The sequence below is a fragment of the Candidatus Nucleicultrix amoebiphila FS5 genome (assembly GCF_002117145.1).
Taxonomy (GTDB): domain Bacteria; phylum Pseudomonadota; class Alphaproteobacteria; order Caedimonadales; family Nucleicultricaceae; genus Nucleicultrix; species Nucleicultrix amoebiphila.
In genome coordinates this window covers 460,828-517,464 of the sequence record NZ_CP008743.1, presented here as the reverse complement: position 1 = coordinate 517,464, position 56,637 = coordinate 460,828, and the positions used below count along the sequence as shown (strand labels likewise).

At 40.5% G+C, this 56,637-nt stretch carries 61 protein-coding genes and 2 tRNA genes (2 of these 63 cut by a window edge); 23 read left to right on the top strand and 40 right to left on the bottom strand.

The features are described from left to right. The 3 genes from GQ61_RS02440 to efp all read right to left on the bottom strand — a co-directional run. Positions 1-644, bottom strand: partial view of a putative bifunctional diguanylate cyclase/phosphodiesterase gene (locus tag GQ61_RS02440; RefSeq protein WP_085783777.1) — the 5' end (the start) only. 1,015 nt of this gene lie to the left of the window's left edge; 644 of the gene's 1,659 nt are visible here — the first part of the coding sequence; it begins with the start codon at positions 642-644; its stop codon lies off the left edge, out of view. A gap of 146 nt (positions 645-790) precedes the next feature. Then, positions 791-1,600, bottom strand: coding sequence for an inositol monophosphatase family protein (locus GQ61_RS02435; protein ID WP_085783776.1), 810 nt, complete (start codon positions 1,598-1,600; stop codon positions 791-793). A 27-nt stretch (positions 1,601-1,627) separates the two neighbouring features. Continuing rightward, positions 1,628-2,194, bottom strand: a complete 567-nt coding sequence (gene efp, locus GQ61_RS02430; RefSeq protein WP_085783775.1) for an elongation factor P — start codon at positions 2,192-2,194, stop codon at positions 1,628-1,630. Positions 2,195-2,319: 125 nt separating this feature from the next. Between efp and GQ61_RS02425 the strand changes: the two genes are divergently transcribed. Genes GQ61_RS02425 through GQ61_RS09395 form a run of 6 tightly spaced genes read left to right on the top strand, consistent with a single transcriptional unit; the run spans position 2,320 to position 6,439 of the window. Then, a complete protein-coding gene (locus GQ61_RS02425; protein WP_085783774.1) occupies positions 2,320-3,063 on the top strand; it encodes a heme ABC transporter permease in 744 nt (247 codons plus the stop codon). Then, the gene (locus GQ61_RS09235) at positions 3,056-3,196 is read left to right on the top strand and encodes a hypothetical protein (RefSeq protein WP_198157378.1); all 141 of its coding nucleotides are present in this window, start codon (positions 3,056-3,058) and stop codon (positions 3,194-3,196) included. Before GQ61_RS02425 ends, GQ61_RS09235 begins: the two co-directional genes overlap by 8 nt. Next, positions 3,193-3,648, top strand: a complete 456-nt coding sequence (gene ccmE, locus GQ61_RS02420; RefSeq protein ID WP_198157377.1) for a cytochrome c maturation protein CcmE — start codon at positions 3,193-3,195, stop codon at positions 3,646-3,648. Before GQ61_RS09235 ends, ccmE begins: the two co-directional genes overlap by 4 nt. Further along, complete coding sequence (locus tag GQ61_RS02415; protein WP_085783772.1) at positions 3,645-5,534, top strand: heme lyase CcmF/NrfE family subunit; 1,890 nt, start codon at positions 3,645-3,647, stop codon at positions 5,532-5,534. The genes ccmE and GQ61_RS02415 overlap by 4 nt, the downstream gene beginning before the upstream one ends. 10 nt (positions 5,535-5,544) lie before the next feature. After that, entirely contained in the window at positions 5,545-6,084 is a 540-nt protein-coding gene (locus GQ61_RS02410; protein WP_085783771.1) for a DsbE family thiol:disulfide interchange protein, read from the top strand. Between the two features lies 1 nt (position 6,085). Further along, positions 6,086-6,439 (top strand): cytochrome c-type biogenesis protein, encoded by a 354-nt coding sequence (locus GQ61_RS09395; protein WP_085783770.1) that lies wholly within the window; start codon positions 6,086-6,088, stop codon positions 6,437-6,439. Positions 6,440-6,443: 4 nt separating this feature from the next. Here the strand turns inward: GQ61_RS09395 and GQ61_RS02400 are convergent, their stop codons facing one another. Next, positions 6,444-8,117 (bottom strand): peptidylprolyl isomerase, encoded by a 1,674-nt coding sequence (locus tag GQ61_RS02400; RefSeq protein ID WP_085783769.1) that lies wholly within the window; start codon positions 8,115-8,117, stop codon positions 6,444-6,446. 88 nt (positions 8,118-8,205) lie between these two features. Beyond that, the gene (locus tag GQ61_RS02395; protein WP_085783768.1) at positions 8,206-9,492 is read right to left on the bottom strand and encodes a M23 family metallopeptidase; all 1,287 of its coding nucleotides are present in this window, start codon (positions 9,490-9,492) and stop codon (positions 8,206-8,208) included. 188 nt (positions 9,493-9,680) lie between these two features. On the opposite strand from GQ61_RS02395, the gene GQ61_RS02390 reads away from it, so the two are divergent. The 3 genes from GQ61_RS02390 to GQ61_RS02380 are packed head-to-tail and all read left to right on the top strand — an operon-like array spanning position 9,681 to position 12,847. Continuing rightward, positions 9,681-10,352 (top strand): histidine phosphotransferase family protein, encoded by a 672-nt coding sequence (locus GQ61_RS02390; protein WP_198157376.1) that lies wholly within the window; start codon positions 9,681-9,683, stop codon positions 10,350-10,352. Positions 10,353-10,390: 38 nt separating this feature from the next. Continuing rightward, complete coding sequence (locus tag GQ61_RS02385; protein ID WP_085783766.1) at positions 10,391-11,614, top strand: acyltransferase family protein; 1,224 nt, start codon at positions 10,391-10,393, stop codon at positions 11,612-11,614. Continuing rightward, positions 11,615-12,847 (top strand): acyltransferase family protein, encoded by a 1,233-nt coding sequence (locus GQ61_RS02380; protein ID WP_085783765.1) that lies wholly within the window; start codon positions 11,615-11,617, stop codon positions 12,845-12,847. A gap of 3 nt (positions 12,848-12,850) precedes the next feature. On the opposite strand, the gene GQ61_RS02375 is transcribed toward GQ61_RS02380, so the two are convergent. The 10 genes from GQ61_RS02375 to GQ61_RS09230 all read right to left on the bottom strand — a co-directional run bounded on the left by GQ61_RS02375 (position 12,851) and on the right by GQ61_RS09230 (position 21,006). After that, on the bottom strand, positions 12,851-13,111 hold the full coding sequence (locus tag GQ61_RS02375) for a hypothetical protein (RefSeq protein ID WP_085783764.1): 261 nt from the start codon (positions 13,109-13,111) through the stop codon (positions 12,851-12,853). A 3-nt stretch (positions 13,112-13,114) separates the two neighbouring features. Further along, entirely contained in the window at positions 13,115-14,080 is a 966-nt protein-coding gene (thyX, locus tag GQ61_RS02370) for an FAD-dependent thymidylate synthase (RefSeq protein WP_085783763.1), read from the bottom strand. 181 nt (positions 14,081-14,261) lie between these two features. Further along, positions 14,262-14,528 carry a BolA family protein gene (locus tag GQ61_RS02365; RefSeq protein WP_085783762.1) on the bottom strand — a complete coding sequence of 89 codons (267 nt, stop codon included), beginning with the start codon at positions 14,526-14,528 and terminating at the stop codon, positions 14,262-14,264. Then, complete coding sequence (locus GQ61_RS02360; protein WP_085783761.1) at positions 14,529-15,800, bottom strand: HlyC/CorC family transporter; 1,272 nt, start codon at positions 15,798-15,800, stop codon at positions 14,529-14,531. A gap of 14 nt (positions 15,801-15,814) precedes the next feature. Further along, positions 15,815-16,684 (bottom strand): TIGR01459 family HAD-type hydrolase, encoded by an 870-nt coding sequence (locus tag GQ61_RS02355; RefSeq protein ID WP_085783760.1) that lies wholly within the window; start codon positions 16,682-16,684, stop codon positions 15,815-15,817. Positions 16,685-16,785: 101 nt separating this feature from the next. Next, on the bottom strand, positions 16,786-17,472 hold the full coding sequence (locus tag GQ61_RS02350) for an ABC transporter ATP-binding protein (RefSeq protein WP_085783759.1): 687 nt from the start codon (positions 17,470-17,472) through the stop codon (positions 16,786-16,788). Beyond that, on the bottom strand, positions 17,465-18,715 hold the full coding sequence (locus tag GQ61_RS02345) for a lipoprotein-releasing ABC transporter permease subunit (protein ID WP_085785050.1): 1,251 nt from the start codon (positions 18,713-18,715) through the stop codon (positions 17,465-17,467). Before GQ61_RS02345 ends, GQ61_RS02350 begins: the two co-directional genes overlap by 8 nt. Continuing rightward, entirely contained in the window at positions 18,706-20,016 is a 1,311-nt protein-coding gene (gene proS / locus GQ61_RS02340; RefSeq protein WP_085783758.1) for a proline--tRNA ligase, read from the bottom strand. The genes GQ61_RS02345 and proS overlap by 10 nt, the downstream gene beginning before the upstream one ends. 255 nt (positions 20,017-20,271) lie before the next feature. Then, positions 20,272-20,829, bottom strand: coding sequence for a GNAT family N-acetyltransferase (locus tag GQ61_RS02335; RefSeq protein WP_085785049.1), 558 nt, complete (start codon positions 20,827-20,829; stop codon positions 20,272-20,274). A 6-nt stretch (positions 20,830-20,835) separates the two neighbouring features. Beyond that, positions 20,836-21,006, bottom strand: a complete 171-nt coding sequence (locus GQ61_RS09230; protein WP_198157374.1) for a hypothetical protein — start codon at positions 21,004-21,006, stop codon at positions 20,836-20,838. Between the two features lie 98 nt (positions 21,007-21,104). Between GQ61_RS09230 and GQ61_RS02330 the strand changes: the two genes are divergently transcribed. Then, positions 21,105-22,034 (top strand): bifunctional GrpB family protein/GNAT family N-acetyltransferase, encoded by a 930-nt coding sequence (locus GQ61_RS02330; protein ID WP_085783757.1) that lies wholly within the window; start codon positions 21,105-21,107, stop codon positions 22,032-22,034. Positions 22,035-22,271: 237 nt separating this feature from the next. On the opposite strand, the gene GQ61_RS02325 is transcribed toward GQ61_RS02330, so the two are convergent. Genes GQ61_RS02325 through GQ61_RS02305 form a run of 5 tightly spaced genes read right to left on the bottom strand, consistent with a single transcriptional unit; the run spans position 22,272 to position 26,500 of the window. Beyond that, positions 22,272-23,444 (bottom strand): acyl-CoA dehydrogenase, encoded by a 1,173-nt coding sequence (locus GQ61_RS02325; protein WP_085783756.1) that lies wholly within the window; start codon positions 23,442-23,444, stop codon positions 22,272-22,274. Next, positions 23,444-24,949 (bottom strand): L-piperidine-6-carboxylate dehydrogenase, encoded by a 1,506-nt coding sequence (gene amaB, locus GQ61_RS02320; protein ID WP_085783755.1) that lies wholly within the window; start codon positions 24,947-24,949, stop codon positions 23,444-23,446. The genes GQ61_RS02325 and amaB overlap by 1 nt, the downstream gene beginning before the upstream one ends. Before the next feature lie 45 nt (positions 24,950-24,994). Next, positions 24,995-25,396: a VOC family protein gene (locus GQ61_RS02315; RefSeq protein ID WP_085783754.1), complete on the bottom strand. Its 402-nt coding sequence runs from the start codon at positions 25,394-25,396 to the stop codon at positions 24,995-24,997. Next, positions 25,393-25,986: a peptide deformylase gene (locus GQ61_RS02310; RefSeq protein WP_085783753.1), complete on the bottom strand. Its 594-nt coding sequence runs from the start codon at positions 25,984-25,986 to the stop codon at positions 25,393-25,395. The genes GQ61_RS02315 and GQ61_RS02310 overlap by 4 nt, the downstream gene beginning before the upstream one ends. 1 nt (position 25,987) lies before the next feature. Then, positions 25,988-26,500, bottom strand: a complete 513-nt coding sequence (locus GQ61_RS02305; RefSeq protein WP_157111116.1) for an SspB family protein — start codon at positions 26,498-26,500, stop codon at positions 25,988-25,990. Between the two features lie 134 nt (positions 26,501-26,634). Between GQ61_RS02305 and GQ61_RS02300 the strand changes: the two genes are divergently transcribed. Beyond that, entirely contained in the window at positions 26,635-29,856 is a 3,222-nt protein-coding gene (locus GQ61_RS02300) for a S41 family peptidase (RefSeq protein WP_085783751.1), read from the top strand. Between the two features lie 77 nt (positions 29,857-29,933). Here GQ61_RS02300 and GQ61_RS02295 read toward each other — a convergent pair whose 3' ends face one another. From GQ61_RS02295 to ctrA, 8 genes are all read right to left on the bottom strand, one after another. Next, positions 29,934-31,010: a hypothetical protein gene (locus GQ61_RS02295; RefSeq protein WP_085783750.1), complete on the bottom strand. Its 1,077-nt coding sequence runs from the start codon at positions 31,008-31,010 to the stop codon at positions 29,934-29,936. 156 nt (positions 31,011-31,166) lie between these two features. Further along, positions 31,167-31,709: a hypothetical protein gene (locus tag GQ61_RS02290; RefSeq protein ID WP_085783749.1), complete on the bottom strand. Its 543-nt coding sequence runs from the start codon at positions 31,707-31,709 to the stop codon at positions 31,167-31,169. A gap of 301 nt (positions 31,710-32,010) precedes the next feature. Further along, complete coding sequence (locus GQ61_RS02285; RefSeq protein WP_085783748.1) at positions 32,011-32,565, bottom strand: hypothetical protein; 555 nt, start codon at positions 32,563-32,565, stop codon at positions 32,011-32,013. A 165-nt stretch (positions 32,566-32,730) separates the two neighbouring features. After that, positions 32,731-33,480, bottom strand: a complete 750-nt coding sequence (locus GQ61_RS02280; protein ID WP_085783747.1) for a hypothetical protein — start codon at positions 33,478-33,480, stop codon at positions 32,731-32,733. 113 nt (positions 33,481-33,593) lie between these two features. Next, positions 33,594-34,124 (bottom strand): hypothetical protein, encoded by a 531-nt coding sequence (locus tag GQ61_RS02275; RefSeq protein WP_085783746.1) that lies wholly within the window; start codon positions 34,122-34,124, stop codon positions 33,594-33,596. A gap of 100 nt (positions 34,125-34,224) precedes the next feature. Beyond that, positions 34,225-35,019 (bottom strand): hypothetical protein, encoded by a 795-nt coding sequence (locus GQ61_RS02270; protein ID WP_085783745.1) that lies wholly within the window; start codon positions 35,017-35,019, stop codon positions 34,225-34,227. A 135-nt stretch (positions 35,020-35,154) separates the two neighbouring features. Next, entirely contained in the window at positions 35,155-36,684 is a 1,530-nt protein-coding gene (locus tag GQ61_RS02265) for an Npt1/Npt2 family nucleotide transporter (RefSeq protein ID WP_085783744.1), read from the bottom strand. Positions 36,685-38,040: 1,356 nt separating this feature from the next. Further along, positions 38,041-38,856, bottom strand: coding sequence for a response regulator transcription factor CtrA (gene ctrA, locus GQ61_RS02260; RefSeq protein ID WP_085783743.1), 816 nt, complete (start codon positions 38,854-38,856; stop codon positions 38,041-38,043). 225 nt (positions 38,857-39,081) lie between these two features. On the opposite strand from ctrA, the gene GQ61_RS02255 reads away from it, so the two are divergent. Then, complete coding sequence (locus tag GQ61_RS02255; RefSeq protein WP_085783742.1) at positions 39,082-40,035, top strand: pyridoxal-phosphate dependent enzyme; 954 nt, start codon at positions 39,082-39,084, stop codon at positions 40,033-40,035. 162 nt (positions 40,036-40,197) lie between these two features. Here GQ61_RS02255 and GQ61_RS02250 read toward each other — a convergent pair whose 3' ends face one another. The 6 genes from GQ61_RS02250 to GQ61_RS02225 form a co-directional block, all read right to left on the bottom strand. Next, on the bottom strand, positions 40,198-40,761 hold the full coding sequence (locus tag GQ61_RS02250) for a hypothetical protein (protein ID WP_085783741.1): 564 nt from the start codon (positions 40,759-40,761) through the stop codon (positions 40,198-40,200). A 303-nt stretch (positions 40,762-41,064) separates the two neighbouring features. Further along, on the bottom strand, positions 41,065-42,405 hold the full coding sequence (locus GQ61_RS02245; RefSeq protein WP_085783740.1) for an Npt1/Npt2 family nucleotide transporter: 1,341 nt from the start codon (positions 42,403-42,405) through the stop codon (positions 41,065-41,067). Between the two features lie 12 nt (positions 42,406-42,417). Further along, positions 42,418-42,927 carry a F0F1 ATP synthase subunit B gene (locus GQ61_RS02240; protein WP_085783739.1) on the bottom strand — a complete coding sequence of 170 codons (510 nt, stop codon included), beginning with the start codon at positions 42,925-42,927 and terminating at the stop codon, positions 42,418-42,420. Beyond that, on the bottom strand, positions 42,924-43,406 hold the full coding sequence (locus tag GQ61_RS02235) for a F0F1 ATP synthase subunit B family protein (RefSeq protein WP_085783738.1): 483 nt from the start codon (positions 43,404-43,406) through the stop codon (positions 42,924-42,926). The genes GQ61_RS02240 and GQ61_RS02235 overlap by 4 nt, the downstream gene beginning before the upstream one ends. 27 nt (positions 43,407-43,433) lie before the next feature. Then, the gene (locus GQ61_RS02230) at positions 43,434-43,658 is read right to left on the bottom strand and encodes a F0F1 ATP synthase subunit C (protein WP_085783737.1); all 225 of its coding nucleotides are present in this window, start codon (positions 43,656-43,658) and stop codon (positions 43,434-43,436) included. Positions 43,659-43,723: 65 nt separating this feature from the next. Next, complete coding sequence (locus tag GQ61_RS02225; RefSeq protein ID WP_085783736.1) at positions 43,724-44,446, bottom strand: F0F1 ATP synthase subunit A; 723 nt, start codon at positions 44,444-44,446, stop codon at positions 43,724-43,726. Positions 44,447-44,580: 134 nt separating this feature from the next. Between GQ61_RS02225 and GQ61_RS02220 the strand changes: the two genes are divergently transcribed. The 5 genes from GQ61_RS02220 (at position 44,581) to GQ61_RS02200 (ending at position 47,122) form a co-directional block, all read left to right on the top strand. After that, positions 44,581-44,657, top strand: a tRNA-Pro gene (locus GQ61_RS02220). A gap of 86 nt (positions 44,658-44,743) precedes the next feature. Further along, positions 44,744-45,679, top strand: a complete 936-nt coding sequence (locus tag GQ61_RS02215; RefSeq protein ID WP_085783735.1) for a class I fructose-bisphosphate aldolase — start codon at positions 44,744-44,746, stop codon at positions 45,677-45,679. A 26-nt stretch (positions 45,680-45,705) separates the two neighbouring features. Further along, a complete protein-coding gene (locus GQ61_RS02210) occupies positions 45,706-46,209 on the top strand; it encodes a DUF5946 family protein (protein ID WP_085783734.1) in 504 nt (167 codons plus the stop codon). Between the two features lie 368 nt (positions 46,210-46,577). Further along, positions 46,578-46,859, top strand: a complete 282-nt coding sequence (locus tag GQ61_RS02205) for a hypothetical protein (RefSeq protein ID WP_085783733.1) — start codon at positions 46,578-46,580, stop codon at positions 46,857-46,859. Between the two features lie 186 nt (positions 46,860-47,045). Further along, a tRNA-Met gene (locus tag GQ61_RS02200) sits at positions 47,046-47,122 on the top strand. A gap of 7 nt (positions 47,123-47,129) precedes the next feature. Here GQ61_RS02200 and GQ61_RS02195 read toward each other — a convergent pair. After that, positions 47,130-47,678, bottom strand: coding sequence for a pentapeptide repeat-containing protein (locus GQ61_RS02195; RefSeq protein ID WP_085783732.1), 549 nt, complete (start codon positions 47,676-47,678; stop codon positions 47,130-47,132). A 124-nt stretch (positions 47,679-47,802) separates the two neighbouring features. Between GQ61_RS02195 and GQ61_RS02190 the strand changes: the two genes are divergently transcribed. The 4 genes from GQ61_RS02190 (at position 47,803) to GQ61_RS02175 (ending at position 51,424) form a co-directional block, all read left to right on the top strand. Continuing rightward, complete coding sequence (locus GQ61_RS02190) at positions 47,803-48,405, top strand: hypothetical protein (RefSeq protein WP_085783731.1); 603 nt, start codon at positions 47,803-47,805, stop codon at positions 48,403-48,405. Positions 48,406-48,484: 79 nt separating this feature from the next. Then, a complete protein-coding gene (locus GQ61_RS02185; RefSeq protein ID WP_085783730.1) occupies positions 48,485-49,186 on the top strand; it encodes a hypothetical protein in 702 nt (233 codons plus the stop codon). 23 nt (positions 49,187-49,209) lie between these two features. Beyond that, positions 49,210-49,929, top strand: a complete 720-nt coding sequence (locus GQ61_RS02180; protein WP_085783729.1) for an outer membrane protein — start codon at positions 49,210-49,212, stop codon at positions 49,927-49,929. 142 nt (positions 49,930-50,071) lie between these two features. Then, positions 50,072-51,424 (top strand): Rpn family recombination-promoting nuclease/putative transposase, encoded by a 1,353-nt coding sequence (locus GQ61_RS02175; protein WP_085783728.1) that lies wholly within the window; start codon positions 50,072-50,074, stop codon positions 51,422-51,424. A gap of 44 nt (positions 51,425-51,468) precedes the next feature. Here the strand turns inward: GQ61_RS02175 and hflX are convergent, their stop codons facing one another. From hflX to GQ61_RS02155, 4 genes are all read right to left on the bottom strand, one after another. After that, positions 51,469-52,794, bottom strand: coding sequence for a GTPase HflX (gene hflX / locus GQ61_RS02170; protein WP_408606991.1), 1,326 nt, complete (start codon positions 52,792-52,794; stop codon positions 51,469-51,471). 14 nt (positions 52,795-52,808) lie between these two features. Then, on the bottom strand, positions 52,809-53,063 hold the full coding sequence (hfq, locus tag GQ61_RS02165) for an RNA chaperone Hfq (protein ID WP_085783726.1): 255 nt from the start codon (positions 53,061-53,063) through the stop codon (positions 52,809-52,811). Between the two features lie 77 nt (positions 53,064-53,140). Then, entirely contained in the window at positions 53,141-53,821 is a 681-nt protein-coding gene (locus GQ61_RS02160; protein ID WP_085783725.1) for an HAD family hydrolase, read from the bottom strand. Beyond that, positions 53,784-54,677, bottom strand: a complete 894-nt coding sequence (locus GQ61_RS02155) for an aminotransferase class IV (protein ID WP_085783724.1) — start codon at positions 54,675-54,677, stop codon at positions 53,784-53,786. Before GQ61_RS02155 ends, GQ61_RS02160 begins: the two co-directional genes overlap by 38 nt. Before the next feature lie 167 nt (positions 54,678-54,844). Between GQ61_RS02155 and GQ61_RS02150 the strand changes: the two genes are divergently transcribed. After that, positions 54,845-55,153, top strand: coding sequence for a hypothetical protein (locus GQ61_RS02150; RefSeq protein WP_085783723.1), 309 nt, complete (start codon positions 54,845-54,847; stop codon positions 55,151-55,153). A 64-nt stretch (positions 55,154-55,217) separates the two neighbouring features. On the opposite strand, the gene GQ61_RS02145 is transcribed toward GQ61_RS02150, so the two are convergent. Continuing rightward, positions 55,218-55,574, bottom strand: coding sequence for a hypothetical protein (locus GQ61_RS02145; protein ID WP_085783722.1), 357 nt, complete (start codon positions 55,572-55,574; stop codon positions 55,218-55,220). 221 nt (positions 55,575-55,795) lie between these two features. Between GQ61_RS02145 and GQ61_RS02140 the strand changes: the two genes are divergently transcribed. Continuing rightward, positions 55,796-56,637, top strand: the 5' portion of a protein-coding gene (locus GQ61_RS02140) for an SPFH domain-containing protein (RefSeq protein WP_085783721.1). The gene runs 4 nt beyond the window's last position; the window shows 842 of its 846 coding nt (coding positions 1-842); its start codon is at positions 55,796-55,798; its stop codon lies beyond the right edge, outside the window.

The following is a 56,637-nucleotide window of genomic DNA, read 5'->3' as shown; positions in this document are numbered from 1 at the left end:
TGATAGATAAAAAGAGCAAAGCTCTCCTGGTCTAACAGTATTGGAAAAGCCAATGAATTGAGATGGGGAGTTAATTGATAACGAATCTGACGTAGAATTTCTTCAACGGATGCTTGCCCAAGAGCTCGAACAATATACTTAAGATGGTCGACATGCAAAACAACGATGGCGTATTTTCTATTGGTTAATCCTTGTCGTTCTACGAGATCTTCTAATCCCTTTAAGTTGGGCAACTCTGTGATGGGATCTGTGAGTAATTTTTTCTTCACCTCAAGCAAAAATGACTTTAAAACTTGGCAACCATAACCAACGATTCCGCCAATTAAAGTAAAGAAAAAGAGACGAACAACCCATGACTCTAACGGCTGCATTTGGTTTGCAGCAATATCTGCTGGCATCCACGGGCCTAAAATAAACCCCGATAGCATGCCAATTATAAGTCCTCCAACGGAGTTAAAAGAGATGCCGGCGAGAACAATGGGAATATAGAATGCATGAGTATAAGCGAGCTTAGTCCCCCCCCCAAAGAAGACCACTGCAGTGCAGGCAAGAACTATAAAAAGTATCCATAGGCTGGATGTGAGTTTTTGAAACCCTTTTGGAAAAAGAAATGCCATCCCTATTGAAAAAAGTATTGGGGCCATAAGATCTTTAATCTTTTTTAGTATTAAAATTATAACTTAGTATAAATGATCTTAAGATAAAAAGAAATTATGGATTACCATGGATATCCTAGAATGCGCTAAATGCTTATAGTGTGCTTTTACTCTCAAACGTTAGGATAGTTTTACTAACGTTTGATGAGGGAAGAAGTTAAGTGAACGAGGCTTTCATGAAGATAAGGATTGGAAGCGACAACAGTCGGAGAGTCCAAAGTTAATTTTTCGCCATAGGCATTCGTGATATAACCGCCAGCTTCTTTAATAATAATAAGGCCTGCTGCCATGTCCCATGGCGCTAACCCAAAAGCGCAATAGGCATCAAGTCTTCCTGCAGCCAAATAGCAAAGATCCAATGCAGCTGCTCCATTCCATCTTAAGGCAGAAACTTCGTTTTCAAAATTTCTTAGGATATCTTCAATGAGTTGCTTACGATAAGAAGGCGAAGCGCCGGTGCATACCAGGGCGTCTTGTAATTTTGATCGTGCAGAAACTCTTAATCGATGTTCATTAACGTAGGCCCCAGCCCCTTTTTCTGCACAAAACATTTCGTCTCTGACTGGGTCGTACACAACACCTGCAATGATTTCCCCATCTTTTTCATGGGCAATTGAAATACAAAAATAAGGCATACCATGAAGAAAGTTCATGGTGCCATCGAGGGGGTCTATGATCCATCGTTGAGATTTGTCTTTGCCAATAATTTCTCCAGATTCTTCCATTAAAAATCCAAAGTCTGGACGCGCTTTCTCAAGCTCTTGGCGAATTGTACGCTCAGCTTGACGATCTGCATTGCTCACAAAGTCCTTAGGACCCTTTTGAGAGACTTGCAACTGTTCAACTTCACCAAAGTCTCTTAAAAGTCGACGTGCAGCTTTTAGGGCAGCACGGCACATCATGAGGGTTGCTGGGTTTGTAACTTTTACGCGCGGGTTTTGCATTGTGCCTCGTTTGATTCGTGAATAAGGTTAATCTTTGGCGCGCTCAACATAGGTGCCATCGGCTGTATTGACAATAATTTTTTGTCCAGCCTCAATGTGAGGGGGAACCATCACACGAACGCCATTTTCTAGCATTGCAGGCTTGTAAGAGGAAGAAGCAGTCTGACCTTTTACAACAGGCTCAGCTTCGACAATCTGCATCACAACCGAATCTGGCAAAGACACACCAACAATTTCTCCTTCATAACTAGAAACTTCGACCATCATACCGTCTTTAAGGAATTGATGGCTATCCCCTAGAAATGATTTAGGCAGAGTGACCTGTTCAAAATTTTCTTGATCCATAAAAGTTAACATGTCGCCCTCAGCATAAAGATATTGGTATTCTTTTGAGTCTAGGCGTACACGTTCGACAGATTCACTTGAACGAAAACGCTCATTAAGCTTTGTTCCGTCACGAATGTCTTTAAGTTCTACTTGTAAGTAAGCGCCACCTTTTCCAGGTTGTGTATGTTGAATTTTTACGGCAACCCAAAGGCGATTCTTATGTTCTATGATATTACCGGGGCGAATTTCATTACCACCAATCTTCATGGATTCTATCCTTCTTAAACATATTTAGATATTTGCTAGTTCTAGCGATTTTGACGCTTTCACGCAAGAGAAACTAACGACGAGTTTTTCTTGAGGCCGTGATCAAATCCCATTAAGGTGTTCTGATGAAAAAAAATAATAGATTGATCATGAAGCCGCATAAGATTCTTTTTTGGAAAAAAAGGGTCATGACTGTTGTTACGGTGAGCACCCTCGTTTTGCTAACAATTGGAGTATGGTTTGCCCTTTTTGAATCTCCCGTTGATTATCAACAAGGAGACTTTGTGCGGATAATGTATGTACATGTACCTGCTTCTTGGATGGCTTTGGGTGTTTATGCTTTTATCGCTTTTTTTAGTTTTTTAAATCTTATTTTCCGATTGCCTATGGCGGACCTTACAGCAAAAGCAGCAGCGCCTATAGGAGCGGGTTTTACTATCTTAAGTTTGATTACGGGGTCCTTGTGGGGAAAACCCATGTGGGGAGCGTGGTGGGTGTGGGATGCTCGCTTAACCTCCGTACTGATTTTGCTGTTCTTATATTTCGGTTATATGACCTTGGCGCAAACCTATGATAATAAAACCCAAGGGTTAAAAGCGGCTAATGTTTTAGCCATTATTGGTATTATTAACCTGCCGATTATCAAATTTTCTGTTGAGTGGTGGAATACGTTGCATCAGCCCGCCAGTGTGTTGCGCTTCGCAAAGCCCGCTATTGACTCATCGATGCTGATTCCGCTTTTTATAATGGCTGCTGGATATGCCAGCTTTTTTATTATGCTGCTTTTAATTCGATTAGAAGGTGAGCTCTTGGACGCCAAAGTAAATGCGGTTCTCTATCGTCTTCGCAAGAGAGGTCTTCATGGGTGATTACAATATTTATATTTTGCTGTCATACCTGACAACGGGCACTATTTTTTCTGTTATGACGCTTCTCGCTATTCTTAAAAATATTAGGTTAAAAAAGAATTTGCAAGCTTTGGAGATTTCAAAAGAGGAATGATGCATTCAAAGAAAAAGCAGCGTTTGGTTTTTATTCTGCTTACGCTTTTAAGTGTTTCGGCTGGCATAGGTTTGTTATTGTGGGCTCTAGAAGAAAATATGATGTATTTTCTTACTCCTTCAGAGCTTTTAACAAAGCCAAATTTGTCGGGAAAGGCAATAAGGATAGGGGGATTGGTTGAAGAAGGTTCTCTTAAGATTGATCCAAAATCTTTGATGGTTAATTTTTATGTCAAGGATGAAACTGCGCGATTAAAAGTGCAATATCAAGGAGTTTTACCAACATTGTTTCGTGAAAAACAAGGCGTGGTGATAGAAGGAATTCTTTTGGGAAATGGGACTTTTAAAGCACATTTACTTCTTGCTAAGCATGATGAAACCTATCGGCCTCCCGAAAAGAAAAAAAGTGTTGAGAAAACCCAGCTCCTTAAATCATTAAAAAATGAATCATGATTGATTATGGCTTTAGTGCATTAATTGCTGCAACTTTTATCTCTCTTGCTCAAGGAGTTGCTTCTCATTGGCTTTTCAAAAAATTTAAAGATGATGCCTTATTGGCTGTGCGACTTTCAAGTGTAAGTCAATTTATCCTTATTTTGATTGGCTTTATATCGATCGTTCTGGCTTTTATCACTTCTGATTTTAGCTTAATGATCACGGCATTTAATTCGGCAACATTTACGCCTATGATTTACAAAATAGTGGGGATATGGAGTAATCATGAAGGGTCTATGCTCTTGTGGGTTCTTGTTCTATCTGGGTTTGGTGCTTTATACAGTCTGACCAGTTTTCATCACCCTAAAGTTTTTGTGCTCTATACGCTTGCCCTTCAATCTTTCATGACCTTTGCATTTTTGATCTATACTTTATTTTTCGCAAATCCTTTTGAACGTTTTGATGGGGATACTTTTGATGGGATAGATATGAATCCTATTCTTCAAGACCCATCGATGTTAACTCATCCTCCTTCATTGTATTTAGGTTTTGTAGGGTTCTCTCTTATTTTCTCCATGGGAGTCGCCGGATTAATTACTGAAAAAATTGATAAAGCATGGGCAAAACATTGTCGACCATGGGCTTTGATGTTATGGGCAATTCTTACTCTTGGTGTCATTGGAGGGAGTTGGTGGGCTTATTATGAATTAGGATGGGGAGGATGGTGGTTTTGGGATCCTGTTGAGAATATATCACTTATCCCTTGGTTACTCGCAAGTGCCTTGATTCATAGTTTAAAACACTTAGAATCTAAAGAGCAGTCTAAACAAGCTGCAGTTCTTCTTGCGATCCTGGTTTTCTCGTCCGCTCTTCTTGGAACATTTATTGTGCGTTCTGGTTTAGTGATGTCAGTGCATTCCTTTAGTGAAGGAGGTGAGCGTAGTGTTGCTCTTTTTCTTGTGATCGGAACAATCATTGCTTCGGGTTTAAGTGTCTATGCTGTGAAAGCGCATGCGATCAAATTTACAATTTTAAAATCGCCATTTCTATCTTTGAACGGACTGATGAAGATACAACTCATAGTTATGACAACTCTTGCTTTTACAGTTTTGTTAGGCACACTTTATCCAGTTTTTCTTGAAGCCATAACAGGCACCAAAATATCCGTTGGTCCTCCTTATTTTGAGGCTACTTTTGTGCCGATTGCTTTTATTGGTATGACGTTGGCTGGGTTAGGGCCTTTTCTTCTAAAGAAACAAAATTTTCAAGAACTGATACGTGCTTTAATGCCTGTTCTCATTGTTATGTTAGTTGTCACTTTATTGCTGCTCTTTATTTTTGAGAGGCATTTGTGCCTTAGTTGCTTTGGGTTACTTTTTGGAAGTTGGTTAATTCTTACTTCTTTAAAAGGCCTTTTGCGTAAACAGTCGTCATTTTTTAAGGTTAAGCAGTTGCCAATGATTGTCGCTCATATAGGAGTTGGCATTTGTGTCTTGGGTGTTTCATGGACGAGTCTTGTCAAAGAAGAAACGCTTTTGGCTATGCCGCTCCATAAACCTTATATATTTCATAATTTTAAAATCGAGCTTTTGGATGTGCAGAAAAAATCTGACACCAATTACTCGACAGAGAAGGCTAAAATCTCAGTCGCCATAGGAACTGAGAATACTATTTTAGAACCAGAGCGTCGCATTTATCATCTGCGTAATACACAAACTATTGAGACGGCGCTTTTATTTCAAAGACTTACAATTCTTTACATTGCATTAGGAGATCGATTAGAAGATGGGCGTTGGTCTTTAAGAGTGTACTATCATCCAAATGTATTGATGATTTGGATGGGGGGGGTAGTGATGATATTAGGTGTACTGCTCGCCATTGTGTTTGCACGGAAAAATCATTAAGGTGGATTATATGAGCAAAAAATTTAAATTCTCAATTCCAATTGTTATCGTGGGAGTCTTGGTCGTTGCTCTTTTGTGGGTAACGTTACGTCAGACTTTGACCTATCAATCATCTTTGGTTGGGCAACAAATCCCAGATTTTTCTGTAACGACTTTTGCAAGATCTCCCTATCAATTGCAAGTTTTTGACTCTGACACCATAAAAGGTAAAGCTGCCGTCATCAATTTTTTTGCAAGTTGGTGTTCCATGTGTCGAATTGAACATCCTGTTCTTAAGCATATGGCCGTCAAAAAAGGCATTAAAATTTATGGAATTGCTTTGCGCGATCGATCGGACATGCTTGAAGCATTTTTAACGCAACAGGGGGATCCTTTTGAAGTAATAGGAATGGATAAGACGGGCTCCATGGCGTCTCAATGGGGAATCGTGGGTGTTCCTGAGACTTTCGTAGTTGATAGCCAAGGTATTATTCGTTTTCATCATCGAGGAGCCCTTAGTTTTGAAATGGTTGAGAACGATCTTATCCCCATCCTTGATAAATATTCCTAAAATGCGATTTTGGTTATTTATAGGAGCGTGTCTCCTGTCACAGCCAACTTTTCCAAGTCAAGAAGATCTCTCAAAACGAGCACTATCCATATATGCTCAAGTCAAATGTCCTGTCTGCAAAGGCCAATCTCTTTCGGATTCTGAGGCTCCTATCGCTGAAGCTTTGCGTGCTAAAATATTTGAATCCTTGCAAAAAGGTATGGGAGAAGAGACGATTCTTCAAGAGCTCTCCAATCAATTCGGGGAGAGCATTAATCTCTCCCCGCCTATTAATCGGTTGACTTATATTCTTTGGTTGGCACCTTTTTCTTTCTTCTTAATAGGCGCTTTTCTCCTATTTCTCAGAAAGCGGTGATCGCTTAGTCTTCAAAACCAGCTGAAGCGGGAGCTGTTTCAAGAGGCTCTTTGAAATAGCCTTTGTTCACTTCCACTGGGTTTTTCTTTTCAATGGAAATAATGTATTCCATCAAAATATCGTTGCTGAGAGTCATTTGTAGAACCTTGGCAAACTCAGCCATTTTCTCTTGATTGGGGATTTCTGATGACTTTTCAATTTCAGAGACAAAGCCAACGATCAAAGTTGTTTTATCGTCATCTTTTTGAACGCCTAAAACAGGTTTGTTTTTTGCAACAGAGAAAAGCTGAGCAATCATGTTTTTAGGCATTTTTGTCAGAAACTTACTTAAATCTCCGCTACGATCAATACGTGTTCTAAAGGCTTTGACAGGGTATCTTTTTTCAAGATTTTGAGGTGATTGTCCTTCGTTTAAAGCTTTTGCAATTTCTTCAGCCAAAGCTTTAGCGGCATCAAATGCTTTTTCTTGTTTCCAAAAAGGAACGAGTTTGTCTTTGATATTATGGAAGGGTCTTTGGGATGAAGGCGTGAGTTTATCAACTTTAGCAATAATAAGCTTACCGTCTGCGCCGTCTACAACATCACCTGGGACGTCGACATCTTTTTGGTGGAATCCTTCCTCCAAAATAGCTTTTTCAAGATCAGTCAGAGATTTAGGCTGATTTTGATCGCTAAAAGGATCAGGTTGACCTTGCTTATCCAAAAGTGGGAGTTGCATAATCTCTAAACTATGAGCCTTTGCGACTTCCTCAAAAGTACTTCCTCCACCGAGAGCATCTTCAATTTCAACACCTAGTTTTTGGATTTTTTCATTGGCTTGTTGTTTCTTAAGAAAGCTAATGATCTCATTTTTTACTTGTTCGAAAGTTTTGCCTTGGTATTCATCAGGACGGCTTTCAAATTCTTCTTGGGCTTGTTGATCAGAAATAGCGATTGTATTGATAAGCTTATTTGGATCAAAGACTAAGGCTGACACACTGCGATATTCAGGAGCTTCAAAGCGCTTTAGGTTTTCTCCATAAAAAGTACGCAGTTGTTCTTCTGTGGGGGTTTCTTTTACTAAATTTTCCTTAGCTTCAATAAGGACGCCATTCACACGACGCACCTCATGCTGCCAACGATAGAGAGGCGCGATCATTGCCTTAGGAGCTGTAATCCCTACTGCAATAGCCTTTAAAAGATTTTCACGCACGAGCTCTTTGCGCATCAGCTCTACATATGACTTTTCCGAAAAACCTACACGCTCAATAATTGATTTAAAGATATCGCGATTAAAAGAACTATCTTGGTTTTGAAAGACTTTTTCTGCATGAATACGATTTCGTACCATATCGTCAGAGACAAGGATTCCTAAACGCTCAGCTTCAAGTTCCAACAAAGTATCATTAACAAGCTTTTGCATCACATAAGTATCGATGCCCATTTCACGTGCTTTTTTACGATCAATCTTTTCTTTTAGATTTTGCTCAGCATTGTGGATTTGACGAGCGACCATGTATTCGAATTCTCGAGCACTAATTTTTCGTGACCCAATACTGATCACTGTTTGATTGCCACCGCCACCAATACGGTTGATGACGTCCCCAATTCCCCATAAAAAGCCAAAAGCGATGGCGAGTATCAAGAAGAATGCTCTAAACCACCATGTGGTAGATGCCTTGCGAAAAACCTCAAGCATTTGTCAATATCCTAATTCTTAAACCAAATTTAAAGTGTGGCGATTTTACGCAGCAAATTATATTCAGGCAATCTCTTTATTTTTTGTTTTAGCCTTTTGCAGGCTTTGGGGCCTCAGCTTGTCTAACAGTCTTGTATTGTTGATCAATCTTTGCCTTAAATGCCTTAAAACGTTCCATGTCCTTGCCAGAAAGCTTGGCAGCAGGCAACATGCTTACCTTGCTTGGGTTAATTTGAGTGTTAAATCGTAGTAATTCATAATGCAAATGAGGGCCTGAAGCGAGACCTGTTGAACCAACGTAGCCAATTACTTCGCCTTGTTTTACACGTTTGCCTGCCTTCATGCCTTTTGCAAATCGACTAAGATGGGCATAGAACGTCGAATATTCATGATTGTGTTTAATGCGTACACAATTACCATAACCTCTAGAGTGACCTGATTTATCTACGACTCCGCTACCTGATGCCATAATAGGGGTGCCGCTTGGGGCGGAGAAGTCCACGCCTTTATGGGCGCGTGTATATCCTAAAATTGGATGGCGTCGCATGCCATATCGAGAGGAAATTTTGGCGCCATCAATTGGAGTTCTTAAAAGTCCGCGTTTTATGCTTTCACCTTTAGCGTTATAATATCCTGAATCGCCCTTCTCAGGTTTAAAACGATAAAAGCTAACAGTTTTGTCTTGAAGTTCAACAATGGCGAAGAGTAAAGAGCGCGGTTGTTCTTTTAAAGAATCTGGATTTACATCTGTTTCATAGATGAGACCATAAGTATCACCTGGGTGAAAGGCACGTTGAAAGTCAATTTCATAAAGCAAGTTTTGGGTCATCTCATGAAGAATTTTTGATGGAACGTTTCGCTTGGAAGCATCTACATAAAGACCGCTTTCAATTTGACCAGAAACCCTTCGTATACTGAGAATAAGCTTTTTGGCTTCCTTTTGAGCTTTAAAGACGCCATCAGTTTTTGTCACCGTAATTGAACTATCAATGGTGGCCTCAAAGTTGAGTTCTTCAAGGTCTCGAAATTCAGGTTTATCACGATATTGGCGGATAGTAAGATAAAGCTCATGATCAGGACGTAAATCTTTTGGCTTAAAGACTTTCTTGAGGGCTTCAGCGACGCCTTGGGCTTGTAGTTTATCTATACCCACATTGGTGAGGGCTGTAATTAAAGTTTCCCCCTTTTTAAGTTTTATAACCTCTTCAACAACCGTTTCACTCGGTTCTTCAACAACAGCCTCTTCTACGGGAGGAACTTGTTCAATTTCTTTTATTTTAGGGCGGTGCGATAGATAGTGATGCAAAGCAACACTTATCGCCAGGATAATACAAATACTGCCGGCAATGTGTCTAAGATAACGTTTCTCAAACATCTTGTAAGTCAGGACCTTATCTTAAAGGATTTTTTAATGACAATATTCATAGCCAGTCCTAGAGCATTCGTCTATGATGAAATTAATAAAATTGTCTAAACCTTTGAAACCCCGCTAAAATAAAAACTCTGCACAGAAATAAAATTTTGAGTATAATGAGAGAGGAAGAACAATATAAAGCGATAATCATGAATAAACTTGGTCTTTCTCAATTAATGTGTTCACGCTTATGCCATGATCTTATAACGCCAATGGGTGCTATTAGTAGTGGTTTGGAAATTTTAAGCGATTGTGACGAAAAGGATCGTAATCAGATTTTAGAGATTTTACGCAATAGCTCTGAAACTGCGAATAGCCGTCTTGTGTTTTACAGAGCTGCTTTTGGAGCATCAAAATCTGGCCCATTAGTGACTGCTTCAGGAACGCATCAACTCTTGGAAGGATTCTTAAGACCTCTTAAAATTAGTCTTGAGTGGGATATAGATTCTGCAACAGAATCCTCTACTTTTGATCTCGCTTTATGGGGAAAGATGCTTTTGAATCTCGTGTTAGTTGCCGTTGAAACAGCTCCTTATGGGGGAAAGATTAAGCTCATGAACCAAAAGCGACCTGAAGAACTTGACTTACATTTAACTCTGAGTGGAAATTTGCTTGCAATGAAAACTGATGTCATAAGAGTCCTTGAGGGGAAAGGAAGCATGGATGAGCTAACACCTCATACAATTCATGCTTTCGTTGCTATGGAACTTTTGCGTCAGCTAGGCCTTTACCTGTCATTTACTCAAAAAGAATCTAAGATTCTTGAAATGCAGGTAACAAATGAAGCTAGCACAAATAACCTTCACGCTTCCTTATTTTAAATAAGATTGCTAAAATCACTCAAAAAGAGGAAGCACTTATGACCTATGAACATACACCCAATCGTTATTTGTTTCTTGATTATTTAAGAGGATTTGTTGTTGCCCTTGTGGTCTTTGACCATGCTTTGCAAGCTTATGCGCCGCATTTCAGAAATTTCTGGTTTTTACCTGACATAGACAGCAATATCTTCTTTGATATTTTTCATATGAATAATAATAGCTTCATGATGCCTATTTTGTATTTTTTATCGGGGATCTTTGTGTTGCCTTCTTTAAAAAGACGCGGATATCTGAGCTTTAGCAAAGAACGATTCTTAAGACTGGTGGTGCCTTTTGTAGTGGGTGTGCCGTTGCTATCACCCGTTGTAAGTTATGCAGATCATGTGACGAAAGAGGGGGCTAATGCCCTGAGTTATGGTGAGTTTTGGTATAACTCAATGACAGCAGAATTTGTTCAAGTAGGTATTTTTTGGTTCCTTTACTATTTAATTCTCTTAACTTTGATTGCAGTCGTTATTTATAGTATCATTCCTGGTCTCATTCGTTTGCTGAGTAAAGTCGTTTCCTGGATGTTTCATCATCCTATTCCAGGGTTTTGCATATTTGCTGTCTTAAGCGCTATTATTTTGGGTGTTTCAGATTTAATTTGGGGAGCTCCTTGGTTTATAGGTTGGGGGAGATTCTTTCATGTACAAGCTTCTCGGTTTATTCTCATTGGTGTGTATTTCTTTGTGGGGGTTGCCATCGGAGAATCTGATCTTTTAAATGATAAAGATTTTTGGAAAAAATTTTCGGATCGATGGTCTTTCTTAGTGATAGCGACCATTATTGTCGGAATTTTTTATATTGGGTTTACGCTTAATAATCTTGATGATGCCTATAATAATGAATTGAGACGGTTCTTTCGCATGGGGGGAGAGTGGGAAGAAGCTTGGCCAATTTTTGAAGAAACGGTTCCGGCAATTCTGGTGCGCACAACGCTTCATGGTATTTTCTGCGCCTTACAGACGTTGAGTTTAATGGCTATTTTCTATCGTTTCTTAAATCGCCCGATCGCTCTTTGGCAATCATTGGCGGTATGTTCCTATGGAATTTACTTGATTCACGAAGGATTTGTGGTTTGGATTCACAAAGGACTTTATGGCGAACCCATGCCTGTCTTCTTTAAATTTTTAACTTCAGGCGGCATAGCGTTCTTTGTTTCTTGGCTTTTGGTAGAAAAGGTTTTACGCAAAATACCCGTCTTAAGAAGGATCCTTTAAATGTCACCCCACGGTATCAATCAAAATCGTCTTATTTATATTGATTATCTAAGGGCCCTTATTTTTATGATGCTGGCATTGGACCACTCAGTCCATGCCTATGCTCAGCGTTGGGGCGGATTACATTTTATTACGGATTTTGATCGTACAGTGATTTTTGATGTTTTTTATATGGTGTCTAACAGCATCATCATGCCCATGATATTTTTTATTTCTGGTTTATTTGTTATTCCCTCTATTCAAAAAAATGGAGCAGGGGGATTTTTAAAAAATCGATTGGTTCACCTTGGTATTCCCTTCGTTTTGGGCGTTATTTTTATTACACCACTTTTACAGTACGCCAGTTTTCATGACCAAGAAGATCCTATGGTGTCCTATGGTGCTTATTGGTTTGAGCATTATTTTCCTTATAATCTTTCTGCAAGTGGTCCATTTTGGGTTCTGTGGGTCTTGTTTTTTTATAGTCTCATCTTAATGATTCTTTATCTGCTTTTTCCAGGACTCATCAGAGGACTTGGAGCACTTGTGAGTAAAGTTGTTAAAAGACCTATCTTATTTTGCATAAGTTTTCTTATGCTATTGATAGCCATCGCTTCTATCACTGATTTGATTTGGGGGGCACCTTGGTGGTTTCGTGTATGGTGGTTCTTTAGTCTCCAAGGCTCACGTTTTCTAATCCAGGCGCTGTTTTTTTTATTAGGATCAGCAGTTATGGAATCGGGCGTTTTACATGAGAAAGAATGGTTACAGCGCTTTGCTTCTAAATGGTTCGGATTCTTTATGATAGCCATTGTTATGGGAGTTGCCTATGTGGGGTTTAGTCTAAGTTTTATTGAAGACGGTGCTTATGATTCTTCTTTTAGAAAAGCATTGAATCAGAAAGAATCCTTCGAGACTTTATGGACTATCTTTATAGATCATAGCCAGCTCTCTTTCCTCAGAACCGTGCTTTTTAGTGGATTTATTTTCAGTCAATTTATTTTTTACATGGCCTTGGGGTATCGTTTTTTGAATCATTCAAATTCACTGTGGCGTAATTTGTCTTTGAATACTTATGGAATTTTTCTTCTTCATGAGGTGCCCGTTATCTGGCTGCAATATGTTTTGATTTCTTCCAGCTTGCCATTGTTGATTAAAATAGGGGTGGTGTTTATCGTAGGTGTTGGTGGAACGTGGCTTATTGTTGATAAAGTCCTAAGACGTTTCAAATTGGTACGTCAGGTATTGAATTAAAATTTATTTTTCTTTTTTTTGGGGTAAGCACTTTTCCACAAAACGTTTGCGGATCAAGTTACACAGCTCTTCGTCGTTCAAAGCATAAACAAGAGCTGCAGCTGTAATGATATTTTCAGGCACAGTTTCAGTTTTAACTTCTGGGAGAGAAGCTTTGAGCGTCCCATCAACCTTGAGAATAATTGCTGCATCTAAATCATCAAGTTCAATAGTTGTGCGACTTGGTGATGACGTGATCACCTTAAATTTGCTGCGATCTTTCAAAGGTTAAGCCCTTTTCTTTTGTTGTTTTTCACCATCTTCAATTTCTAGCTGGGCCATTAATTCGCGCCATTCACGCGGACTAAGCCCTACATCCTGCGCTTGCACTTCCTGTCCCTTCAGCATTCTTTTGACGACTTCTAACCCAGCTTTGGATAGATAAGCGCTTTTAAAACGATAATCCATAAAGGCTTCATAGGTAAGAGGAACCCATCGTTTGAGAATATCGAGAATCACATACGCATAAGCGCGAATCTCATACTGTGCATGATCATCAGCACGCAAACTTAAGAAATGCATTAGATTGTGCAAGTCAATTTTCCAATACCACTCCGTATAGTAATTCAATGTCAAATTCATCCGAGCAAGTTCTCGTGTCAGTCCTTCACGATTAGCATCCAGTACGTTGCCTTCTTGATCAGCATTGAGCATCTCTTCATAGTGTTCATAGACTTGATGAGCATCGCTTTTTAGAATTTCTAATACGCGGTTGGCTTCTTCATCATTCAAAAGGTCTCCACGACCCTGACGATTGGTTTGTGATTGTTTACCCAATTGATTACGTTGAGGGATGTAAAATTCCTTGCCTAAAATAGAGTAACGCCCGGAATATTCGTTAATGCTGGCTGTACGATGACGCAACCATTCACGGGAAACGAATAAAGGAAGTTTTACATGCAGTTTGATTTCGCACATTTCAAAGGGTGTTGTGTGGCGATGTCTCATGAGATAGCGGATTAACCCTCTATCTTCATTGACTTTTTTGGTGCCTTTTCCATAGGAAATACGGGCTGCTTGAACGATAGAGCTGTCATCTCCCATATAGTCAACGACACGAATAAAACCGTGATCAAGGACAGGGAAGGGCTCATATAGGATATTTTCTATTTCAGGAGCAGTGACGCGAAAAGTTGGTTCAGTTTGACCTTTGAGAGTTTTTAAATCAACAACGGATTCGGCGTCTTTTGCCATACTGTGCTCCTTGCAAAATTTCTGACTATTTATGGCTCCCTATAAACCATCATTGGGCACTTAAGCACAATTAGAAAGCCTCGCCAAGACCTTTCTAAAAAGAGTTGCAAAATAACTATTTATGCGGCTTTCCAGCAGAGAAGAGCGGTCTGAAAAATTGCTCAATCGACCGAGAATGGATTTATTCGCCAGGAGCCTTTGTCGTTAAGGCCAAAGCATGGATACGTTTTATGATAAAATGCAAGCTAAGATAAACCTCACGGTGGCGTTCAATTTGATTGAGGCCACAAAACTTTGAAGAAATGATCGTCACTTTAAAGTGACTTTCGCCATAAAACCCTGCGCTCCCTGCATGGCCTGCATGTTTGTCAGACTCATCAATAATCTCGAGAAATTCAGGTGAAAATTTCTCTTTTAAAACGGATGACATTTCATTTTTAATGGACATCTATACCTTCTTTACTGAGCTTATACGCAATAGAGTGAGTTTATTACGTACACGACGAATAACTTTAATGCGAAAACCTTCGATATTAAATGTTTGTCCAACTTTTGGAATTTTGCGTGCTTCATGAAGCACAAGGCCTGCAATAGTTGAAGCTTCTATATCTGGTAAGGCCCAATCAAATTGTCGATTCAGATCTCTCAAAGTTGTAGAACCTGTCACAAAAATATCGCCATTCATTTGTCCCCAAATTCCAGGGATCTGAATGTCATGCTCATCTGAAATTTCACCGACGATTTCTTCTAAAATATCTTCAAGCGTCACGATACCAATAAAAGCGCCATATTCATCAACGACAATGGCAAAGTGTTCTTTGCGATCACGAAACGCTTGTAACTGTTCATGAAGAGTAGTTGTTTCAGGAACGAACCAAGGTTTGTTGACGATTTCTTTGATTTTTATGTTTTGCAAATTGCCGTTATGAAAGCGAATGGCTCTTAATAAATCTTTCGCATTCAAAATGCCAATAATGTTATCCGTGTTTTCTTCCCATAATGGAATGCGCGTAAAAGGACTGCTGGTGACCATCTCAATTATAGTAGCGGGATCACTATCCGCATCGAGCATTGTCACATCACTGCGGTGGACCATAATTTCATCTACATGCACATCTCCTAGATCTAAAATGCTGTGCATCATGGCTTTTTCTTGACGACTTTCGGGTGATCCTTCGTGCAGATCGATAGCTCCTCTCAACTCTTCTTCAGAACTGGTAATACGTGCTTTTGGATCAATTTTTACCCCCATTAGACGAAGGCTCCAACGCGCCATTTTTTCAATAAAAAAAGTTATGGGAGAAGTTATTTTGATCAAGAAACTAATAGAAGGAGCAAGAAATATGGCTAAAGATTCAGCAAAACTAATGGCAAAAATCTTTGGCATCACTTCGGCATAAATCACAATCAAAAAAGTCATGAGAGCAGTTGCGTACCAAACGCCTGTTTCCCCCCAAAATTTTGTAAATAAATAAGTTGCTAGAGAAGCTGAAACGATATTCGCTAAGCTGTTGCACAGTAATATAGTGCCAATCAATTTTTCGGACTCAAGACGCATGCTCATCACCATCTTAGCGGCATTGGAGCCTTTCTTGGACAAGCGATGAAGTTTAGCTTTTGACGCTGCTATGAGCGCCGTTTCCGATGCTGAAAAAATTGCTGACAGCAGTATGAAGAACAGAATTGTTAAGGATATGGGTAAATATGTTAAAGACGACATTTGTTGCTATATGGTTACCAGGTCAAATGACTCATGATGTATAAAGGATTATATCCTTTTTCGTGGGCCATGTCACGAATCTCCTCAAGGGAGGGATTTTTTTGTCGAAGCTTAAGCTCAGCGCGGGTTAGGTGGCTTAAGATCAGCATGGATTTCATATGCGCAGCTTTTGCACCTGCGATATCGGCATTTAATGAATCGCCAACAACAAGAACACGTTTAATGTCTGCCACATTCATATCTTTACTTGTTTTCAAAAACAGAGATGCATTTGGTTTGCCGTGGACAAAGACAGTGCCTCCCATCTTTTCGTAGGCTTCACCTATTTTTGCAGGATTAAGGGCGGTTGCTTCAAGCCCATCACTGACAGGTTCGCGACTAATACAAATCATGGGAATATGGTGTCTTAAGCCTTGTTCAAGAATTGAGCGATAATCACTGGCCTTTGCGTGAATTCCATCCGAACCGTAGACCAAAATAAAACTAGCTTCTTCAATTAAATCCGTTCTATTCACGTTAAGGTCTTTGAGAAAACGAACACCGTTTTGAGGACCTAAAAAATAACACTTCTTCCCTAAAACCGCATGTCTTATATCATTCTGTCGAGAGAGATGTTGATAGGTGGCTTCTCCAGCCGTCATAAGGGCTTGATAGTGGGGAGGGGTTATCCCAATGCTTTCTAAAAATTTCATCATTTCTTCAGAACGCTCGCGTGCGTTGGAAAGCATACCTACAGATTTTCTTAAGTTGGAGAGATTCTTGATCACTTGAATAGCGTCTTCATACACAATTTCATCTTCATAAAAGACGCCTCGGACACTAAAAATATAAGCATCATATTGGCTGATCAAATCTTCAAAATGTTTAATAATTTTTGCTGTCATGGTTGATGGTCAAAGCATTTTTATAGGTATTGTAACGCTCAATCTCTTAAAAACCTCTTAAAAGAAACTTAACGAGCGGTATTTATTTGTAATTAGCTTGTTTACTTTTTATGAAGGTGACCGTTTCTAAGATGAAGGACGCGATCCATACGTTTGGCTAGATCCATATTATGAGTGGCAATGAGAGCTGCCATCCCTTGACTTTTTACGAGTCCTAAAAGCTCTTTAAAGACAAGATCGGCTGTATTTTCATCTAAATTACCCGTAGGCTCATCCGCTAACAAAAGCTTTGGTCGATTCGCCAAAGCTCTTAAAATCGCAATACGTTGCTGCTCGCCACCTGAAAGTTTTGCAGGCACATGACTCGCACGTTTATCAAGTTTGAGTGATGTGAGAAGCGCGCGCGCGCGGTTTTCTGCTTCATTTTCTGAAAGCCCATCAATCATTTGAGGCAACATAATGTTTTCTAAAGCAGTGAACTCAGGTAATAAGTGATGAAATTGATAAATAAAGCCAATAGTTTTACGACGCAAATCTGTGCGGCGTTTATCTCTCAGCTTTGAGCAAGCTTCATTATTAATGTAGATCTCCCCTTTGCTGGGGTGCTCTAAAAGTCCGGTGATATGGAGAAGTGTTGATTTTCCCGATCCAGATGCACCGACCAGAGCGACACATTCGCCTGGACGAATTTCTAAATCAATCCCCTTCAAAACTTCGAGAGAAGCTGCACCTTGATGGAAAACTTGTTGGATATTCTCCAACTTAAGAATAACAGGGTTTTTACTCATAGCGTAAGGCCTCTACAGGATCTAATTTTGCAGCGCGCCAAGCTGGTCGAAGAGTAGCAAGAAAAGTAATCGTCAATGCCATGCCAACGACAACTGAGACTTCTGACCAGTCTATTTTCGAAGGCATTTTTGAAAGAAAATAGATTTCAGCATTGAACAACTCAGTGCCCGTAAGGCTTTGAAAAAATTGCCTTATGCGTTCAATGTTGAGAGCAAAAGTAATCCCCAACGCACTTCCCATAATCGTACCTGCGACGCCAATCATAGAGCCTGTCAGCAAAAAGATGCCCGTGATCATACCTTTTGTAGCGCCCATGGTTCGCAAAATTGCAATGTCACGTCCTTTATCTTTGACCAACATAATCAAACTGGAAATGATATTAAAGGCAGCCACGATGATGATGAGCGTTAAAATTAAAAACATCACATTGCGCTCAACTTTAATGGCACCAAAGAATTTTGAGTTTGCCTTTTGCCAATCAAGAATGCGCAAATTCGCTCCCAAAGTTTCAAAAATCTTTTGGACATAGAGAGTAACTTTATCAGGGTCATCAACAAATATCTCTAGTCCTGAAGCCATATTAGGCATGCGGAAAAATTTTTGGGCGGTGGTGAGAGGAATAAAAGTCATCCCTTTATCAAACTCGGTCATACCGACATTAAAAATCGCGGCGACTTGCAAGGTCCTCATTCTTGGAACTGTACCAAAAGGCGATGAATTTCCCTCTGGTGCAATGAGCGTAACAATATCGCCTGGTACAACATTCAATCGCTCGGCAAGTCTTAGCCCAATGACGATGGCGTTGTCCTCGGTAAACTTATCCAAGCTTCCCATGACAATTTTACTGGCAATAAGGTCACGGTCTTTTAAATCTTCTAACTTTACTCCGTGAACATTAATACCCATGGCATTGTTGTCATGCGCTAGCATCGCTTGACGTTCAATAAGGGGGGTGGCGCTGGTTATTCCTGGGATTGCGCGCACAAGTTCCGTCGCTTTGTCATAATTGAGCATGCCTTCTGATATAGCACTCCCAACTGCGATATGACCATTAAACCCTAAGATACTTTTCATGAGCTCTGCACGAAAACCATTCATGACCGACATGACGACAATAAGTGTTGCAACTCCCAACATAATGCCGAGGAATGAAAAGCCGGCAATAATTGAGATAAAGCCTTCTTTTCCCTTAGGTCGTAAATATCTGAAGGCTACTTTACGGATAAAAGCGTTCATGAGCAGCAACTTTTATGAGGGCCTTTAATGGCATCAATTAAGTTGTCCCAACTGACATTCTCAAGAACTTCACCCGTCCGGCGATTTTTTAGTTCATAAGTATTAGATTCCAATGACCGTGAACCAAAGCGAATTTGCCAGGGCAAGCCAATAAGGTCATGGGTAGCAAATTTAACACCTGACCTTTCACTCCGATCATCATAGAGAACATCTAAGCAGTGTTGCTGAAGCTTGAGATAAAGGTCATCAGATGCTTTGGTACATTTTTCATCATCAGGCTTGAGGTTAAGTAAGGCCACATCAAAAGGTGCCACACTTGCTGGCCATACAATGCCTACATCATCATGACTTGCTTCAATAATTGCGGCAACGAGACGTGAGACGCCGATTCCATAACATCCCATATGGACTGTAATATTCTGACCACCTTTATCTATAATATGTGCCTTTAATGGATCGGAATATTTTGTTCCTAAATAAAAAACGTGGCCTACTTCAATGCCACGTTTTGATTTGAGACGGTCTTGAGGAACAGGGCAGTTTTTAGCATCATGCATTTCTTCATCAGCTGCATAAAGCCCCATAAGATGTTCAATGTCAAAAGTCTCTGTCTCCATCAACTTTTCCAAATCCGCATCATAATAAATAAGGCTTTCACCCGTATTGGCTAGAATTTGAAACTCATGACTCATATCTCCGCCAATGGGCCCACTTGAAGCGCGCACAGGCACTGCCTTGAGACCCAAGCGTGTAAACGTACGCATATAGGCTTCCATCATCGTGCGATAGGATTTTTGTGCGTCTTCAAAATTAAGATCAAAAGAATAGCAATCTTTCATAAGAAACTCGCGCCCTCGCATAACACCAAAGCGTGGACGTATTTCATCACGAAACTTCCAGTTGATTTGGTAGAGCATTTGAGGAAGATCCCGATAACTTTTCATGAATTTTCGACCAATATCGGTAACAACTTCCTCTGCTGTTGGCGAATATAACATATCGCGTTCTTGACGATCTTTAATACGCAACATTTCATCGCCATAGGCATTGTAACGTCCACTTTCCATCCACAAATCAGCGCTTTGGATGGTGGGCATAATAACTTCATAAGCGCCAGCTCGATTTTGCTCTTGGCGAATGATGCGTTCAACATTCTTTAAAACGCGCGTACCCAAAGGAAGCCATGAATAAATACCAGCTGATGATTGCAAAATCATACCTGATCGCAACATCAATCGATGAGACACCACTTGAGCTTCGCTTGGATTTTCTTTAATTGTTGGCAAAAAATAGCGACTTAAACGCATACTTTGTAATTTCCTTTATTTATCTTAGAGTCTCACAATAGCAAAAATCTTAGAAAAGCCAAGGCTCTTAAAGCAGTGGAATAAAGATGATTCTCTATGCGCTGAAAAAGCTTAGTTTAATAGCCTCCAGCTCTTCACGTTTTTAGGACTCTAAAATCTTTTTCTTTCTCTTTAGAGAAATGGTCTAGCATGGTGCAAGAGAAATTTTTGATTTTGCATCATCAAAATACAGTTCTGATCGGATTTAAGCTATATTTATATTTGTTCACTAGAAATTTCTTTGATCATCAGCACGCCTTTGCTTTGATCAAAGAAACCGCCTTGTTGAGTAAATTCAGAGACGATTTTAAAGCCTGCTTTTTGATAAACATGAATGGCTCTGGGGTTATTTATAAAGGGATCGATATAAAAAATATCAGTTTTGGGCTCAACCGCTTTAATAAAATAGTGCATGAAAGCTTTTAAAGTAGGCGCTGCTAAACCTTTACCTAAATGGTTTTTACTGCCAATGCAAAAATCAATTCCGAAAGTTTTCCCTGTTTTCGAGATGTAAGGTTTGTAAATCTCTGGAGGATCTGTTTTTTCCGATTCTTCATGCGTGATAATAAAGGCATAGGGATGATTATCTAAAAGTCCAACCCAATAGGAATTCATGCCTCCAAAATACGGGGAGCGGGTTTGACGTCCACCCATAAAATTTTCTATATCTTGGCGATGTTGAGGACTATTGTCCCAAAATTCTTGCACATGAGGATTATCAAGCCATTCGAAAATAGTGTCTTTATCTTTGAGCGTAGCTGAGTGAAACGTCATTGTCATTTAAGATTGGAAAAGGACATAATAAAGGACATAGAGCCACGAAAAGAATCCATGGAGAATGGCCCACAACACTGAATGATTTTTATCATAGGAAATAACCATGGCTAACGCCGATCCAAAGGAAATTCCATAACGTACATACTTATCATATTTAATGATAATTTCATTCATGTGGACCTCAACTTCGTTGTTTAATTCTTATTATGAATACTATATGACAAACCCACGAAGGGTTCATTATAAATAATCGGCTCTCCAGGATTTTATTTATGTCACAGAACGTTATCGTTATCCCTTACGATCCCACTTGGCCCAAGAGATTTTGGCTAGAAGCAAAGAAAATTAAAGAAGCTTTAGGGGACAACTGCGTGACCATTCATCATATTGGTTCCACGTCTATTCCTGGTCTCTCTGCAAAGCCTATCATTGATATGCTACCTGTTGTTAAAGATATTCTTGCTGTTAATAGCCAGGCTTTAGAAAACCTTGGTTATCGAGGACGGGGAGAATTGGGGATGCCCTTTAGACGTTATTTTTCTAATCATGTTTATCATCTCCATATTTGGGAAGAAGGGCATCCCGAAATTGATCGTCATCTCTTGTTTCTTGAATACCTTAGAAAATATCCTGAAGAATTAAAACGCTATGAAGACCTTAAGCTGCAACTCGCGAAAAAATTTCCTGAAGATCGCTCTTCTTACACGGCTTCAAAATATGATTTGATTCAAGAGATGGTTAAAAAGTCAGGCTTTGAAGGTTTGACGATGGTCGAAGCGCTGTTAAATCAAGAATGGGACGCGTATCATCGGATTCGTAAGACTTTACTCTTTGAACCTCGGGGCATTCAGTATGATCCTCACCATCCGTCAATTACAGCTGAAAATCACTATAACTTTGTGCTGATGAGGGGAACAGACATCATTGGCGCAATTGCCGTAGAGTTGCTCGATAATGAGCGTGCGGCCCTTCGTTCCTTAGTGATTGATACGCCTTATCAAAATAGAGGATATGGAGATAAATTTTTAAGGATGATTGAGCGTTGGATTCTTCATCAAAATCGCACGAAAATAGTCCTTCATAGCGTTCCCCAAGCTGTTTCTTTTTATAAAAGGGCTGGATATTTAGAAGAACCTTTTAATGAAGTAAGCGCCAATCCTAATAAAAATGCCATAGATTTGGCAAAAATTTTGAGCAGATAAAGTTGATTTTGATCAAAAATTTACCGATCATTAACCCAATATCCCTTTTTGACAACTAAAAATTAACTAAATTTCTTTATAACTGATTACAGCACAAAAAGACTGGAGGAACCAGGATGCGGTATTGGTTAAAGTTTGTGGCAATTCCTGTGGGGCTTGGATTAGGGCTTCTTACAGGTTTTATGTCCTCAGAAGCCATTTCACATTCATTATTTCGATAGCACGTAGATATAAGCGTTAGTGTTCGCCAAACGCAGAAATGTTTGTTTGATCTTTTCCTAAAATCAGCCCATGGATATCGGCCGTTCCTTCATAAGTATTGACCGCCTCAAGATTTAATACATGGCGAATGATATGATATTCATCTGAAATTCCATTCGCTCCGTGCATGTCTCTTGCAAGACGTGCGATGTCGAGAGCTTTGGTACAATTGTTGCGTTTGAGGAGAGAAATAAGTTCGGGAGAGCACTGTCCTTCATCTTTTAGTCTCCCTGCTCTTAAAGTGGCTTCACGTGCAATCAGAATTTCTGTCTGCATATGAGCAAGCTTCATTTGAATCAATTGATTGGAGGCCAACGGCCTGCCAAACTGTTTGCGTTCAAGAACATATTGCCGCACTTGGTGCCAGCAAAATTCAGCACTTCCTAAAACACCCCAAGCAATGCTATAGCGTGCATTGTTAAGACAATTCAGAACGGATTTTAGACCTTGCGTTTTAGGCAAGAGTTGTTCTTCACCGACCATGATATCATCCATAAAAATTGAGCCTGTGATAGATGCCCGCAAGCTAAATTTTCCTTCAATTTTTGGCGTGGAAAGGCCCTTCATATTCTTTTCTAAGATAAAACCCCTAATCTCTCCTTTTTCATCTTTTGCCCAAACAATGAGAATATCAGCAATAGGACTATTCGTAATCCAAGTCTTTGCGCCTTTAAGCTTCCAACCGTGTGGTGTCTTTTGGGCTGTGCTTTCCATGTGGTTTGGATCAGAGCCATGATTTGGTTCAGTGAGACCAAAGCAGCCAACACGTTTTCCTTGTCTTAACCCTGGGAGATATTTTTGGCAGTGTTCCTCAGAACCAAAGGCACTGATGGCCCCCATAACAAGAGATGACTGTACACTTAAAAGAGAACGATAACTTGAGTCTACGCGTTCCAGTTCTTGGGCAACTAATCCGTAGGAAATATAAGAAGCGCCTGGCTCTGTATCGGTCTTTAATGTCATGCCCAGGAATCCTAACGCACCGAGTTCTTCTAAAACATAGGGATCAAAAGTCTCATGACGATGCGCTTCTAAAATGCGGGGCATCAATTTTTCTTGTGCAAACCGCCTGGCAGTATCTCTTAAAATATGTTCTTCTTCTTTCAGCTCAGATTCAAAACTAAATAAATCACTCCAATGGGACGTCATCAGTTATTTTCTCCAAATTTGATACCTTGAGCTAAAGGAAGAGAGGATGAAAAATTAATCGTGTTGGTTGCGCGACGCATATACGTTTTCCAACAATCAGAACCAGCTTCACGACCACCTCCGCTTTCTTTATCGCCGCCAAAGGCACCTCCTATTTCGGCACCACTTGGACCAATGTTAACATTCGCGATTCCGCAATCACTGCCTTGACTTGATAGAAATAGCTCAGCTTCTCTTAAATCATTGGTAAAAATACAGGAGGAAAGTCCCTGGGGAACATCATTGTGCATTTCTAAAGCATCTGCAAAATTTTTGTATGAGATCACATACAAGATTGGGGCAAATGTTTCAGTTTTGACGATATCTGTTTGAGTTGGCATTCTTACGATAGCTGGTTTGACATAATAAGCACGAGGATACTCTTCTTCCAAAACGCGTTCGCCGCCAAAAACTGTGCCACCTTGTTGTTGAGCAGCTTGCAGGGCTTGCTGCATTTTTTCAAAAGCGTGTTCATCAATGAGAGGGCCAACTAATGTAGTGTCTTTTAAAGGATCCCCAATCTTAATGCTTTGATAGTGTTTTTGAAGTTTGGGTAGAAAAGTATCTAAAAGAGATTCATGGATAATTAAGCGTCTTAAGGAAGTACATCTTTGACCTGCTGTGCCTATGGCACTAAAAAGAATTGCTTTTAAAGCTAAAGAAAGGTCAGCACTTGGCGTTAAAATCATCCCATTATTGCCCCCCAATTCTAAAATTAATCGTCCAAAACGTTGAGCAACAATGGGAGCAATAGTGCGTCCCATATTTGTGCTCCCAGTGGCACTGATAAGAGGCAGGTGAGGGCTTTCTAAAAGTTTTAAAGTACAGTCTTTTCCTCCAATGACAATCTCAAGAAGTGAAGGAGGCGCTTCGCTAAATTTTGAAAGAGCGCGCTTAAACAAAGTGACAACAGCAAGAGCTGTTAAGGGTGTTTTTTCAGAAGGTTTCCAAATGACAGGATCACCACAAACAATCGCTAAAGCAAAATTCCAACACCATACAGCAACGGGAAAATTAAAAGGCGAAATCACACCAATAGGTCCTAAAGGATGCCAAGTTTCCAACATTTTATGGGCAGGACGTTCTGAGGCAATCGTCAGACCATAAAGTTGTCTTGAAAGACCGACAACAAAATCGGCTATATCGATCATTTCTTGTACTTCCCCCAGACCTTCTTGAAGGATTTTACCATTTTCGAGGGTGACAAGTGTTCCTAGCGCCTCTTTATGGTGACGTAACTCGTCTGCAAAAAGACGCATAAGCATTCCTCTTTTTGGTGCAGGGACAGCACGCCAAATTTCAAAAGCTTCTAAGGCTCTGTGAATTGCTTCTTGCGTTTCTTGAGAAGTGGTAAGTGTTACCTTCGCCAATAAGGCGCCATCAATAGGAGAATGAACGTCGAGAGAGGGGTTTTTCCCAACAAGGTGTCCTAAGCCTAGGACTTTCAGTAGCGATTCTTTATCCATTTTACCAACGTTTTATGTTTTTTTAAGGGTGGCAAAGGGTATTCGTTATTTCTCCTTATAATCATGGATCACTGCTTCAATGCGCCATCCATTTGGATCGATGATAAAAGCCGCGTAATACCCTTCATGATATTCTGGTCGTGGACCAGGTGCGCCATTGTCAAGTCCGCCTAACTCTAAACATTTGTTATACCAACGCTTAATTGACAACACATCTGGTGCTTGAAAAGCGAGATGAACACCACGCGCTTGCCCAATTTGTTCTTCAGGACTCCCTTGAGGACTAATCCAAAAATCAGGTTTATTATTTTTACCATATCCTGCAGCTTGAACATCTTCAGTATCAAACGTCATTAAACGTTCATAACCAATGAGTTTAAGTGTTTTGTCGTAAAAATTTAGACTTTCACTAAAATTATTCACTGAGAATGAGGCATGATCAATCATGAAACGGCTTCCTTTAAAAGAGAATTTTTCTTATAAGTTTTAGCGTCTTCTGAATGAACTGTCTGCATAAAAGCTTGAAAGCTTTCAGCGTCTTCAAACGTTTTGACTTCTACGCCTGGGTGATCGAGCGTGAGACGTCCTTTGATGTGATCTGTCTCGTGTTGAAAGACCCGGGCTTCAAAATCTTCGAGAACCTCTTGGTGAAAATGTCCATCCGTAGTCCAGTAGCGAGCCTCAATAAGTCGCCAGCGAGGAACTTTCACGGCAGTCAAAGGAATTGAAAAACAAGCTTCCCACCCGAAAATCATCTCTTCACCCATGGGTTTAAATGTGGGATTAACAACGGATTTTAAATTTTCATCTGTACGATCGCTTGTATAAATGAAGGCTGCTTTAGAGATACCAATTTGCGGAGCAGAGAGGCCCGCACCTCCCCCCAAAACTTCTTTTCTAAACTGAATCATTTTTTGGCACAGAGCTTTTGGTTCGTCAGATGTGGGGTTGCTAAACAACTCAGTTTTTTTATGGAGGGTGTTTTGTTCGTCGTTACCTGTTGTCATTAGTCCTGGATATTTTTTATCTGCATACATTTTATTTCTTTCTGAAAGAATCAAGACTTATAATGTTATTCTGCGGTTGAGGTTCATCACCCTTGGACTTTGGTGTCTTTCCTTTTTCTTTATCTTTGCCTTTAGATTTTGCAGGTTCAGTTTGTTTCTTGGTGGATTCTTGTTTCTTTTTCTCTTCTTCACTAAGGTCCGGAATAAATTGTAGGCCAAAGTTTGAAGATGGGTCCAAAAAGCTCACCAAGGCAGAAAATGGAATGGAAATTTTTTCGTAACGATCTTGAAAAGAAAGCACCACCTCAAAATGATCATCAAATACGTGCAAATCCCAAAATTGATGTTGTAAAACGATCGTCACTTCTTCCGGATTAGAATCTCGTAGTTCTTGAGGAATGATAACATCTTCACGATTGGTGTTGAAGGTTACATAAAAATGGTTGTTGCCAGGAAGACCGTTCTTTTCAACAAATCGTAAGCAACTCTTTACAATCCCTAAAAGGGCATCGTGGACCATGGCGTCATAATTAAAGTGGCGCACTGGTAATCATCCTTTCGTTAAAGCTCTCTTAATAATGTTTCTAGAATACTTGTAATTGTCACAGATTTCCACGAGGAAAATAGACTAAGGTGAGATTTTCTTGTAAAATCAATAAAAAACATAAAGAGAAAATAATGACCCAAGGATATTACCGATACCCCGCTATTTTTAAAGATACTCTGATTTTTGTGAGTGAAGATGATCTCTGGTCTGTGCCTGCAAAGGGCGGGACAGCTGTTCGATTAACTACTGGTCTTGGTACTGTGACATCACCCGTTTTTTCACCAGATGGAAAAACTATAGCTTTTGCCGGTAGTGATGAAGGACCTACAGAAGTATATATAACGCCAAAAGAAGGTGGTGCGGTAAAGCGCCTGACATTCCTAGGTGATTTGGTCAAAGTGCATCATTGGGGGAAAGAAGGTATTTACTTGGGCTGTTCTGCTGGGCAGCCTTTTCAAAGATGCAACATTGGGTACCTTTTAAGAAATCTTGGCCAAAATCCTGAATCTTTAAAGTTGGGTCCCATCAATTTTATTGATCGTCAAAGAGAAGGGGGGCCAGGCATCGTTATTCAAAGACATGGTTATCGTGAATACGGTTTTTGGAAACGTTATCGAGGAGGCACTGCTGGAGAAATCTGGATTGACGTGAAAGGCAATGGTCAATTTAAGTCTTTAATTACGCTCGAGAGCGATTTAGCCAGACCTTTATGGATTAAGGATCGTATTTATTTTGCCTCTGACCACGAAGGTGTTGGAAATCTTTATTCGTGTAAAATTGATGGAAAAGACCTGAAGCGTCATACGCATCACATGGACTACTATGTTCGTCACCAAGCAACAGATGGTCATCGTATTGTCTATCAAGCAGGGGCTGATCTGTATGTTTTTGATATTGAAAAAAATAAGAGTCAAAAGGTTTCGATCGCGTATCATAGTCCAAGATCTGAACGCTCACGTAAATTTGTTTACCCCAAGCGCTATTTAGAAAGTTATGCGCTTCATCCTAAGGGACATCATTTACAAGTTATTACCCGCGGAAAAGGATTTGTTTTTAGTAACTGGGAAGGGCCAGTGCTTCAATTTGGTGAACCCGATGGTGTACGTTATCGTCATGGTGTTTGGTTGAAAGATGGTAAACATATTTTAATGGTTAGCGATCAATCGGGGGAAGACGGTCTTGAAATTTATAATGCTGAACATACTAACCTGGTTAGGAAATCCCCTAAAAAGGATTTTGGACGTATCTTAGCTTTAGTCCCGAGCCCAAAAAACGACGAAGTCGTTTTTACCAATCATCGCAATGAACTGATGCATGTGGATTTAAAAACTTGGAAAACAAAGCTTCTTGATAAAAGCTCTTTTGCCAAGGTTAATGGAGTATCCTGGTCACCGGATGGTCGTTATGTTGCTTATAGCGCTTCGGAAACGCGTATTACAACGATTATAAAAATCGTTGAGATTAAAAATAAAAAAATTCACAAAGTAACAAGACCCGTTTTAAGAGATGTCTGTCCTGTCTTTGATCCTCAGGGAAAATATCTCTATTTTCTTTCTTATCGTCAATTTGATCCCACATGGGATTCTTTACATTTCGAGCTTGGATTTCCAAGGGGAATGCGGCCATATCTGATTCTTTTACAGAAAGATGCTCCATCACCATTTATGTTGAAGGCAAAATCTTTGGTTGAGGATGAAGAGAAAAAAGATAAAAAAGAGAAGAAAAAATCTAAAGATACGACTGTTAAAATTGATTTCGAAGGAATTGAAGATCGTCTGCAAGCTTTTCCTGTGCCCGATGGTATTTATGGAGGTGTGGGAGCGGTTGCTGGTAAAGCTTTGTTCTTACATTGGCCTATTGAAGGAACTTTGGAAAACGATGAGAGCGACGAAAATTCTTGTGGTCTTTTGGAAGCTTTCGATTTTGAAACATTGAAAGTCGACGTTGTTGCAAACAATGTAACTCATTTTGAAGTATCTCTAGATGGTCGAAATTTAGCCTATCGTAATAATCAAAATCGTCTCAGAGTTTTTAAGGCTGATGAAAAACCTGATGAAGAGGACAATTCATCGGCTAATCGTAAGTCAGGGTGGGTTGATTTAAGTCGTATCCGGGTATCGGTAAACCCCCCTCTAGAATGGCAGCAAGTTTTTAAAGAAGCTTGGCGTTTACAACGCGATTATTTTTGGGCTGAGGATATGTCCAAAATTGATTGGGCAAAGGTTTATCATCGTTATTTTCCTTTGTTGGATAGGATCTCTAATCGCAGTGAGTTGAACGACCTGCTGTGGGAAATGCAAGGTGAGTTGGGGACATCCCATGCCTATGTATTTGGAGGTGATGTGAAGCATCCGCCCTTTTGGGAAGTGGGGAATTTGGCTGCTAGTCTCACACTCAATCCTAAACAAAAAGCCTATACTATTCATGATATTGTCAAAGGGGATGTTTGGAATCCATCTCATAGTTCTCCTCTCGTGCAACCAGGTGTCAATGTGAAAGAGGGAGAGTTACTGAGGAAAATTAATGGACGAACGTTAAGTGTAGAAAAACCGCCGGCCTCTCTTCTTGTTCATCAGGCTCATCAACAGGTGACCCTAGAAGTAAGTGATAAGACAGGAAAAAATAAACGTTATGTGACAGTCAAAACTTTAGGGAGTGATTTTGAGCCGCGCTATCGTGATTGGGTTGAAAATAACCGAGCCTATGTTCATAAAAAATCTAAAGGACGGGTTGGTTATGTTCATATCCCTGATATGTCGTCCAAAGGATTCTCTGAATTCCATCGTTACTTCCTCGATGAAAGCGAAAGAGAAGGGTTAATCGTTGACATTCGTTATAATGGGGGTGGGTCAGTATCCCCCTTGATTCTCGAAAAGCTTGCGCGTAGACGCTTAGGTTATGACGTCAGTCGTTGGAATGGTCTTGTGCCTTATCCTGAACATGCGCCCATGGGACCTATGGTCTCTCTTATTAATGAGTATGCGGGATCCGATGGCGATATGTTTGCCCAGGCTTTTCGTCTTATGAAACTGGGTCCTTCCGTTGGCAAACGTACCTGGGGAGGGATCATTGGCATAAATCCTACTAATCCATTAGTCGATGGTGGGATGACAACCCAACCCGAGTTTTCTTTCTGGTTTAAAGATGTGGGTTGGAGTGTTGAAAACCGAGGTGTTGATCCGGATATTTTTGTGGAATTTACGCCCGCTGACTATCGAGGCAATCGCGATCCTCAGCTGGATCGAGGCCTAGAAGAGTTGTCTAAAATCATGAAAAAAACGCCTAAAGAACAATTACCTGATGCTGGGTCACGTCCCAATTTATCATTACCAAAGAGTCTGCGTTCGAAGTGAGTCGTAAAAAAGGCATGAAGTGATCAAAGATAAAAGGCCGCGAAAGCGGCCTTTTATCTTTTTAAGATCTAAAAATTTTACTTAGGAGAAGTTATGCGTCCTGATTTTGGATGGGGAGTTCCCTGATGAACAACATTTTTTTTCTTCGTGCTTTTAGTGGGTGTTTTTTTTGTATCGGATTGATAATAGTTTGTAGGTGTAAGATGATGATTTCGAGGAGATCTTCTGGGAGGAGTCTCAGGAGTCATTAGAGGGCGTTTTTTTACACTCTTTTTTACTCCTGATTTTAGAGGAGTCTGATAGGGACTGCTCGGCTCACTTTTTTCTTCAAAAGAAACATCTGTTCTTTTTATAAAGCCTTTCTCTTCGGAACCCTGAGATTGAGCGGCTTCTCCTAATGATTCTTCTGCAGAAGCGCTTGCTTTCTGAGATTCTTTTTCATCATTTTCTGATTCTTTGTTTCCATCGCCCCCTGTTTCCTTTTGTCTTGCACTCTGATCTTCTTCAGGATCAGCCTCTATTTGCTGTACATCAGTGCCTTGCTTCCCGTCTTTACTTTTTGAGTTTTGATCATCGTCGGCTGCTTGTCCTTCTTCTTGATCATCTTCTTTCTCAGTACTTGCACGTTGGCCGGAAGGATTTTCTGACTGACGATCGTCTTCAAGAGTCCCCTTTATTTGCTCTGCGTCAGTATCTTGCTTCCCGTCTTTGCTTTTTGAGTTTTGATCATCATCGGCTTCTGTGTTCTTTGGTTGACCTGTTCCTTGCTTATCTTCTTCTTCGGTCTTTGCAAGGTGACCAGAAGGAATTTGGGGCTGAATCTCGTCAGGTTTTTTTGTGGAATTCGCAGGAGTAGCGTAATACCAACGAACAGGATAAGTAATTAGGTCCCAAAATTTTATAAAGGGCCACGTTATTACAAAGCATGTGCCATCCCAACATTGTTTTGTCTTAGACTTAGACGGCTCTTTTTTCGCAGTGGCATCATCCTGGGGGGTAAGAACATTTTTAGAAACTTTTGTTTTCTTGCGTCGAGAGTCATCTTGATTTTCTTGAGCAAGTGTATCGGTAGCTTGGGCCGGATTATTAACGTTAACGGCGCATAAGCTGAGCGCAAAGATTAGTAGTGTAAATCGTTTTGTGATGTTTTTCATACATCTCTCCCTTAAGTTTAATTGAAGCGCATATTTTTGGAAACTGCACGCCCCCATGATAACAAAATCTGAAAAATGAAAAAGGTCTTGATTTTAAATCTATTTTGATGACAGGGAGGCGATAACCTCCCTGTCATTTGGAATAGAAATGATTGATTATTCACTGTCGTCAGAATCGCTCTCGTTTTTCTCCTGCTTCCATGGGCCGTTTTGGTGTTCACTAGAGAGTATTTTTCCGGATTCTTTTTTTAACCAATACTCAAGTCCTGTGGGGCTTTTGTATAGCTTTGCTTGCCCCTCTTTTAAAGTACGACAGAAAGTTTTTCTTTTATAGTACGTAGAATCAGGACTTAAAATGCCATCACCGTCAGCAGAACTGTCTTCATCTTCCTCAGAATCTTCTTCTAATGAAGAACTGAATGGATACGTGACAATCCACCAGAGTGTCTTAAAGGGCCAAGTAATGACAAAGCTAATGTTGTCATAGGATTTTCCAGCCCAAGATCGTGAAGAGGCTTGAGCTGTTTCACCCTCATCTTCTTGCGATGATGACGATTGTGATTGTCGTCTTCCATTATCGTCTTCCTCTTGCCCCAATTGCCGAAAATCATTTGAAGATTGAAGTGGGGTGTGTAAATTCAAAGACCATAAACACACGGCAAAAAACAGTAATATAAATCGTTTTGTAATATTTTTCATACATCTCTCCCAAAGCTTTTATACTCTTTCCCTCCCGTTCATGAGAACTGTCATACAGCGGCTTCAATGTACGGCGTCTATCAAATGCGTTCCGTAAATTTTGCCGTATTTTCCTGCTCATTGTTTGAAAGCGAATGAGTGTTAATTATTATAATTGATGCGCGTTTTTGAAAACACGTGTCCGGATCATAACAAAATTTTAAAAATGGGAAAGACATTGATTTTAAAACTTTTTTAGAGCAAGAAAGAAAATAAGAGTCTCTTGTATCACTTTGCAGAGTGCTCTTACTCACTCTGAGACTCATTTGTCCACAGGATCGCTATTTTTATCGCGCCAAGGTTCAGTTGTATCTGATCTTGAATATATTTCTTTTCCGACTTTCTTTACCCAAAAACTAAGCCCTGAACCTGTACTGTGATAAAATTTTTCTTCTCCTTCTCGAAGGGCTTTACAGAAATTTTTGAATTTGTAGTACCCACTATCAGGACTCAAAATTCCTTTGGATTCGTCATCACTCTCATCGGAATCGTCTTCGTTAGATTTATTTCCAAGCGTCTTTTTCGAAAAATAATCCCAGATAATATCTATTTGTGGGCTAAAAGAAGATGCGCAGTTTTGATTTGGTTTTTGTTCAGGAGTTGCAGGAGGAGAACTCACCGGAGTTGCCTTGTTAAGGTTATCTAGGCCGTCAAAATTAATTTCTTTAAATTCAGCGATCATTTTATCAATACGGGCCTCTCTTTCTTCTTGGGATAATTCTTGGGATAGATTTGAAGCAAAGCTTGGCATTATAGAAACATAAGCCAAAATGATCGTACTTAAAATTAAGTCGCTGGATTGCTTTAGGCCTCTCATAGTTAAAACTCCCTATTTTATCGATATATGTATTATTTTTTGCTATCATAAAGGAGAGTTTAAATTTTTCCAACAAGAAAAAGACTTAAGTTAGAAGATTTGCGAAATAAAAAAAACCTCTTGGGTAATGTCACCCAAGAGGCTGAATATTTTAAATAAGCTTTGTTATTTTTTAGTCCACAGAATAGTTCCATCCGTTGTCTCAACTCTGATGACATGGTACGTAAAGTCAGGATGAATTCGGAGATTTTCAGCAGCAATTTTTTTCTCGCCTTTTCCATTTTTCTTGCTGACGATATAAGTTAGCCCTGGATAAACATTGAGGTCGCTATCTCCAACAATTTTAATGGACCCAAGAGCCTCAGTTCCTTCAAGATAAAGTGCAGTGGATTTCTCACTCTTTTCTTCTTGTCCCTCCATTTTTAGGGCATGCATAGCGTCGGTAAGTTCCTTGGTCCCGTCATCTTCTTCAAGAGCATCAGAGCCTTTAGACATCATGACACTCTGTAGAAGCGCGTCAGTATTCGTATAGCCCTTCTTTTTTGCCCAAGCTTCAAGCATTGTTGGATCTATGGTTTCTAATCCATGGGACCCACCCGTAGACGAATCAGATGTAGAGGGAAGGGGGGACGAATCTTTTTCATCTACGACTGGTTTTTCAACAGGCAGCGAACTTGGCTGTGTTGAGGTTGACGGAGATGAATCTAAAAATAAGCCAAAAGTATAGCGCCATAAAAATGAACTCTGCTGTTGTGGAGAAGATACAGATGTTACGTTGCTGACTGGAGAACTACCTGATTCTTTTTCTTCTTCCTGCAAAACATCGGAGGCAAAGACATCATAGGAAAAACTTCCGAGGCTCAGGGTTAAAAGTGAGCTTGTCATGAGAATTTTTGTTATATTCTTAATACGCATAATCGACCTCCTGTTTATTATTGACTCCACCATGCTAGTGAAAATTTCTTAAGATCGAAAGCAAAAAAAAGCAGTGCTGTTTAAGGCACTGCTTTTGATGGAAAAAACGTATTTTAGCCTTGAGAATCTTCTTCCCAACCTTCATCTGTTTGAAGGAAAACTTTTCCGGCCTCTTTCTTATAAAGAAGAGCAAGTCCTGTAGAGGATTCAAAAGTCATTTCTTTTCCTTCTTCAAGGTTTGTGAAAAATTCTTTTAATCTTCTCTTATGGGGACTGTTGGGGTCACGTGCTGGTTCTTCAGTTTCTTCTTTTCTATCACTACTGCTGCGCTTGCCTTTTTTCTTTTCAGTTCCAGAGCTCTCATCATCAGAAGATTCAGCAGGTGAGATTTTTTCTTCTTTAACATCTAGTCCCTTTTCAGAACCCTGGTCTTCAAAAAATGAGTCTACATCGAGAGTTTGAACGATTTCTGGAGCTTTAACTTCTTCTAAAGAGGATTCTCCTTTTTGTGGAGTAACAAGAATGGTGGGCGTCTTTGTCTCAGTCTCATTCTCTTCTTTCAAAGTATCGGTGGCGAGAGAAAGTGCACTCGTTCCCAAAGTAAATGAGACAGCTAGCAGAGTGTTTAATAAGTTTATTTTCATAATGATCCTCACTGTTTAATGATCGACACTGACAAATCCATTTGTCAGTTGCCGAAAAATACTCCAGCGATTTTTAATAATCTAGAGTTATTTTAAATGTTCATAAAACTTGAGGCTTATATGCAAAAACTAAGAGAGAAATTGGATCTGATCCAGGAAATTCTTTTTCACGAACGATCAAAGTTGTGACATCTGTGAACCCAACACTTGCGAAGATTTTTTTCGTGTGGACTTCTTTAGCGAGCAGTTGATCACTGGGGCGAGAGGTGCTTTCTGGATTCTGAATGTCGTTTTCAATAACATAGGATTTATAAAGAAAAAACCCTCCTGATTTTAAAAGATCAAAATACATTCTTAAGGCTTTTTTTGTCGGTTCTTCGGAGTCGATGCCGTAGCCCACATGGGCGAAAAATACTGAACCATAATCGCCGCGCCTTTTGAGGATTGATGAAGTGTCACCTATATCCCAGGCACGCTCATTGAAATGAGGTTTTATTCTTTTATTCAAATCAAGCGTTGTATCTTGTTCTTCTACGATCGTCGGAATGTAATGATCACTTGAAAACAGAATACCCATCCAAGAACGACCGGTGCCTACGCAGAACACTGGAAATTTTAAAGAATCTTCCCAATAATGCGGAGCAATAGAGGGTTCTAAGGATTTTTTAATTTGTGTGCGTACATTATATTTAGATTTGCTTAAGCGCTCATATATATGGTCAGGAAGCCCAGAATTTATGTTTTCTTTTTCTTTCTCATCTTCATCAAATAGATCTGTGATGGGAGGAGTGCTAGGAAAAAAAGTTGTTTCGTCAACGATAAACTCAGATGAGGCCACCGAGAGTTTTGCGGCACAAAGAAATAATACTAGAAATCTGACAAGCAAATGATACATCGATTTAAATCTTAAATTGGAGTTATGGGATATACATAAGAACTATTTTGAGTTGATTCAAGAGTGAGATTTTTTTAATAAAGCCAGCCCCTTTGGAAGGGCTGGCTTTATAAGTGAGAGTAAAACCTTGAGGCTTTACTTTGAAGATTCAGGAGAAGCCTTTAACATCGCTAAGTAGCGTGTGTTTAAAGCTTTTACTGAAATCAACCAAATAAGCACGACAACGCTTACGATAATTGACAAGTAAGGGAAAATCGTCATGGCATTGCCTGCAGTTATGAGGAGAAGACCTTGGTTAATCCACCCTCCCATACCTTTTCCAAGACGACCACCGATAACGTCAACGGCAGCCTTACCCTTAACTTTAGACTCTTGGTCGAGGGGGATGTAGGCCATTTCCTTTGTTGGATCAAAGAGAGAGTATTTTGTACCCTTACTCAAAATGTTCTGAGCAGCGCCAATGTAAGCAGCGAGCATCAAAGCAGTAAACCCAACAAGACCAATGTTTTCCATAAACAGAGTCATTTCTTGATCAAAGGCGATAAAGAGGAAGAAAAGACCGCCTGTGATGAAAACAATCAAAGGTGTGACGATCGCAGCGGTCATCCAACCAAACTTACGAACAACGCCCTTGGTCATGAAGATCAATGCCATTGTCACGATACCTGTGTACTTTGAGAAGTTACCCATGAACCAAGCATAGCTGTTTGGATCGGGGAAAGCTTCTTTCAAGCGGGACTTCCAGAGCAATTCGATGATGTTGATAGACACACCGTAGCCGATAACCAAGATCGCTAAGAGGCCGAGATATGGATTGGTGAAGATGAACTTCAAGCTTTCCATAATTCCCAACTTTGGTTTTTTAACTTTTTTGGTTTTGCTTTGCGCCGCTTCAGCTGCATCGTAGTACATAGGATTGGTCAAGACGTTCTTCTGCATCCAGCGATAGATAAACATTGTAATTGCACCGAAAACAACAACTGTTCCCATCATCCAACGTAATGAAACGCCCCAAGAATCAACACCTTCTGCGTGCTCTAGTTCTGAGAAACGCGCAATCGTCTCACCTGAGAAAATTAACGCAACGTTAGCAATCAGTGTAAAGAGTGCGTAAAAACGCTTTGCTTCTTGTGTACGTGTAATTTCGTTTGCGAATTGCCAGAATAAGAGTGAAACCATCACGCTTCCCCACAATTCAGCCATCATGTAAAATACAGCATAAGACCAGATACCATAGATCGCTACGATGTAACGCAAGCGTGGATAGCTATCTTGAACTTGCTGAATAAAGTCTTGAGAAGGGTGAAAAAGTTCACGATTCGGATAAATGAAGAAAGCAAACAGTCCGAAAAAAGCGATGAAGAAAATGACAATTCCATAAAAGAGCTTTTCTGCGGAAAAGATGTTTGTCAGTTTCGTGTAAACAAAGAAGAACACGAACGCTGAGGCAACAACTAACCAACCTTTGATGAATGGGATCACTTCGGCTCCGGACTTTGGAGCGGTCACGACGAGAGCATCTTTTACGTCTCGTAGGATGGTGTAGTTAAAGAGAATAAAGAACATCATAAAGCCCATGGGGAGGAACTTTTTAAGCTCGTATCCATGGATGGGCCACAATGCAGCCCTTAGTTTACCAAATTCTTGGGGTGTGTTTTTTGACATGTTTAAATCCTAAAGTTTTAACTCCAAATCGCATACGCATTTTCACATACTTGAAAACGCTTGCTTTGCAAAATAAAAATAAATCAACACACCCATGCGCCATAATCATACCAAATTTATTTGAGTATGCGTTTGGCCCATGGGAGCAAAATTAATCGTCCCGATTTGTACTCTCTTTTTAGAAATTGTCAAGAAGCCAGCAATCAAAAGTCAGAAGGAAATAGGGGGAACCTAAAAAGCACGCTGGACTGCCGCGGCCAAGGGGCCTCGCAGGGACGTGGTTTGGTTACCAATAAACACGCTGAATTGCCGCGGTTCTGAAAGACCAGCGCGATGACGGCCTATAGAAGTGCGTCATCACGAGCGAAGCGACGTGATCCAGTTAAATAAGCAATATGGCTGCGGCCAAGGGGCCTCGCAGAGACGTGGTTTGGTTATAAACACGCTGAATCGCCCCGCGGTTCTGAAAGAACCAGCGCGATGACGGCCTATAGAAGTGCGTCATCACGAGCGAAGCGACGTGATCCAGCACAATAAGCAAGATGGACTGCCGCGGCCAAGGGGCCCCTCGCAGAGACGTGGTTTGGTTACCAATAAACACGCTGAATTGTCGCGGTTCTGAAAGAATCGGCGCGATGACGGCCTATAGAAGTGCGTCATCACGAGCGAAGCGACGTGATCCAGTTAAATAAGCAATATGGACTGCCGCGGCCAAGGGGCCTCGCAGAGACGTGGTTTGGTTACAAGCACACTGAATCGCCCCGCGGTTCTGAAAGAATCGCGTGATGACATTTTCTGACGATGTTTTTTATTGTTCTTGTTGGGTGATGACCCTTTCACTCCCCCATCGCCTGGGTGGCTCAGGACGCTGAGGGAGGAAAGAGCATGATACCGTTTTTCAAAGGGAGAGCCTTCTCAATTTCTCTTCCTTCGAAGCTCTTTCCCCGGGGAAAAATTCTTTTAACACTCTAAAAATCTTCTTAAAAGGTCCTGGGCCGGCGGACAACTAACCCATATCCTTTTAAAAGATCGTTTACTGTGTGGTCTTAAGATCTTAATGACCTATTACTTCTTTCACGTATCCTTACGCTTCTCTCTCTTGTTGAGGGAGAGACAAGGGTAAATGTTATTCTGCAGAACAAACATAAGTCATATATATTATTAAATTACTCATATGTCAAGAAAAAAGATGTAAATATAGTATAAATTATTTTCATAAAATTATAACTACTATTGTAATACTTTGATTACCTCGTAAATAAAAGGATCTTGTAGAAAAAAAATAAAAGAAAAATAAAAAATAAAATAGCATTTGAGGCACTTTCGTGCCTCAAATTGACGTTTATAGAGTGATTTTTAACGTGCTCCAGAGATCTTGGGGAGTGTTAAGGAGTCTTTTTTAGCGTTGCTCGATGCGCTGACCTTTTTAGGGGCCGAAGAGGGGGATACAGTAGGCGATTTTTTATTGGATGAAAAACTGGTCGCCATGTCTTCTTTACGAGGTTCTCTTAAGACGTACCCACGCCCCCAAACGGTTTCAATATAATTTTCTCCGCTTAAAGCATCTGCAAGTTTTTTACGTAATTTGCAAACGAAGACATCAATAATCTTAAATTCAGGTTCCTCCATACCGCCGTAGAGGTGGTTTAAGAAGACTTCTTTAGAAAGCGTCGCTCCTTTGCGAATTGCTAAAAGCTCAAGAATGGCATATTCCCGTCCTGTAAGGCGAAGAAGCTTATTATCCGCTTCTACAGTCTTAGCATTCAAATCAATCTTAAGACGACCAACGTTAATCATAGAGTTTGAATGACCGCGTGATCTTCTAATAATTGCGCGAACACGTGCTAGAAGTTCTTCTCGGTTAAAGGGTTTTGTGAGATAGTCATCAGCGCCAAAGCCGAGACCTTTAATTTTATCATCGATATCAGACAGGCCAGACAGAATCAGCACTGGTGTGGATACTTGTACCGCTCTGAGTCGTCTTAAAATTTCATAGCCATCAATATCGGGGAGCATCAAGTCTAAGATAATCAGGTCATATTCGTAGTGGCGAGCGATGTCTAAACCATCTTCGCCAACGCCGGTGGTATCGCAGACAAAACCTTCTCCCTGTAAAGCAATCTGCAAAGTTTTCGCGGTACCTGAGTCATCCTCAATCACCAGAACGCGCATGGGGAGGGCCTCCTTAAGTTGTTATTTTTATATTTTTTGTTTTTCTAACCTTAGTACGATAAATTATTTTACAATATTTGTTAAGTAATTTGGTAAGAAAAATTAACAGACTCTCTAAAAGATAATAAAATCAATAAGCTGTGAATGCAGATCTTAAAAAAAACTGGGCATTGAAAAGATTTTTCTATAGAAACGATCCTATCAAATCAAAAATCAGAGGGTACTATGATCTTTAATTCCATTCTTGAAACCATTGGGCGTACACCGATTGTGCCATTCAATCAGATTGCGAAGAACTTAAGCTGCCAAGTATATGGGAAATGTGAATTTTTGAATCCTGGAGGATCTGTTAAAGAGCGTGCTGCCCTTGAAATGATAGAGTCCGCTGAACGCCAAGGACACATAAAGCCTGGAGATACTTTGATTGAAGCAACGTCGGGAAATATGGGGATTGGTCTAGCGCTTATTGGCGCGGTCAAGGGGTATAAAGTTGTAATTACTATGCCGGAAAAGATGAGTCGCGAAAAGCAGGTTACTTTAGAAGCGCTAGGAGCCACTATTTATCGTACCCCTACGGAAGCCGCTTGGGATTCACCTGAAAGTCACATATCCTTAGCGCGTCGTCTTCAAAAAGAAATTCCAAATTCGCACATTCTTGATCAATATTCTCATCCCGGAAATCCTGATGCTCATTATAAGACAACGGCTGAAGAAATATGGCAAGATATGGGAGAAAGCTTATCCATGGTCGTCATGGGGGTTGGAACGGGCGGGACAATTACAGGAGTTGCGCGTCGTCTGAAGGAACTCAATCCAAAGATTAAGATCGTTGGCATTGATCCCTATGGGTCGATTTTAGGAGGCGGAACTGAAGTGCATAGCTATCACGTGGAAGGGATTGGCTATGATTTCTTTCCAAAGGTTCTCGATAACACGTTGGTCGACTGTTACATAAAGGTCAATGATCAAGATTCTTTTGTTATGGCACGGCGTCTTATTCGTGAAGAAGGTCTGCTTGTTGGAGGGTCATCTGGTTCAGCTGCCCATGGAGCCTTGGAAGCCGCAAAAGAGCTGAAAACGGGCGAAAAATGCGTGGTGATTCTCCCGGACGGCATCCGTAATTATATGAGCAAGTTTATGGATAAGGAATGGTTGGCACACATAGAAGTAGCTGCTTAAGTGTTGCTAACCTTTTTTGCGAGGGCCTTTAATCCAGAGACTCAATATTTACATAAGCCAACGCATATTGAAGAGAGGCGTTTAAAAAGTTTTTAGACGTACAGTATATAGCTTAAAATTAAGAAAGGACGCCTGATTATAACGCCCTTCCTATACAAAGACTTAATCGATCCGCTCTTTATTTAAATTGTAAGGAGACAGCACCGATTTCTTAGGGGACTTTATCGGGCTTTTCTCGATACAATTAAATTGCTTTGTTTGTTGAGGGAGATTTTCGTCTTGTTGAGACGGCTCTTCTTTTATTTGTGGTATGAAAGGAGCGAACAAATCTTCGAATGCGTAAGATTCAAAAATAGAGAGAGAGGTTTGAATGTTGCCTAACGTCATTGAAAGGGGTGTCGCATCTTTTTGATGGACGACATGATCAAACTGAGACCAATCAATTTTTTCATCACAGCGCATAAAAGCGATTAACTCTTCTTGAGTCATATCCTGGAGTGAATTTACTTCATAGAGAGGCAGAACAGCTTGATAATTACCATTTCCGTCATCGGCTCCTTGATAGAATTCGTATAGATCGTCTTCGTCGTCTTGGGCCTCATAATGATCGTGCGCTTGCAGATGTTTTTCAGTTTTATCTTCTTCACTCTCTGGAAATTTGCTAGCATTTAATGACGTAAGGGAAAATGTTGATGTTATCAATAGCATAAATAAAGGTTTTAACAAGGCATCCTCTTTCTTATCAGTTTGGGAAATTTTAATTAAAATTTTAATTACTTTTTGTCAATCTATAAAAATAAGAAAATGTGATCTGAGAAGATAAAAAAATATATAAAAATGAACGGATTATGAAAAATAAACAATGCTTGTAAGGAAAGGGGAGGATGCAATTTTGTCTAAAAGGAGACATGTATCTTTAGTGCTTAGTCAGAAATTTTGCCTATCTTTTTTGTCTCTAACGCATGACTTTTTTGAAAATTTTGTATCCTTGTTTATCATGCCGATGTCTGTTTGCAAGAAAGGATAGTGTTATGCTTTTGCAGTCTCTAGCTTTTTGAAAGTTGGGGCTATGATCAACACACTTCCGAACCACATAACAGACATGATCAACGCTCCATAGAGAACAACACTTGATTCTGGATTACTTAAGAGTGTTGGATTAAGACTTAACCATACAGGAATCAAGGCAGTCACCCCTTGGATTAAGAAAAGATCAATGACTCCTTTGCTAAAAAACTTGGTATGTGAGGGGAGGGGGATATAAAGCATTTCTGTGGTAACACGAAACAGAGTGCCCTTAATCGTCCCTAATAAGATATTAAAAAACGCTGTTGACCAGAAAAATATTTGAGCGGTCTCTAGTGTTTCAGGTGATAAAAATCTTTCTAAAACAGAAGGATGTTGATGAATAAGGAGAACTACTCCGAGACCAAGAATCGTCAAAATCGGACCAAGAAGCGCACTAAAACGCCAGGGTAAAATCCAAAGAATGAATAAAGCGGGAATACTACCGTACGTCATATAAAGACCGGAAAGACGTGCATATTCTCCCACAAAATCTGAATAGCTTGTTGCATCCATGAAAACCCTTCTTAGTTCTGTTTTGAAATAGAGAGAAATTAAGGTGGTTAACAGGGTGACACTCACAAGAATAAGACCAATCCAGAATAGATATTTTACTTGCTCTGACACTTTTAAAGAGAGTGCTTTGCTTGGCTTTTTCTCAAGCAAAGGAATTGGAAAGCGATTGAGGCCATAAAAACAGAGACAAAGAAAAATAAAAGAGAGAACCATCGTCGGAGAAAGCATCTTTGCAAGCCCTGCCTGTAAATCAGCATCGATTGCATTTTGTGACCTTAAAAGAAAAGAATAGCCTCCTAAGAATCCTCCGAGGTTAATCATAATCAAAATTAATGGATACGCATAACGTGCTTGGGTTACATTAAAAAGACTATTGGCGAGAGCAAAGAGTAAAAAGCCAAAAATAAATCCTCCCCATAGGGAAGCAATGATATAAAAAATTTTGATAAAAATCAGAGTATCGCCCCCCTGGTTTAGCAGGGCTAGCAATAGGGTGAGCGCTCCACCCAGCAATGTTACTCCCATGAGACTCAATGTTATTAAGGGAAGTTTTTGCGTTTTATAAAACAACCCTACGCACACCACAAAGAATCCACTTTGAACCCAGGAAGACAAGGATTTTAAAGTTGCGATTGTTTCAGCGCTGCTTCCTGGCTGAGTCAGCAATAATGCATCTTTAGTATCTCTTATCAATGCGTAGTTGAAGGCAGAAATCAAAAAGATTAGCGATAGAAGAAAAATCCCGATATGGGAGCGGGAGTGTGCTTTGAGTGATGAAAAAAAATTCATCGTTGATTCCGGTTAGACGTCATTCTTCAGAAATTTGCTGAACTCTTTTGAAGATGAGAGAGAAGCAAGAAGCTCATCGGAAAGCTTTTCTGAAGCTGCGGGCGTGAGGTTCTTTTTAAGAGCGATGGTTGCAGCTTCAAAGCTGGCTTCAATGATTGTCGCTCTTAAATCATGAAGAGCTTGCGTTTCAGCACGACGGATGCGTTCTTCTAAAAGATGCTCCTGACTTTTTACGAATTCATCAAAATCAGCCAGGGCTTGTTTTTTAAGTCTCGTGGCTTCTAATTGGGCATGTCTTAAAATCTCTTTAGCTTTTTCACTTGTTTGCTCATTTAAAATTTCTTGCTCTCGTAAGAGAGCTTCCGCTGCTTCAAGAGCCTGTTTGGCATCATGCAGATCTTTTTCAATATGTTTGGCCTTTTGATCAAGAGCATTTTTAACACTGACCCAGGCTTTTTTTCCAATGACGGCAAAAAAAATGACAAAGGAAATAAGGAACCAAAAACTTGGATCATGAATCATGATTTTTTACTCTTGAGAGAATGCGTTTTTTGGGATTCAGGGATGATTACAACAAGCATTTGTTTCACAATATTTTCAGCTAAGCTTTGAGAAATCTCTTTGGCATCGGAGAGAATTTCATTTTTTTTATTGAGGATGCGTGTTTCTTCGATACGCATCCGATTTTTAATGTCACCAATGACTGTTTGGCGGCGCGTGCTGATATCGGATGCAATGTCTTTTGTAATCTTGTCAATTTCCTGGTGAGCTTCTTTCCGACGTTGGGCGAGTAGCGCTTCATAGGTGTCTTTTATATCTTGAGCTTGAGCTCTTAATTTTTTTGAACGCTGAAGCGTGCCCTCTGTCTTTTGCCAACGTTCTTCAAGAACTTGCATAAGGCGAGGAAGAGCCCAACGGGAGGAATAGTAATAAAGCACACCAAAACAGAGAACCAACCAAAATAGTTGGGAAAAGTATGTTGAAATATCTAATTGAGGCATGCTCTATCTCTCTAGGCGTCGTAAGGCCTATTTCGTCAAGATCACAAAGGCTACAACAATCGCGAAAATAGCGATCGCTTCTGTGAGCGCAGCACCAATAATCGTCATGTTGAAAATTTCTTTTTTAGCCGAAGGATTACGCGCAATGGAACTAATAGAGCTTGAAAACACGTTACCGATACCGATACCAGCACCAAAGACGCCCATCACAGCTAGACCAGCACCTAATACTTTTGCAGCTTCTACTTCCATCTTAAAAAGTTCCCTTCTTTAGTTTGTTTAATATTTTTTATCAATGATTATTCTTACACTTAATTTTAGTGAAGGTGAAGAGCATCATTCAGATAAACACACGTTAAAATTGCAAAAATGTACGCTTGAAGAAAAGCCACAAAAAATTCGAAAGCTGTGAACAATACGTTAAAGGCAAGGGGAAAAACCCCTGCAATTCCAAGGCTAATTGTAAAAGCGGCAAACATTTTTAAGAGTACGTGTCCCGCCAACATGTTAGCGCATAAACGAATTCCAAGCGTTACCGGCCGCATAAAATAAGTGATAATTTCAATGGGAATGAGGATCGGAGCAACACCAATGGGGATGCCTTCGGGAAAGAAGAGCCTGAAAAAATGCCAGCCATGACGGAGTAGCCCCACCATAGTCACAAAAATAAATACCAGAAGAGCGAGACTAAAGGTGACGATAATATGACTTGTAAAGGTGAAAGAATACGGAACCATTCCCATCATGTTGCCTAAGAGCACAAATGTAAAAAGAGAAAAAATGAGAGGGAAATAGCGCATCGCTTCTTCGCCTGCTGTATCCTTTAACAGTCCCGAAGTAAAGTCATAGATGACTTCATAAAAGGCCTGGAGGCGCTGGGGAATCAGAGTACGACGACGCAATGCTATAGCTTGAAAAGCAATTAAACCAAGAGTGCCAAGTACCATCATCAAAGAAGCATTGGTAAAAGAAATGTCATACCCAAAAAGTTCTAGAGGAATAATTTTTTTGATGGCAAATTGGTCTAAGGGATTTTTCACTGCACACCCAACGTCATTATTAATTTTAAGAAATCATAACGACTGGGCTGCTTTTCGTCAATTGTTTAGCATTCATTTGTTTGGGGAGAAAAGGCTTGCGTTGCAATTCTTCAAACATTATAGTCCCGCTTGTTCGGAGTGTAGCGCAGTCTGGTAGCGCACCACGCTGGGGGTGTGGGGGCCGTGGGTTCAAATCCCGCCACTCCGACCATTTTTCTTAAATACTTTTTCACGCAAAATCCATTGCAGAACTCATCCGCATCGTGTACTCATGAAAAAAAACTATGGGGTCCTAGCATGAAAATTTCACGCGTTGTTCAAAAGATCTTACAAAATTATGAAAGTGACAATCCCGGCACGAAGACAAATCTTGCGCGGCTTTTGACCCATGGTCGTTTGGGAAATACCGGTAAAATGGTCATTCTACCTGTGGATCAAGGATTTGAACACGGGCCAGATCGTAGTTTTTCAATGAACAGTGATGCTTATGATCCCCATTATTTTTTTAAATTAGCTATAGAAGGTGGCGTTTCTGCTTATGCGGCTCCTTTAGGGATGCTTGAAGCTGGTGCCAATAGTTATGCAGGCGCCGTCCCCTTAATTCTTAAAATGAATAGTGGAAACTCTCTTACGCGGTTTGCCAAGGTTCCTTTAGAATCAGATCAAGCTATTACTGCCACTATCCGAGATGCCTTACGTTTAGGGTGCGTTGCTGTAGGATTTACAATTTATCCTGGATCAGACAATACCTATGCCATGATGGAAGAAATTCGCAATATCAGCGAGGAAGCAAAGTCTTATGGTCTGGGCGTTATCATCTGGTCCTACCCGCGCGGTAACATGTCCAAAGATGGAGAGACAGCGATTGATGTGGTTTCTTATGGTGCTCACATGGCGGCTTTGTTAGGTGCTCATGTGATTAAAGTAAAGCTTCCTAGTAGCCATATTGAATTTGAAGAAAGTAAAAAAGTTTATCAAACCAACAATATAGCGGTCGATTCTTTAAGTGCTCGCGTGCATCATGTGATGAAATCTACTTTCAATGGACGTCGGTTGGTTGTTTTCTCAGGTGGGGAAACAAAGGATTTAGACGGGGTTTATAATGATGCCAAAGCCATTCGCGAAGGGGGAGGCCATGGATCAATCATTGGTCGCAATTGTTTTCAACGTCCCTATGAAGAAGCTCTTAAAATGTTGGATCAGTTGGTGGCGATTTATAAAGAGAGACCTTAAATTCTCAACACGCCTCTGTGTGACGCATGGTTGAAACCTGTCGTGGTTGCTTAGGCACTTTTGAGGCCAGTTCTATTCAAACACACCCCTACCTTGGTGCTCATAGTGGATGTTGGCAGATTTATACAGATATTCTTGCCAAGGAATTCACTGATCCTGATTATTTTATAGTACATCGAATCACGGTTGATTCTTATGCGGCACAACACATTGGTGACCAAACTGATCGTCGTGCGCGTCAATCGGCAAATGTGCACATCATCGCTCTATATTTGATGTTTGATCAGCAAAAGAAGATCCAAGAAATTTTACATTTTCTGCGCTTGGCGACTGAAGAGAAAAAGGATTGGCCTTTGGTTGTACAAAAGAAAAATCCTCAGTGGCTTACGGTCCATGATGTTGCGAATGCTTCCAATGCAACTTGTCATCAATCATTTGTTAAGCGTTGGGGACAAAGTGTGTGGGATGAATATCAAAAAGATAAAGTTCAAATTATTGAGCTTTATAATAAGGTTATGTCCCGATCTTAAGACGAAGAAAAAGCGTCATTAGTATTGACCTTTTATCTCTCTTTTCACATACTCACTGTGGGAGATAAAAAAATGTATCGTTTGTTGATTGTTGTCGCATTGTTGGGTTTATGTGGTTGTGAGGCTGGATTGAGCCGCGAGAATACTTGGGAACCAGATAGTAGCTACAAAGGAAGTCGTTGGTTGTATAAAGAAAGACGTACTGAGCGACGGCGAGGTTAAAATTTTTAGTTAAAAAAAGTGTGTCTTTAAAGCACTAGTTTGAAATAAGTAAGAATCAGCTCAAGGCGCTTTATTGACAAGGGTATTGGAAGTCCCTTACGTTGGTAACGTAATAAGAGTTTTTAATTATAAAAGTGGGGATTAATATGAAATCACAATTATTGTTAGCGACAGCAGTTGGTGCACTTGTAGTAGTAAGTGGTTGCACGGCACGCCATGAGAGAATGAATTGGAGTGAAGATTGCATGAAGCACTATTCAACAAATTCACGTGAGTATCGTGCGTGCATGGATCGTGTAAGATCCAGTCAAGCATTCTCTGATACAGCTGGCAAAGTTGGCATCAATCCAAAAGCTGTTGACTATCCAGGTGCGGAAGAGGGCGATGCTCCAGAGCGTGGTTCTGGAAGTTCTGGTAACCTCGACTAATCACTTCGAGTTTGTACAGTTTAAACGCGGATCCTTTGGGTCCGCGTTTTTTATATACATAGTTAAAGACCTCTCCCAGAGGGGGAGGTCTTTGACTTATGTCTAGAAATAAAGGTTTGATTTTTGAACGAATTGCGCCTTGACAGTCAGAATCACCATCAGTATAGCTAAACACACTCAAGCTTTGGCGGAGTAGCTCAGCTGGTTAGAGCAGCGGAATCATAATCCGCGTGTCGGGGGTTCGAGTCCCTCCTCCGCTACCAAAGATCTTTACCAATACCAACTATTGCGATCTTCTTGGATATCTTCAAAGGAAGCACCATCCCAGTTTGCATTTTTAAAGTTGCACATAGTGATCTGGCTGTTATCAAAAATTGCATTTTTTAAATTCGCTCTTTCAAAATTGCTTGATTCGATAATGGTTCCCTTAAGTTGCGTTCCTTCCATGCGGGCATTAACAAAAGTCGAGTAGACAATCGTAGCGTTATTAAGAATCGCTCCTTGAAGCTTTGCATCTCTTAAGGAGACACTTTTAAGATTAGCATCCGTGAAGTTGGCACCTCTTAAATCAGCGCCATCAAGTTTAAGATTATCCAAAACCATGCCTGAAAGGTTGGCATTTTGTAAATTTGCTCGACGAAGATCAACATGTTCTAAATTATAATTGCGCAGATCCGCATTGGATAAATCTAGGATTTTAGGACGCTTTGGCAGAATTTTTTCCAGCTTTTTTAAATCATTCGGATCGGCGGAATTCAAAGGATTAAGGGTTCCTGTTATCAAGAGTAAGCTTGTGGTCAGTAATATGATCGACTTCATAGGTATTCCTCTAAAATGTTCAGCTTCATCATCGCAAAAGCAATAATGAAACTCAAGTATTGTGTTTTTATGTTGAAACGTTCATCCTTTAGAAAATAAGAAATACTAAAAATAGGGAGCAACAATGATTAAAAATCTGGGGTCATGGATTTTATCAACGAGCGTTATTCTTACTCTGAGTGCATGTGATGCAGGGCGATGGAGGAGCTCTGAAGACATTATTGAATCAGGTTGGGCAAGACCTCCAGCTGAATATCGTCCTCAACCACTTTATTGCTATAAAACCTTAGCTGGTCGTGATTGTTATAGTTCTCCTCTTAAGGGAGGGCGTAATCGTCTTGAGGGGTATTATGGTCCAGAACCTGAAGCAGAAATAGAGGTTTCCCCATCCCTGTCAGCCGTAACTCCTAGCGCACCAATTGCGCATGGAGAAAGAGGTGGAGGAGTTGTCGAGGACCCTGAAATTAAAAAAACTAAAAAGAAGAAAAAAAAGAAGAAGGTAGAGTCTCCTAAAGAAGACATGAAAAAGATTGAAGAGAAAACAAAGACAGCGACAGTGTCAAAAGAAACATCCTCATCCTCTCTTCAATCCTCAACTGAACCGCTTAAACTGCAAGGCGCAAAACTCGTTGAAGCCGCAAACAAGGCTGCTGCAGCAAAATCTCCTGCGGAAACGAAACCAAAAGATTCTCAACTTCCTGCTTCTGAGACAAAGAAACCAGATTAAAACGGAGCTTTCATCCTTGCATAGGTCGATCATTATTTAATATGGTTAAAAATAAATATAAAAAAACAGGGAGAGAGTCATGAGATGCACGAAGATCTTTGCTTTTCTTGGGATGGTCTTTTTAAACTTATCTGGCTTAAAAGCCACGGATGGTAAATTACCTGCCGATGTGGTGGCAGCAATTTACGATGATACAAGTGTACAAGGACTGGCAACAACAGTTACTAGAGTTGGTCCAGGAGATCTTGATGTGAATATTGCTGATATTCAGACCAAAGTAGGACCTGGTGCTATTACAACCAATGTAACAACTATTCAGGCAGAAGTAGGTCCTGGTGCCATTAAACCCAACATTGATATATTACAGCAAACTTTCTCCCAAGGTGCGAGGCCTCTCATGGGGTCTCGTTTGCTTGCAGAGCTGGCGACGGACACCCAGATTGAGTTTGATGCGGTTCGAGGGGCAGCAGTTCTCCTTAACCCAGGAAATGCTGGAGGCCTTTTGGGAGTGGGAGCTTTAGTGGATGGCACGATTGCACCAGCAATTCCTGCTATTGGTGGGGTAGGACTCGCGGGCGATAATATTGATGATCGCGCCCGCAATCTTTTAAGGGTTATTTTTAGACGTATTACCAACTCGATTAACGGTGGGGGTGGCGCTCTCGGTGATGATGGTCAAGTAAGAGCAAACTATATAGCATTATTAGGAGGCGCACTTACTGAAGATACTGTTTCTTTGGCGGATGTGGCTAACTTTCTTCTTCAAGTGCGATTTAAATAAAAGGTAAAGGAATCAAAAATAAAATGAAAAGAATTTTCACAGTAAGTATCCTTTTAGGAATTTTGGCAATTGTCCCCGCTGAAGCAAAATACGCCAAGGCAAAACCTAAAGAGAGTATGATTCGTTCAGGATTTAAATTTGGTTTTGGTGCAGGGTACGGCTGGTCAAAAGCTGTGATAGCGACCACTCAATCTGCTCTGGGAATTTCGCGCACGCGCTCAATTGATCTGGCGGGAGAAGGAGCCTTGGGCAGAGTGTTTATAGGCTATGACCACATCAACAAAAGTGGCTTTATGATTGGCTTTGAGATGGGAGGAGAATTTTCTAACATTAACGGGACTACGCAACCTGAAACAGCGTTATTGATTGAGAATGTATCCTTAAAAACAGAAAACACTTTTGATATAGCTTTGCGTTTAGGGTATGCCGTAAAAAAAGCATTTATTCCTTATTTTAAATTTGGGATGGATAACACCAGCTTTAAAATGTCAAACCGTTATTCAATCGGTCAATTGGTCAACAATGAAGTAAAAAAGCGTTTAACTGGAATCGTTGCGGGGGTTGGTGCTGAAGTACCTGTATCCACATCAATATCATTGGGAGCAGAATATAGTTACTCGTATTTTCTTGCTAAAATTGTGAATACGCAACGAGATCCAGCCAACCCGACGCAGACTTTTCAAACCAACAATACGCGACCACGCATTAATAAAATTGTGGCGCGCATGATGGTGAAAATTTAATCGCAGACTTGTTCATAAGATCTTTACGGCACATAATTGACAAAAAACTTGACATAGTGATAAATATAGATAATGTATTCTAAATAAATCAAAAAGAATCATGCGGGCGTTGTGTAACGTTTATTGAACAGGAGAGAGTTCCATGGGTCTGCAGTGGATGCGTCCAAAATTTATAGCAAGTGTCATAAGTTTATTTATGATGAGTCCTGGCGAAAGCCACGGGTCGTTCTTGATGAAAGACCTGGTCGATGGCATGAAGGGGCTTACGCTTCGAAGCAAGCCTCTCCCTCCAAAAATCCAGCGTCGGTCTTTTGTCACGAAATCTTCCCAAAAATATCCTCAAGGCGTTTACATCCATGCGACCGAGGATTCGGTGTTTAAGCATGTGATGCAAAAGGATCATTTTCGGAATTCCTTTTTGAGTGCCGTCTTGGGAGAAGAAATTCTAGAGTCTGAATACTTGGATCAGGCCCTGAATCCTCTTAAAAGTTTTACAGCGCTCAGAGGTTTTATAAACGATAAAAAGCATATCCTTCTTATGAAGGAGGTCGAGAAGGACCTGAAGGATCCCCTTGTCATCAATGCCAGGACCAATAGATCCATGGGTAAGATGCGTGAGTTTTTAAAACAGCTTGCGCCGATTTATTATCATCTTGTGGCCTCGCTGCCGGCAGAAGAGCGCAATACCCAGCTGGATTTGATTTGTAAAACACGGTTTGGGTTGATCAATGTGGAAGTGCAAGTTGAACCGCAGAATTTCTGGGACATTCGTATTCTTGATCATGTGTGTGGTTTGTTTCATCGCCAGTTTCCCAAGGGGTTTAAATGGTCAGAGCTTAAAACGGATGTAGACCTTGCCGACAAAGTAAGAAAAGTCGTTGGGATTAGCCTCTTTGAAAAGCCCCCCAAGGTGCCCCATCACCTTCATCAACTTCTGCCCTGGTATCGGATGGAGCCTTGGGGAGAAGATGAATTACGCCGGGATTTTGTGTTAGCAGAGAAGAAGGTTCCCCGAATTACACGGAGCGGTCTTGAGTTCATCGATATTAACCTGGCAGCGTTCTCCCATCATAAACCTCTTTCAGTCTTAGCGGGGGAGTCTGCGGACTATCGCGAGTGGCTCGAGTTGCTCGCCCATGGTCATTTAAAGTCTATGGAAGAAGTTGAACAGAGTGTGTCGTCACCGGTGATTAAGGAAGCCTATCACACCATTCGAACACTTCCAAAAGATGTGATGATGCGCTATGAGGAGGCTTATATCAAACGTCAAAATATTAGTCATTATGTGAGCGCTCAAAAAGAAGAAGGGATAATGCAAGGTATAGAAAAAGGCAAAGAAGAGGGTAAAAAAGAGGGCATAAAAGAAGGAAGAGAAGAAGGTATAAAAGAAGCGAGCCTTGAGATTGCGAGGAACATGCTTGCCGCGCAAGTAGCTATCAAAACGATCATCGCGTGTACGGGTCTTAACGAAGAGGAGATCAAAAACTTGAAGTGAGGCCTGATGAAGGATGAGGTCCTTCTTTTGGGGCCTCATGTTTTTTAGGATGAAAGGGATTTTGGAAGATCGCCTAAGGAAGAATATCCGAATTCTTTTTGAAAACGGGCGGTATCCTTATCACTCATCTCTACAGTGAGAGTGATAGTTTCTTCTCCATCTTTACGCTCAACAATTTCTCCATGACGGTAGAGCCAAGAAAGGGCAGCGCCATCTTCAATCTTTAGGACATAGTGATAAGGTTTGTGATCTCTAGCAAAATGCTGTTCAATGGCTTTAATAAGATCGTCTAACCCTTCTCCTGTGAGGGCTGATACAGGAACTTGAGACGGAGTTGAATGAATGTGTTCTCTCTCAGAAGCAGGTAATAAATCGATTTTATTGAGAACCTCGATCATGTGAGTTTCCATAGCGATCTCAAGACCTAAATCTTTTAAAACATGATGAACATCGTCACACTGATTTTCTGTTTCAGGGTGTGCGATATCTCGCACGTGAAGAATTAAATTAGCCTCGCATACTTCCTCGAGTGTCGCCCTAAAGGCCGCAATGAGTTGCGTCGGCAGCTCTGAGATAAACCCTACAGTGTCAGAGAGTATGATCTCTCGACCAGAAGAGAGTTTGACGCGACGCATGGTTGGATCGAGCGTAGCAAAGAGCATGTGTTCAGCAAAAACGCTGGCTGACGTTAGCTTATTAAAAAGTGTCGATTTGCCTGCGTTTGTATACCCAACCAAAGCGACAATTGGATAGGGGACCCGCCGTCTGGCTTCGCGGTGCAGCGCGCGCGTTCTTTTAACAGTTTCAAGCTCACGTTTTAGCTTCGTAATGCGATCTGTAATAAGACGTCTGTCTACTTCCAACTGGGTTTCGCCAGGTCCACCAATAAATCCAAGGCCACCTCTTTGACGTTCAAGATGCGTCCAAGATCGTACTAAACGACTGCGTTGATACGTTAGAGCCGCAAGCTCAACTTGCAAACGTCCTTCGGCTGTGCGCGCTCTTTCTCCAAAAATTTCAAGGATCAACCCTGTACGATCAATGACCTTTGTTGCCCAGGCTTTTTCCAGGTTACGTTGTTGGCCAGGTGTTAAGGCGGCATCAACGATCACAAGTTGGACGTTATGATGGTCAATAATCCCTTTTAAGGTTTCAACTGATCCACCGCCAATTAAGGTCGCAGGACGCATTTTTTTTAGATGGAGAATCTCAGAGAAGACCACATCGAGATTGATGGCCTGAGCAAGACCAATAGCTTCCTCAAGACGTGCTTGTGGGTCACGCCTGAGGGCTTCTTTAAACACTAAATCTGGGTATACAACAATGGCCTTTGTGGCTTCTGTTGTTGTTGGATGATCATTCACGCTTATATATAACTTATGTCCTAATTGCCTGAACCAGTTTCTTCACCCTCTTCAAACAACTGAACAGGATTCACAGGCATTATTGTTGATATAGCGTGTTTATACACGAGTTGCGCATGGGCGTCACGACGTAAAAGAACAGAAAAACTATCAAACCAGGTGATAATTCCCTGTAACTTAACTCCATTCACTAAGAACAACGTGACTGGCGCTTTTGTCTTACGGAGGTGATTTAAAAACACGTCCTGAAGATTTTGATTCTTGTCCGCAGGCATTTTTGTTCTCCTTATTCTTCCCTTTTTTAGGGATATACTTTCACTCTACCTAGAAAAAGTAGATTTTCCGTTAAAATTTATTTCACAATTCCTGGATTTTTAGTTCCAAGAATATTAATGAGAGTGTGAAAGTCTTTTGCATGCAAAACAGTATCCCCATAATCTTTTTGCAGGGGATGATTACCAACGACCACCGGTACACACTTTGAATTAAGGGCACATTCGACATCGATATCACTATCGCCGACGAGCCAGACATTATGTCCAGGCTCTATACCACTCTCTTTTAAAGCGCACCGTACGGGCCATATTGACGGTTTGTCATGGGCGGAATCTGTTGATCCCACCACACACTTAAAATAGTCTTTCCACCCTAAGTATTCTACTTCACGACGGAGGAAAGGACCATTTTTATTACTCACTACTGCCAAGTAGACACCATTTTCATATAAAAATTCAAGTATTTCTTGTGCGCCAGGCAAAATTTTAAGCATTTTTTTATGAATACCAGCATAAAGACTATAGTAAATTTTCTCTGCTTGAGCCCATTGATCGCCAAATATAAGGGGGAAAGTCTGTCGATGGGAGGTTTGAGGACGGTTTCGAAATTCTTCTAAAGTATAGGGCTTGAGTCCAAAAGTAACGAGGGTGTGATTGAGGGCATCATGAACAATGGGCCAGGTATCGACAAGGGTGTTATCCCAGTCAAAAAGAACGGCCTTAGGAGGCGAGGCGATGCTTTGTTTCAAGGCGTACATGTTCTGACTCAGCCATACAGTAAGAATAATAGAGTTCAGCTATTTTAGCTGTTATAGGACCTGGTTTTCCGTGTCCTATGGCTTTATTATTAATATGAGTAATTGGTTTTACAAAGGTTGTGGTGCCCGAGAGAAAAACCTCTGAAGCTTCCAAAAGATCTGTTTCTGTTATTTCTTTCTCGGACATTTGTAATCCAGCCTTTGAGCCTAATTTCAAAAGGGTCTGACGTGTAATGCCATTGAGAATATAGCCCTTGGCAGGAGGTGTAATCACCTTTCCGTTTTTATCAACAATCCAGACGTTGGTGCTCGATCCTTCAGAAATAAAATCATTATCCAATTTAAAAATTGCTTCATAAGCACCGGTTTGTTGCGCTTGTTCTTTGGCCAGAGCATTGGGTAGCAAACAGATGGTCTTAATATCCGGACGTTTCCACCGTTGATCAGGAACAATAATAGCAGACGCATTTTCTAGCTTCTGAGGGTTGAGAGAAAAGGGCATGCGTTTTGTTGAGATAATAAGGGAAGGAGCTGCATCTTTCGGAAAAACGTGGGATCTAGGCGCTGTACCACGCGTGATTTGTACATAAATCGCTCCTGTATTAGTCCGATTTTGATCAATGACATCATTGATGATATGAGGAAGAACGGCTTTGGTAATAGGCCAGTCCAGCGCTAATTCTCTTAAAGAAAAGTCAAGACGTTTTATATGGGCGTCCAAATCAATACATTGCTTATTGATGAAGAAGATAACTTCATAAACGCCATCGCTGAAATGCATCCCTCGTTCATCAATGTGCATCGTGGCCAAGGAGTGGGGAAGATATTGTCCATTGACATAAGAGATACGTGACATAGGGTCCTCATTGTTACATCCTGGAAAGGTTATCGAGTTATAAGGCAAAAATCTACCCCAAATACATTTTTTGTGAACGCTAAGAGGAGAGAGGATCTTTCTTGACTGTAAGAATAATCAGAATAATAATATTTTCGAGAAAATAAAAAAAAGGGAGGAAATAAAAAATGAAGAAATTAGTATTTGTCTTTACGTTAGCGTTTGGTTTTCTAATGGGATCCCAAACCAATGTTGTTGCCCAACACGTTCTTCAGGCTCTTAAGGATTGTAAAGAAGAGTGTCGCGGCAACCCAGTCGCGGATTGTGAACGTGACTGTAATGTTCGAAAAAGATCAGAAAAACTGCAGGGTGATCGACTCTCTTCAGCGAGTGGTAGAGCAGCTGCCGTTCAAAAGTGTGAAGACATCTGTAAAGAGAGCACAGATAGTGGATGCCAAAAAAGTTGTGTCGATAGAGAATTAGAAAGAACAGACTAAAGAATTTTCCAGCCTTTAGTTGTGAGAGCGGAACTGGCTGTTCCGCCCACAAACATTGATTTTACTATTCTCGAGTAAGGTAAACAGTTAATATGGTTGCGATTCCTGTGCCTTTTCCTGTCGGAGTATCGATCGCCTTCTCATAGGAGACATGACACTCTGTAGGGCTAAGAGGAGTAAAAGTAGGCTTTGCGCCGGTTGCAAGATTTACACGTGAAGCGTGTTCAACAAGATTTGAGCCGCGCCACTTTTTCCCGTTCTTATCTGTAAATTCAAATGATTTACCCGTCATTTCTCCGTGAATTTTCCCTAATGCTACTAATAAGCTTTGTTTGTCTGGACAGCTTTCATCAACATTTGTTGCTTTAGCAACTGTAAAAAATGTGGTCAAAATGACAGCACTAAGTAATACAGTTTTCATCTTTTTTCTCCTTTATAGTTTTCTACAAAAAATATTTTAGCGTTTAATAGTTAAGATACGGTAAATCCCTAAACTTACTTCTTTTGGGAGTGCTTGGAGCAATTGAATCTCAACCAACGCGCCCTAACCACACCCCCCTCTCTCTTTTCCTTAATAAAAATTTAAAAATATGGGGATATTCTTGAAGATAGGGCCCCTTATCGCTCAGAGTGGAGAGTTTTATGACAAAACTTAGTGGAACAGCGTTTTTAGCTTTAAGCTTTTTTATTCTCTTTTTAGACATCGTGACCTATCGTTATTATATCAACGGATCGAGTGTTTTCATTTTTTTAGTATGTTTTGGACTGTTTGTTCTCTGGATTCTTTCTCTCAAAGGCTTAAAGAGCATAGAGCCCAATCAAGCAATGACTTTTTTACTTTTTGGACGATATGTTGGAACGATTGATAAGCAGGGGTTTTATTGGGTTAATCCTTTTTATAAAGGGCAACGCATATCTTTGAAAATTAGAACGTCCCATACGGCTCAGTTGAAGGTTAATGATAAGATGGGAAACCCCATTGAGATAGGGTGCATTATCGTATGGCATGTCACAAATCCTTTTAAAGCGTTGTTTGATGTCGACCATTTTGAATCCTATATTCTGAATCAAAGTGAGACTGCCTTAAGACAACTGGCGATGAGCCATCCCTATGACCACCCTGGTAAAGGTGAGTTATCTTTAAGAGGGGGAAGCATTGATATCCTAAAAGAGTTTCAGACTGATTTAACCCAGCGGATGGCAATCGCTGGTATTGAAATTGTTGAAACGAGAATTAGTCATTTGGCCTATTCTCCAGAAATTGCGAGTGCGATGCTTCAACGTCAACAAGCTGAAGCCATTCTTGCGGCGAGAGAAAAAATTGTGGATGGGGCAACAGAAATGGTCAAAGATGCTCTTCGAAGGCTGGAGGGTAAACAAGGACTCAAGCTAACTGCCCAAGAAAAATCCCGCATGGTCGCCAATCTGATGGTCACGCTCTGCAGTGAGCAAGCGGTTACGCCAGTATTGAACATTTCTGCAAA

Excerpts from the sequence above, each read along its gene's own strand:
- GQ61_RS02435 (WP_085783776.1), bottom strand. The coding sequence starts at position 1,600 with ATGCAAAACCCGCGCGTAAAAGTTACAAACCCAGCAACCCTCATGATG.
- efp (WP_085783775.1), bottom strand. The coding sequence starts at position 2,194 with ATGAAGATTGGTGGTAATGAAATTCGCCCCGGTAATATCATAGAACAT.
- GQ61_RS02425 (WP_085783774.1), top strand. The coding sequence starts at position 2,320 with ATGAAAAAAAATAATAGATTGATCATGAAGCCGCATAAGATTCTTTTT.
- GQ61_RS09235 (WP_198157378.1), top strand. The coding sequence starts at position 3,056 with ATGGGTGATTACAATATTTATATTTTGCTGTCATACCTGACAACGGGC.
- ccmE (WP_198157377.1), top strand. The coding sequence starts at position 3,193 with ATGATGCATTCAAAGAAAAAGCAGCGTTTGGTTTTTATTCTGCTTACG.
- GQ61_RS02415 (WP_085783772.1), top strand. The coding sequence starts at position 3,645 with ATGATTGATTATGGCTTTAGTGCATTAATTGCTGCAACTTTTATCTCT.
- GQ61_RS02410 (WP_085783771.1), top strand. The coding sequence starts at position 5,545 with ATGAGCAAAAAATTTAAATTCTCAATTCCAATTGTTATCGTGGGAGTC.
- GQ61_RS09395 (WP_085783770.1), top strand. The coding sequence starts at position 6,086 with ATGCGATTTTGGTTATTTATAGGAGCGTGTCTCCTGTCACAGCCAACT.
- GQ61_RS02400 (WP_085783769.1), bottom strand. The coding sequence starts at position 8,117 with ATGCTTGAGGTTTTTCGCAAGGCATCTACCACATGGTGGTTTAGAGCA.
- GQ61_RS02395 (WP_085783768.1), bottom strand. The coding sequence starts at position 9,492 with ATGTTTGAGAAACGTTATCTTAGACACATTGCCGGCAGTATTTGTATT.
- GQ61_RS02390 (WP_198157376.1), top strand. The coding sequence starts at position 9,681 with ATGAATAAACTTGGTCTTTCTCAATTAATGTGTTCACGCTTATGCCAT.
- GQ61_RS02385 (WP_085783766.1), top strand. The coding sequence starts at position 10,391 with ATGACCTATGAACATACACCCAATCGTTATTTGTTTCTTGATTATTTA.
- GQ61_RS02380 (WP_085783765.1), top strand. The coding sequence starts at position 11,615 with ATGTCACCCCACGGTATCAATCAAAATCGTCTTATTTATATTGATTAT.
- thyX (WP_085783763.1), bottom strand. The coding sequence starts at position 14,080 with ATGGCAAAAGACGCCGAATCCGTTGTTGATTTAAAAACTCTCAAAGGT.
- GQ61_RS02365 (WP_085783762.1), bottom strand. The coding sequence starts at position 14,528 with ATGTCCATTAAAAATGAAATGTCATCCGTTTTAAAAGAGAAATTTTCA.
- GQ61_RS02360 (WP_085783761.1), bottom strand. The coding sequence starts at position 15,800 with ATGTCGTCTTTAACATATTTACCCATATCCTTAACAATTCTGTTCTTC.
- GQ61_RS02355 (WP_085783760.1), bottom strand. The coding sequence starts at position 16,684 with ATGACAGCAAAAATTATTAAACATTTTGAAGATTTGATCAGCCAATAT.
- GQ61_RS02350 (WP_085783759.1), bottom strand. The coding sequence starts at position 17,472 with ATGAGTAAAAACCCTGTTATTCTTAAGTTGGAGAATATCCAACAAGTT.
- proS (WP_085783758.1), bottom strand. The coding sequence starts at position 20,016 with ATGCGTTTAAGTCGCTATTTTTTGCCAACAATTAAAGAAAATCCAAGC.
- GQ61_RS02335 (WP_085785049.1), bottom strand. The coding sequence starts at position 20,829 with ATGACGTTTCACTCAGCTACGCTCAAAGATAAAGACACTATTTTCGAA.
- GQ61_RS09230 (WP_198157374.1), bottom strand. The coding sequence starts at position 21,006 with ATGAATGAAATTATCATTAAATATGATAAGTATGTACGTTATGGAATT.
- GQ61_RS02330 (WP_085783757.1), top strand. The coding sequence starts at position 21,105 with ATGTCACAGAACGTTATCGTTATCCCTTACGATCCCACTTGGCCCAAG.
- GQ61_RS02325 (WP_085783756.1), bottom strand. The coding sequence starts at position 23,444 with ATGACGTCCCATTGGAGTGATTTATTTAGTTTTGAATCTGAGCTGAAA.
- amaB (WP_085783755.1), bottom strand. The coding sequence starts at position 24,949 with ATGGATAAAGAATCGCTACTGAAAGTCCTAGGCTTAGGACACCTTGTT.
- GQ61_RS02315 (WP_085783754.1), bottom strand. The coding sequence starts at position 25,396 with ATGATTGATCATGCCTCATTCTCAGTGAATAATTTTAGTGAAAGTCTA.
- GQ61_RS02310 (WP_085783753.1), bottom strand. The coding sequence starts at position 25,986 with ATGTATGCAGATAAAAAATATCCAGGACTAATGACAACAGGTAACGAC.
- GQ61_RS02300 (WP_085783751.1), top strand. The coding sequence starts at position 26,635 with ATGACCCAAGGATATTACCGATACCCCGCTATTTTTAAAGATACTCTG.
- GQ61_RS02295 (WP_085783750.1), bottom strand. The coding sequence starts at position 31,010 with ATGAAAAACATCACAAAACGATTTACACTACTAATCTTTGCGCTCAGC.
- GQ61_RS02290 (WP_085783749.1), bottom strand. The coding sequence starts at position 31,709 with ATGAAAAATATTACAAAACGATTTATATTACTGTTTTTTGCCGTGTGT.
- GQ61_RS02285 (WP_085783748.1), bottom strand. The coding sequence starts at position 32,565 with ATGAGAGGCCTAAAGCAATCCAGCGACTTAATTTTAAGTACGATCATT.
- GQ61_RS02280 (WP_085783747.1), bottom strand. The coding sequence starts at position 33,480 with ATGCGTATTAAGAATATAACAAAAATTCTCATGACAAGCTCACTTTTA.
- GQ61_RS02275 (WP_085783746.1), bottom strand. The coding sequence starts at position 34,124 with ATGAAAATAAACTTATTAAACACTCTGCTAGCTGTCTCATTTACTTTG.
- GQ61_RS02270 (WP_085783745.1), bottom strand. The coding sequence starts at position 35,019 with ATGTATCATTTGCTTGTCAGATTTCTAGTATTATTTCTTTGTGCCGCA.
- GQ61_RS02265 (WP_085783744.1), bottom strand. The coding sequence starts at position 36,684 with ATGTCAAAAAACACACCCCAAGAATTTGGTAAACTAAGGGCTGCATTG.
- ctrA (WP_085783743.1), bottom strand. The coding sequence starts at position 38,856 with ATGCGCGTTCTGGTGATTGAGGATGACTCAGGTACCGCGAAAACTTTG.
- GQ61_RS02255 (WP_085783742.1), top strand. The coding sequence starts at position 39,082 with ATGATCTTTAATTCCATTCTTGAAACCATTGGGCGTACACCGATTGTG.
- GQ61_RS02245 (WP_085783740.1), bottom strand. The coding sequence starts at position 42,405 with ATGAATTTTTTTTCATCACTCAAAGCACACTCCCGCTCCCATATCGGG.
- GQ61_RS02240 (WP_085783739.1), bottom strand. The coding sequence starts at position 42,927 with ATGATTCATGATCCAAGTTTTTGGTTCCTTATTTCCTTTGTCATTTTT.
- GQ61_RS02235 (WP_085783738.1), bottom strand. The coding sequence starts at position 43,406 with ATGCCTCAATTAGATATTTCAACATACTTTTCCCAACTATTTTGGTTG.
- GQ61_RS02230 (WP_085783737.1), bottom strand. The coding sequence starts at position 43,658 with ATGGAAGTAGAAGCTGCAAAAGTATTAGGTGCTGGTCTAGCTGTGATG.
- GQ61_RS02215 (WP_085783735.1), top strand. The coding sequence starts at position 44,744 with ATGAAAATTTCACGCGTTGTTCAAAAGATCTTACAAAATTATGAAAGT.
- GQ61_RS02210 (WP_085783734.1), top strand. The coding sequence starts at position 45,706 with ATGGTTGAAACCTGTCGTGGTTGCTTAGGCACTTTTGAGGCCAGTTCT.
- GQ61_RS02205 (WP_085783733.1), top strand. The coding sequence starts at position 46,578 with ATGAAATCACAATTATTGTTAGCGACAGCAGTTGGTGCACTTGTAGTA.
- GQ61_RS02195 (WP_085783732.1), bottom strand. The coding sequence starts at position 47,678 with ATGAAGTCGATCATATTACTGACCACAAGCTTACTCTTGATAACAGGA.
- GQ61_RS02190 (WP_085783731.1), top strand. The coding sequence starts at position 47,803 with ATGATTAAAAATCTGGGGTCATGGATTTTATCAACGAGCGTTATTCTT.
- GQ61_RS02185 (WP_085783730.1), top strand. The coding sequence starts at position 48,485 with ATGAGATGCACGAAGATCTTTGCTTTTCTTGGGATGGTCTTTTTAAAC.
- GQ61_RS02180 (WP_085783729.1), top strand. The coding sequence starts at position 49,210 with ATGAAAAGAATTTTCACAGTAAGTATCCTTTTAGGAATTTTGGCAATT.
- GQ61_RS02175 (WP_085783728.1), top strand. The coding sequence starts at position 50,072 with ATGGGTCTGCAGTGGATGCGTCCAAAATTTATAGCAAGTGTCATAAGT.
- hfq (WP_085783726.1), bottom strand. The coding sequence starts at position 53,063 with ATGCCTGCGGACAAGAATCAAAATCTTCAGGACGTGTTTTTAAATCAC.
- GQ61_RS02160 (WP_085783725.1), bottom strand. The coding sequence starts at position 53,821 with ATGTACGCCTTGAAACAAAGCATCGCCTCGCCTCCTAAGGCCGTTCTT.
- GQ61_RS02155 (WP_085783724.1), bottom strand. The coding sequence starts at position 54,677 with ATGTCACGTATCTCTTATGTCAATGGACAATATCTTCCCCACTCCTTG.
- GQ61_RS02150 (WP_085783723.1), top strand. The coding sequence starts at position 54,845 with ATGAAGAAATTAGTATTTGTCTTTACGTTAGCGTTTGGTTTTCTAATG.
- GQ61_RS02145 (WP_085783722.1), bottom strand. The coding sequence starts at position 55,574 with ATGAAAACTGTATTACTTAGTGCTGTCATTTTGACCACATTTTTTACA.